Raw genomic sequence first — 54,407 nt, 5'->3', positions numbered from 1 at the left:
TCCGGGTTGGTGGTGTACAGGTACACCTTGCCCGCGCCGCCCGTGGCGAGCACCGTCTGGCTGGCCGTGATGGTGATCACTTCCTCGTTTGCATCGTCCAGCACGTACAGCCCGTAGCACTGGTTGCCCGGCAGGCCTAGCTTGGCGGAGGTGATCAGGTCGACTGCGAAATGCTGCTCCAGCAATGTGATGTTCGGGTGCTGGCGTACCTTCTCGATGAGGGTCGATACCACGGCATGCCCGGTGGCATCGGCTGCGTGGATGATGCGGCGGTGGCTATGTCCACCTTCCCGCGTGAGATGGAAGCCCAGTTCCGCCTGGGTATCGGGCGTGAAGGGCACGCCCAGTTCGATCAGCCACTCGATGGCCTCGCGTGCGTGCTCCACGATGTAGCGCGTGGCGGCTTCGTCGCACAGCCCGGCGCCGGCCGTCAATGTGTCGTCGATATGGTTGGCGTGGCTGTCGCTGGAATCGAGCACGGCGGCGATCCCGCCCTGAGCCCAGTCGCTAGCCCCTTCCGACAACGTACGCTTGCTGATGATGGCAACCTTGCGGGTCGCGGCGAGTTGCAGGGCAACGGTCAGTCCGGCCAGGCCGCTGCCGACGATGGCCACATCGAAATTCATCATGTCTGGATGGGCCGTGTGCGCAGGCCCGTATTAGGCGGGTTGATTCAGTCTCCAGGCCGCACTGTGGCTGGCCAGCGGGGTTCAGTGTAACTCAGGATGGGCCGGTTGCGCATCTGCGCGGTGTCTGCAGGCCGCACGTCCTCACGGATGAACCCCGATCATGTCCCGGCATGCGACGTAGAAGGGGGCGCCGGCTCAATCGCAGTTCTGCAGCTCGAAGATCGCAAAGCCAATGCGGTTGATTTCCGCCTCGACCGAGGGCGAGGCAAATCCCGCATGGCAGAAGCGGCACTCCTGGGCCTGCAGGGTATCGGCGGGGATGCCTTTCGCCCTGAGGTAGCGGTGTGCATGCGTGAGCACGGCATCCTTGTTCCTGTCCGGCTCCTGGTCGCGCACGACGATGTCGAAATGCATCATGCGTCCGTCGGGCCGCAGAACATGAGTGTCAAAGACGGCAATGTTCATCTGGCGTTTCCTCTACAGCAGACCGGTAGATGGTATGCGATGCGCGGCGGGCTTGCCTCGCGACGGCCGGGATGCCTGGTATGACTTTCCAGCGGGCGGGTTGGTCGGCCTCCGGTGTGGTGCCCACGAGAGCCGTGGCATTAAAGGGGTCGTGCGATTGGCAGCAGAGTGGCCTGCTACCGGTTAGCAAACAGGGGGCAACAAGCGGTTGCTAACAAACAGCGGTGACAAAACGGTGGTGACAAACAGCAGGCAACAAAAAATTGCTCATGTCAAGCCCTGGCCCGGAATTTCCAGGGTTTGAAATCATAAGCAGGGCAATAGGTTAGCTCTGTTTTGGGCCACTTGAAGTGACTGCTGCGTCGTGGGCTAGGTGCCACATAAGAGCGTCGGGAGAGAAAGCCGGATCGCACTTGGTCGTGCTGGATTGCCGGGAGGCGGCGGGCTTGTCGCACCATGATAGCCCAAGTGGCTTCGCAGCATCCAGAACGAAGAACGCGCAGCCGAAGGCTGCGCGTTCGATGAATGCCGTTGGATGGCACGCGACGCCATCAGGCCGGTTTCGTTGGCGCGCTCCGTATCGCCGAGCCCTTCCTGAATCCCCTGTCCCCCGCCATGAAGGCTTCCAGCATGTACGGAATCAGCGTCATGGCATCGACCACCTCGCCATACGCTTGAGCGTGCAGCGCGGCGTAGCAGTCGAGGTCGGCCTTGAGGCTGGCCGGGCACGAGAACGTGAGCTTCGTGCTCTCAGTCTTGGGAAGCGGCCCGAGCCGCAGCTTCTTGGTGGTGTTCATCGCATTGCTCCCCGGTTGAAGAACATTGGCTGGTACGGTCGCAGCACCAGATCGCGGTTGACGATGATCCGCACCGGCAGGCCCGGCCGCTCCGTCAAAGTCGGCTGGATGTTCATGTTGCGCCTGGTCATCTCCTGGCCCACCTGGTTGATGCTGTCTTGTGCGCTGTCGCGCCCAGCGATCACGATGCGGTTGCCGTTCTGCCGGTTCTCCGGCGCGGCCAGCTCGGCACCCACGCCCAGCAATGTGGTCAGCGCCGCACCGGCAAAGACGCGATCCCAGTGCCAATCGACACCATCCTCCAGGCCGGCATAGCCGGCCGGATCGGTGCCCGCGAGGTTGTCGAGCTTCAGCGAAGACGTGTCCGGCAGGATGATTCGGTTCCACACCACCTGCACGCGGCTTTGCCCGTAGCTCACCTGGCTGTTGTACTTGCCCAGGATGCGCGATCCCTGCGGGATCAGCAGGAACTTGCCCGTCGCCGTGTCGTAGACCGGCTCCGTCACCGTGGCGATCACGTCGCCCGGCAAATCAGACTTGATGCCCGTCACCAGCGCACCGGCGATCACCGTTCCCGCCATGACCTGATACGGCGAGGACGGCATTTGCAGACTGGTGGAATTACGGGTTTCCGTAGAGGCGCCTTTCAGGAAAGCCTCTTTCTGGTTTTGCCGGTTCTGCACGGCGGTTGGGTCGGCAGGCTGGGCCGCCGTCGAGGCCGGGCCAGCGGCCAGCGGGTCGAAGCCCGCCAAGGCCGATGCCGGGCCAGCTGCTTGCGCGGTCGCTGGCGCTGCGGTCTTGCCGGGAGTGCCTGAGCGGAAAAACACCGACGAGGCTGCGGCTGCTTCGGCCTCCTTGCGCCGCGCATCCTCCGGGTCATGACCCGGTGGCGCATAGGTCGGCGTCACCGGCTGCTGCGACTTCACGATGGCCGGGCCAAGGTCGCCGGGCAGCGGCGGCCCCAGCTCCGGCACCTTCGGCAGCTTGGAGTAGTCGGAGGGCAAGCCATCCAGCCCTTCAGACTTCGACACGCGATCGACGTTGTACAGCTCGGTCCGCTCGCCTGCGCCGCGCCGATGTGACTGCAATGACCAGATCGTGGCTCCCAGCACGGCGACCGACAGGCCGCCGGTGAGCATGGCCAAGGTGCGCCGGTTCAGGCGCGTTACCGGGCGCGGCTGGGCGCGCAGCGCCACCGCCTCGGGCGCGACCTTGCCCGCCTGCGCCGCAAGATCAGGGGAGTCGTCCTGGCTCATGGTCAGTTCCTCCGCGTTCCGTCCGTGCGCTCGATCCGAACCACATCGCCCTTGTCACCGCCCAGGCGCAACTCGGCCGCGCCGAACAGGCGATCCACGATGTAGTACGGCGAGCGGAAGCGGTAATTCACCAGTTGCCCATCGCCCTGCGCGCCGATGACGAACAGCGGCGGCAACTCGCCTTGCGCGATGCCAGCGGGGAACTGGATGTAGACCTTCTCGCCATCGTCGAAGGCGCGCAGCGGCTTCCACGGCGGGTTGCTGCCGCTGACCGCGTAGCGGAAACGGATCTTCTCCAGCGACAGGCCAGCATCGACCGGCGCGGCGGCGCTGGCCGCCTGCGCCTGGCGCTGCAAGGCCAGCATCTTGTCCTTGGGGTACTCCCAGGACACCGACGCCATCCACGTCTTCTCGGTCGAGGTCAGCTCCAGCAGGTACGTCCTGCGGCTGGTCGTGATGACCAGATTCGTCTTCAACCCCGAGCGGATCGGCTTGACCATCACGTTGACGCGCAACGCATCGCCGCTGCCGCTCGATGTATCCCCGACGATCCAGCGCACGGTATCGCCGGCGGCCACCGTCACCAGATCTTCACCGGGCTGGAGCGCGATCACCGTCACGCGGCCCACTGCCGCATAGACCTGGTACAGCGCCCCATCCGTGAAAGGCCACACCTGAATTGCGTTGACGTACCCCTCGCGCGTGGGTGCAATGCGCGCCTCGGCGTTGGCGCGGGACACGCGCACGGTTTCATCGGCGGGTTCTGGGGCGGGCTTGGTATCCGGCACAGGTTTCATTTGCGCCGGCATCGGCAGCACCTGTGGCACGGCCACCACCTCCACCGGCGCAGGCGGCTCCGGCAGCGGCTGGGCCTGCACCGGCTCATCGAGCGAAATGGACGGCGGCGGCTTGCCCTGCGTGGCGCAGCCCGCGAGGGCAAGCAACATGATCGGCAAGGCGGATTTACGGAAAAGATCATTCATGGTTTTGCTCCTTCGTTTCCTTCCAGTTCGCGGCTCCACGACAGCCCGTTGACGTAGATGCCCAAGGGGTTCTTGCGCACCCGCTGCTCGGTGCGCGGCGTCTGCTGCACGATGGAAACCACCGCGTTCCAGCGCTCGGTGCGATCCAGCGCACCGTTGACAAAGCGCGTCTCCGTCCAGCGCACGTTGAAAGACGTGTCGCTGGCGCGCGTCACGCTGCTGATCTGCACCGTCACCGACTCCTTGCCGATGCGCGTGAACGGATCGGCCACCCGCGCGTACTCGTTGAGCACGACCGCCCCCTTGTCGGTCGTGTAGTCGTAGGCATCCAGCCAGTTCTGCCGTACCACGATGGGATCGATGGACAGCGAGCGCACCAGGCCGATGAAGCGGCCCAGGTGGTAGGCAATCTGCGCATCGCTGGGCCGGTACGGCGTGGCGGCTTCGCCGACGGCACGCACCTGGCCCGCGTTGTCTACCTCGATGACGTAGGGCGTCACGATGGACTGCGCGGAACGCCAGACCAGGCCGCCGGCCATCAGCACGGCCAAGGTGAGGCAGCCAAAGGCCAAGAAGCGCCAATTCCTGGCCTGCACGCGGGCCGAGCCGATGCGCTCGTCCCAGACCTGAGCTGCGGATTGGTACGGAGTGGCAGGCTGCGGCGTGTCGGCGTAGCGCACCTGCGGTCGTTTGAATCGCATGGAAGTTCTCCTCATGAATCGGAATCACGCAGGCTTGGCCCCTGGCTGGAGCTGCCACCGTCGCCGCCGCGCAGCGTGTGGGCGGCGGTCGTAGCGGCATGGGTGAGCTGTTGCCTTCGATGCAGGCGCTTGGCCCAGGCGGGTTGTTCGGCAGACGGAGCCGATCCGGCAGCGTCAGGGCCGGCGGGTGCGGCGCCGGAGGCTGGCGCGTCATCGGGCCGAAAGGCCGCCGCCATGCGCTCCTTCATCGAGCGCGCCCCATCGGCCACCTTCCGCCCGGCCGCCTGCGCGCCAGTCTTGGCGACATTGCCCACGCCAGCAGCGGCACCCTTCAGGCCGCCACCGGCCGAAGCGGAGCCCGCCTGGTACGCCGACCTGGCGCTGCTGGCGGTCGATGCCATCGAGCGAGCGGCGGCGGGTGCCATGCGCGCCCCGGCCGCCACGGCACTTCCGACGCCCGTAGCCGCGGCACCGACCGCCACAGCGGTTCCGGCTGCGCCGATGGCGGCACCGGCCATCGCGCCCGCGCCGAGCTGCGGCCCGCCGGACACCAAGCCAGTTGCAATGCCCGGCCCGAAGATGCCCAGCGCCAGCAGGGACAGCGAAGCCAGCATGATGACCAGCGCCCGGTCGATCGAGGGCTCCGAGCCTGCCGGTATGTTGAACTCGGAGAACAGGCCCGAGCCAATGCCCACGATGACGGCCAGCACCAGCACCTTGATGCCCGACGACACCACGTTACCCAAGACCTTCTCGGCCAGGAACGCCGTCTTGTTCCAGAGAGCGAACGGCACCAGCACGAAGCCCGCCAGCGTGGTCAGCTTGAACTCGATCAGCGTGACGAAGAGCTGCACCGCCAACACGAAGAAGCTGACGATGATCACCAGCCACGCGAAGAACAGTACGACGATGGGCGCGAGGTGGATGAACACCTCGGGGAAGCCCGACAGCCCCTTGATCTGGTCGAGGATCGGCGCCGCTGCGTCGATACCGGCCTTGGCCAACCGTCCCGGCTGCAAGAAGTTGCCCATGCTCAGGCTGGAGCCGCTGGCCGTCAGGCCCAAGCCCGCGAAGGAGCGGAACACCACGCTGGCCAGCATGTTGAAGTTGCCGATGATGTAGGCGAAGGCACCGACGTACAGCACCTTGCGGATCAGCTTGGCGATCACGTCCTCGCCCTGGCCGGTGGCATGGCCCATCGCCCAGAACAACCCGGCGAGCGTCATGTCGATGACGATCAGCGTGGCCGTGAGAAACGCCACCTCGCCATGCAGCAGCCCAAATCCCGAGTCGATGTAGCGCGAGAACACATCGAGGAAATGGTCAATGATCGAAATGTCATTCATGGCAAGTCCTCCTGCCCAGGCGAGGCCGTTGCCACCGCATTGCGGTCCTCGGCGGGTTCATCGAAGCTGGGCGGAATCGGCGGCAGATCGGCCAGCGTCCGGTACTCATCCGGCCCGGCCAGGCCGGAGAGAAAGCGGCGCAAATCGGCCTGGGCCACCTGCGCGCAAGACGCGCCGTCGAGCTGGCCCGCCCGGCATTGCTCCTTGAGCAAGCGCAGCCGCGACGGATCTGCCGAGAGCGCATCGACCGAAGGCACCTCCTGCTGGCCGCAGCCGGCCAGCAGGAGCACAAAACCGCAGAGAGCAGGCGCGCGGGTCATGGCAGCACCCGTCAACGGCTGTAGAAATCGACGGACTGCGGCGTGTACGGCGTGCCTTCACCCAGGAAGCGCCGGTTCACCTCGCGGCCTCGCTCCACAGCGGCGGCCTGCCGCGCCAGTTCCAGCGAAGCGGCACGATCCTGGGTGATGCTCAGGCGCTGCGTCTGGATGGACTGCTTGGCCTGCAAGGCCAGAAGCTGGTTCATGGCCTGCATCGCCTGCAAAGCGCCCACGGCCGACTGGCTCTTGCCCACGAGGTCGGCCAGCACGCCTTCGTCGTCGCTCAGGTTCTGCGACGCCTGGGCCTGCATCTGCATGGTGGTCTGCAGGCCGCTGAGCGTGTTCTTCCAACGCTCCTGCGCGTCGCGGTACATCTGATTGCCGCTGACGGTGGCGGCGTACTGCTCCGGGTACAGGCGCTGGAACTCCCGATCCAGATTGGTCACGTCATAGGCCAGGCCCTTGGCCTGCGCGATCAGCCGCTGCGTGGTCGCCAGGTTGGCGCGCAACTGGCCCACTACGCTGGACGGCAGGCTGGCGAGGTTGCGCGCCTGGTTGATGAGCATCTGCGCTTCGTGCTGGAGCTGCTTGATCTGGTTGTTGATCTGCTCCAGCGTGCGGATCGCGGTCAGCGTGTTCTGCACGAGGTTCGTAGGGTCGATCACGACCCATTGCGCCTGCACGGCGGTAGCGGTGCAAAGCATGGCCGCGACGGCGGCGGCGAGAAGACGCTTCTTCATGATGGGTTCTCCTTGGGGTGGGTGGACGGGAACGAGGACAGCAGTTCGGCCGCCCAATGCAGGCCGCGGTGGCGCAGCCAGGCGGCTGCGAACGGGGTGGATGCAGATGTAGCGGCGAGCACCGCGTCGATGTCGCGCTGGTCTTGCGGCGTGGAAGCACCCGCGAAGGCCAAGGTCGCGGCGCCCAGGTCGAGGTCGAACAGGCGGTTGCCGAGACGGGATTGGTAGTAGTAGTCGCGCTTGGGCTGCGCGGTGGCGACGATTTCGATCTGGCGCGAGTTCAGCCCGAAGCCTTCGTAGATAGCCCTGATCTGCGGCTCGGTCGCCTGCGGGTTGGGCAGGAAGATGCGGCTGGCGCAGCTCTCGATGATGGCCGGCGCGATGCTCGAATCCTTGATGTCGGCGAGGCTCTGCGTGGCGAAGATGACGCTGACGTTCTTCTTGCGCAGCGTCTTGAGCCACTGGCGGATGCGGGCCGCGAACACCGGGTCATCGAGAAACAGCCACGCCTCATCGAGGATCAGCAGCGTGGGCGCACCGTCAAAGCGTTCATCGAACCGGGCAAAGAGGTAGTGCAGCACGGCCATGACGGCGGCCTTGCTGTGCATCAGCTCTTCCATCTCGAAGCACTGCACGGCGCCGGAACCCAGGCGATCCGAATCCGCATCCAGCAGCTTGCCGTGGGCGCCGCCGAGCACGTAGGGCGCGAGCGCCTGGCGCAGCGCGTTCGATTGCAGCAGCACCGACAGGCCGGTCATCGTGCGCTGCTCCAGCGGAGCACCGGCGAGGCTGCCGAGCGCCGACCAGATAGCCGCCTTCTCGTCGGGGCCGACCGCCACGCCTTCGTGCAGCAAGCGGCCTTCGATCCATTCGGCGGCCCACGTGCGGTAGCCCTCACGGTCGATGCGCGCGAGTGGCTGGAAGGCGATTTCGCCATCCGTGCTCAGGTCGTAGTGTTCGCCGCCCAGGCCGAGGATCGCGGCCCGCATGGAGCGGCCCATGTCGAAGGCGAAGATGCGTGAACCGCGATAGCGGCGGAACTGCATCGCCAGCGTGGCGAGCAAGACCGACTTGCCCATGCCAGTCGGCCCCGCGACCAGCGTGTGGCCCACGTCGCCGATGTGCGTCACCAGCCGGAACGGCGTCGCGCCATCGGTGCGTGTGACGATCAGCGGCGGGCCGTCGAGGTGGTCGTTCTTCTCCGGCCCAGCCCATACCGCCGACACCGGCATCATGTGCGCCAAGTTCAGCGTCGAGACGATGGGCTGGCGCACGTTGGCGTAGGCGTTGCCGGGGAGCGAGGACAGCCAGGCATCCACGGCATTGAGCGTTTCAGGGATGGTGACGAAGCCCCGACCCTGGATGACGCGCTCCACCATGCGCAGCTTCTCGTCTGCGACGGCAGCGTCCTCGTCCATGACGGTGACGGTCGCCGTCAGATAGCCGAAGGCGACTTGATCGCCGCCCAGCTCCTGCAAGGCAGCGTCGGCATCGGCGGCCTTGTTGCTGGCGTCGGTATCGACCAGCGGGCTTTCCTGCTGGAAGATCGTTTCGCGCAGCAGCGCGATGACGTTCTTGCGCTTGGCGAACCACTGGCGGCGCAGGCGTCCCAACTCCCGTTCCGCCTCGGCTTTGTCGAGGCACAGGAAGCGCGTGCTCCAGCGGTAGGCAAAGCCGAGGCGATTGAGGTCGTCCAGAATCCCCGGCCAGGTCGAGGTCGGGAAACCCCGCACCGACACCACGCGCAGGTGCTGGTCGCCCAGCATGGGCGCCAGGCCACCGACCAGCGGCGAGTCTGTCAGCAGCGCGTCGATGTGGAACGGCACTTCGGGCACGCCCACGCGATAGCGCCGCGTCGAGATGGTCGCGTGCAGGTAGGTCAGCGTCTGCGCGTCATCGAGCCAGTCAATTTCCGGCATCACGCCGTCGAGCAGGTCAAAGACGCGATCCGTCTCCGCGACGAAGGCTTGCAGCCGCTCGCGCCAGCCCACGCCATTCGTCGGCGTGTTCTCGTAGAGCATCTTGGCTGCACGGGCGCGGGATTCTTCCGGCGGCAGGTAAAGCAGCGTCAGGTGATAGCCGCTCTCGAAGTGATTGCCCGATTCCTCGAAGGCGGCCCGGCGTTCTTCCTCCACCACCCACGAAAGCGGCTCGGGAAACTCCGAGTGCGGATAATCGGCCGCAGGCCGGCGCTCGGCTTCGATGAATAGCGCCCAGCCCGATCCCATGCGGCGCAGCGCGTTGTTCAACCGCGCCGACGTGGCGATCAGCTCGCCTTGCGTCGCGCTGTCGAGGTCAGGCCCGCGAAACCGGGCCGTGCGCTGGAAACTGCCGTCCTTGTTCAAGACGACGCCCGGCGCGACCAGCCCGGCCCAGGGCAGCCAGTCGGCAAGCAAGGCCGGGCGCTGGCGGTATTCGGCGAGGTTCAGCATCGCGGCGTCCTCCCCTCACACGTCCAGCAGCGGGCGGTGCTTGATGTGCCGGGCGAAGACCTGCATGAACTGCGGATCGACGCGCGCACCCCACACCGCCAGCGAATGGCCGACGATCCAGAGCACCACGCCGGGAATCCACAGTTGCAGGCCCAGCCCGACGGCGGCGGCCAGCGTGCCGTTGGCGATCGCCACAGTGCGCGGCGCACCGCCCAGCAGAATCGGCTCGGTCAGCGAGCGATGCAGCGGCACCTCGAAGCCGTCCGCGAAGGTGTCCGGGGCACTCATACGACGGCCCCGCCGGAGAAGCTGAAGAACGACAGAAAGAAGCTCGACGCCGCGAAGGCGATGGACAGGCCGAAGACGATCTGGATCAGCTTGCGGAATCCGCCGGACGTGTCGCCGAACGCGAGCGCGAGGCCCGTGGCGATGATGATGATGACCGCGACGATGCGCGCCACCGGCCCCTGGATGGATTCGAGGATGGATTGCAGCGGGCCTTCCCACGGCATCGAGGAACCGGCGGCCTGCGCGGTTCCGGCCAGGAACAACAGCAGCGCGGCCAGCAGCAGCCCTTGCCCCGCAGGGCGGGCCAGGCAGCGCAGCCGCGCAAGACGCAAAGCCGGATTTGCAGAAAAACGGAAAGCAGGAATGGTCATCTGCGTCATGGCAGTTCTCCAAGTGAGTGAGGGGATGGGGAAGTCGCCGCAGCGGGGGCGGCATCGGGACGTGGCGGCAGCTCGGGAAACGGCGTTTCCAGCGCGTCCGCCAATTGGTAGCCCACGCCGTCGAAGCCGACGACGCGGGCGATGCTCTCGATGCGGCGCTTGCGCCCGCGCCCGGCGATGTGGATCACCACGTTGACCGCCTCTGCGATCAGCGCACGCGGCGGGTTCACCGCCACTTCGAGAATCAGTTGCTCCAGGCGCAGCAGCGCGCCCAATGCGGAGCCGGCATGGATCGTGGCGATGCCGCCCGGATGGCCCGTGCCCCACACCTTGATGAGATCCAGCGCCTCGGCGCCGCGCACCTCGCCGACGACGACGCGATCCGGCCGCAGACGCATGGACGAGCGCACCAGTTCGGTCATCGACACCACGCCTGCGCGGGTGCGCAGGGGAACGTGGTCGCGGGCCGCGCATTGCAGTTCCACCGTGTCTTCGAGCACCAGCACGCGGTCGCCGGTGGCGGCGATTTCGGCCAGCAACGCATTGGCAAGCGTGGTCTTGCCACTGCTGGTGGCGCCGGCGATCAAGACGTTCTGCCGCTCGCGGACGGCGCGAACGAGAAAGCCCGCCTGCGCGCTGGTCATCATCCCGTCGATGACGTACCGCTCCAGCGGAATCACGCCGATGGCGCGCTTGCGCAGCGCGAAGGCCGGTCCCGGCGCGGCCGGCGGCAAGATGCCCTCGAAGCGTTCGCCCGTTTCGGGCAACTCGGCGGACAGCAGCGGCTGGCCGCGATGGACTTCCGCGCCGACGTGGGCGGCGACAAGGCGGATGATTCGCTCGCCGTCCGCCTCGGGCAGTTCCACGCCCATCGGCGCGCGTCCACTGGAAAGCCGATCCACCCAAAGGGTGCGATCAGGATTCAGCATCACCTCCACCACGTCCGGGTCTTCGAGCGCGGCGGCGATCAGCGGCCCCATCGCCGTGCGCAGCATCTGGATGCGGCGGTCGAGCGACGTGGCACTCATGGACTGCGGAACGGCGCTCATGACACACGCTCCTGCGCTTGCGCGGCTGCCGCCGCGTCCTCCATCCGCATCGGGTCGGGATGCAGCTCCTCCACCACGTCGCGCACCAGGCTTCGCCCGCGCAGCAGGTGGCGACCCAACTGTTCAACGAACTGCTCGAAGCGCGCTTTGCCCTGTGCGCGAGCGGCCTCTTGGTGCGCTTCGGGGACTGGCGTGCTGACCGTGAGGTAGTAGCGAATGAACAGCGCCAGCGTCTCGATCTGGATGTTCTGGTCGCGCTCCATGCGCTCGGCCTGGCGCGAGAGGCGATCCAGCCGCTTGGCGATGGCTGCCTCGCGCTGGTCGGCGGCATCGGGCGACAGCCACGATGCAAGCGCCGCCGCGACGATGGATGACTTGGACACGCCTTTCTTGGCGGCCAGCTCATCGAGCCGCTTGGCGTGCTCCGGCTGGATGAACAGGTTGAGGCGGTAGTGGCTCATAGCTCGATTCCGTCGTTGGGGTCGAGGGAAGCCAGCCGGGCCGTGCGCTGCATGGCTGGATCAAGCTGGCGCGGGAGGGGAAGCGGCAAATCGTCGTCGTCATCGAGCAGCCCGAGGTCGGCCGCGGGCGCAGCCAATTCGGGGTCGTAGGCGACGGTTTCGGATAGCTCGGGCTGGCGGCGCGGGCCGCCGTCGTCGGCCGTACCCAAGTTCTCCAGGCCATCGGCGGATGCCGTGGCTGGTGCGGCAGGCACGGCAGGAATCGCCAGCCCGCTCCAGGCGTCGGCGCGTGCCGGCGGCGCGTCGGCATACTGCCCGTCCGCCAGCGTGGGCGGCGGCAGCACGCGGCGCTTGAAATTGGCGTCCGCGTAGTAGCGCAGCTTCTTGGCCTTGATCGGTGCCACGCTGGACACCATCACCACGGCCTCGTCGGGTGGAAGCTGCATGACTTCGCCCGGCGTCAGCAGCGGGCGCGCGGTTTCCTGGCGCGACACCATCAGGTGGCCCAGCCACGGTGCGAGCCGGTGGCCCGCGTAGTTGCGCTGGGCGCGCAGCTCGGTGGCCGTGCCCAGCGTCTCGGAGATCCGTTTGGCGGTGCGCTCGTCGTTCGTGGCGAACGTCACGCGCACATGGCAGTTGTCGAGGATGGAGTGGTTTTGCCCATACGCCTTGTCGATCTGGTTGAGCGACTGCGCGATGAGAAAGCTGCGGATGCCGTAGCCCGCCATGAAGGCCAGCGCCGTCTCGAAGAAGTCCAGGCGCCCCAGCGCCGGGAACTCGTCAAGCATCAACAGCAGCTTGTGGCGGCGCTCGATGCCATCGGAGCCGTCGAGCGATTCGGTGAGGCGCCGCCCGATCTGGTTGAGGATCAAGCGAATGAGCGGCTTCGTCCGCGAAATGTCCGAAGGCGGCACCACCAGATACAGCGACACCGGATGCTCGGCTGCGATCAGGTCGGCAATGCGCCAATCGCACCGCGACGTGACTTCGGCCACCGTGGGATCGCGGTACAGGCCCAGGAACGACATGGCCGTGGACAGCACGCCCGAGCGTTCGTTGTCCGACTTGTTGAGCACTTCGCGCGCCGCCGAAGCGACGACAGGATGCGGCCCATCGCCCAAGTGCGGCGTGGTCATCATCCGGTGCAGGGTCAGCTCGAACGGGCTGGCCGGGTCGGAGAGAAAGTTGGCGACGCCGCGCAGCGTCTTGTCCTCGCCCGCGTAGAGCACATGCAGGATGGCGCCGACCAACAGCGCATGACTGGTCTTCTCCCAATGATTGCGCTTCTCTAGCGCGCCTTCGGGATCGACCAGAATGTCCGCGATGTTCTGCACGTCGCGCACTTCATGCGCGCCGCGCCGTACCTCCAGCAGCGGGTTGTAGGCCGCCGACTTCGCATCGGTCGGGTTGAACAGCAGGCAGTGGCTGAATCGGCTGCGCCAGCCGGCGGTGATCTGCCAGTTCTCGCCCTTGATGTCGTGGATGACGGCCGAGGCCGGCCAAGACAGGAGCGTCGGCACCACCAGACCGACCCCCTTGCCCGAGCGCGTGGGCGCGAAGGTCAGGACGTGTTCCGGGCCTTCATGCCGCAGGTACTGGCGGTCGTGCTGGCCGAGGAACACGCCGGCCGGTTGCGTGAGGCCGGCCTTGCGAATGTCATCCGCGTTCGCCCAGCGGGCCGAACCATAGGTCGTGACCAGACGCGACTGGCGCGAGCGCCAGATCGACATGCCGATGGCCACCAGCACGGCCACCAGGCCGCTGCCGCCCGCGATGGCACCGCCGATGTCAAAGATGCGCGGAGCGTAGGCATCGAAGAAGAACCACCACTCGAACAGCCGCCACGGGTGGTAGATCGGCGTACCCAAGAAATCGAACCAGGGCGAGCCAAGGCGTAGCTGATAGCCCAGAGCGGCGGCTGTCCATTGCGTGGCGCTCCACACCCCAGCGATCACGATGCCGAACACCACGGCAATCTGACCGAACAGCACGTTCGTTCCCTGCATCATCCAGCCTCCGATCGCAGCACAGGCATGTGCCGCCCTCGTGAGGATCAGTGCCGCTGGGCGTGCCGGTCAAAGACCGTTATCGGCATGTTGATGCCGCAAAAAGCATGGTTTCCGGCAGGGAAGAACTGGGGCGAAAGACCGCCACAACGGGCGCGCTGCTGCGCAGCGCGCAAAAAGGCGCAGGCACGCGCAGGTGCGTTGCGGCAAACCGACCATCAGAACTTCGGCGGTTCCTTCGGCGGCGTATAAGGCACCTTGCCGTCACCCAGGAAACGCCGGTTCGTCGCTTCGGCCACTCGGTTGCACAGCACGTCGCCCATCGTCGGACGATCCGTCTTGCACTGCTGGCGCAGTTCTCGCAAACGCACGGGGTCAGCAGCCAGTTGCTCCACGCTGGGCACGGCGGCGGGCTTGGACGGCTCAGACTTGCCGCAGGCGACCAGCAGAACTGCTAGCGACGACATAGCGATGATCTTGGATAGGTTCATGGCTTGAATCCTCCGAAGTGAAACGGGGCCAATGGCTAAGCGTCTCCCGGTACCAGGGCTTCGACCCGCTCGATAAAGCGGGCTAGCGCCTGCGACGGCTCGGCGTCGCGGCGCAGCAGATAGGTGGTGAGCATGGGCGACTTTCCCGCGAGCGGTCGGCCCACCACGCCCGGCTCGTGGCTGGAAGCGATGTGCGCGGCGCCTGCGAGCCCCAGCGCCAAGCCGGCCGACACGAAAGTCATCATCACGTCGAACGTGGCGACGTACTGTTCGATCAAGGGCTCCCGGTCCTGCTTGCGCAGGATGCGGTCGATCTGCTTGGCATGGCCTTCGCAAACTGCCGGGTCGCCCAGCACCAGGGGATGTTGCAGCACTTCATCCAGCGGTACCCGCCTGTGGGCCAGTAGTTCATGGCGCGCGGGCATGGCGACCATCAGCTCATCCTCCCAGGCGGGTTCGATGATGATGCCGTCGCCCACCTCGTCGGCCATCGAGAAGCCCGCGTCGTATAGATCGTCACGCAGGCCGCTGAGCTGCTGGGCCAGCGGCACCTCGAACAGGCGGATCTCGATCTCCGGGTCTTCCTCGCGGCAGCGCGCCAGCAGTGCCGGCAGGCGCGAGGGGCTGATGCCGTCGGACAGCGCCACGCGCAACCGGCCGTGAAAGCCATTGGCCGCTGCCTTCACGCTCTCACGCGCTTGGTCCAGCGCCAACAGCACGCGAGGCGCGTTCTCCATCAGCAGCTTGCCCGCAAGCGTCAGGCGCGTGCTGCGGCTGGTACGCACGAACAGTTGTGCGCCCAATTCTTCTTCCAATTCCCTGATGGCGCGCGACAGTGGTGACTGTTCGATATGCAGCCGCTCCGCAGCGCGGGCGAAGTGCAGCTCCTCAGCAACGGCCAGAAAGTACCGAAGGTGACGGAATTCCATGAGTCGATGTCCCTGTAAAGCTTGAAGGAGTCTGTCGTGGTGCCGTAACGGCGTTCATCGCTGTTCCTTTCAAGCGGTTACGCCCTCATGTGCGGGCTCTGCCGTGACATCCTCTTCTTGCTCGTCCGGGCGATGGGCCAGCCGATACAGAATCGGTAGCACCAGCAGCGTCAGCACGGTGGAAGACAAGATGCCTCCGATCACTACGGTAGCCAGGGGGCGTTGCACTTCCGCGCCTGTTCCCGTGGCAATCGCCATCGGGATGAAACCCAGCGACGCCACTAGGGCTGTCATCAGCACCGGCCGCAAGCGTGTCAGCGCGCCCTCGCGGATGGCTTCATCCAGCGGTGTTCCGTCCTCGCGCAACCCGCGGATGTAGGAAATCATCACTAGGCCATTGAGCACGGCCACACCTGACAGCGCGATGAAGCCCACGGCAGCGGAAATCGACAGAGGAATGTCGCGCAGCCACAGCGCCAAGATGCCGCCGGTCAGCGCGAACGGAATGCCAGTAAAGACCAGCAAGCCGTCCTTGACATTGCCGAACATGGCGAACAACAGCAGGAACACCAGCAGCAGCGACACCGGCACGACGATCTGCAAACGCTGCGTGGCTGATTGCAGATTCTCGAAAGTACCGCCCCAACTCGTCCAGTAGCCCGTGGGAATCTTGACCTGTGCCAGCGCCGCCTCGGCGTCGGCCACGAATGAGCCCACGTCACGGCCGCGCACGTTGGCGCTCACCACGATGCGGCGCTTGCCGTTTTCGCGGCTGACCTGGTTGGGGCCGGGTGCCAGCTCGAAGCTCGCCACCTCGGCCAATTGGATGAAGTTCGTCCGTCCTTCGGCACTGCCGGTCCCACCCGTTCCGCGCGGCAGCGGAATCGGCAGGCGCTTCATGCTTTCCAGGTCGTTGCGCAACGATTCCGGCAGGCGAACCAGGATGTCGAAACGGCGGTCGCCTTCAAACAAGGTGCCGGCCTCGCGCCCGCCGATGGCCGTGGCCACCACGTCCTGGATGTCGGCTACGTTCAGCCCGTAGCGTGCGGCTTTCTGGCGGTCGATGTTCACGGTCAGCATCGGCAAGCCGGTGGTCTGCTCCACCTTGACCTCGGACGCGCCAGGAATCTTCTGCAACATGGATGAGACTTCCTCACCCGTCTTGTTCAAGACATCCATGTCGTCGCCAAAAATCTTCACTGCCACATCACTGCGCACTCCCGAGATGAGTTCGTTGAAGCGCAACTGGATCGGCTGCGAGAACTCATAGTTGTTCCCCGGCACCTTGCCCACGGTCTCCTGAATGGCCGCCAGCAATTCGTCGCGTGACTTGCGCGGCTCGGGCCACTCGGACAGGGGCTTGAGCATGATGTAGCCGTCGGAAATGTTCGGCGGCATCGGGTCGGAGGCGATTTCCGCCGTGCCAGTGCGCGCAAAAACGCGGTCGATCTCAGGGAATTTGGCCTTCAGCGTCGCTTCCAGTTGCTGCTGCATCGCCACCGATTGCGTCAGGCTGGTACCCGGAATGCGCAGGGCCTGGATGGCGAAGTCGCCCTCGTTCAGGCTGGGCACGAACTCGCTGCCCATGCGGGTGGCAATCAGGCCGCACAGCACAATCGCCACGGCGGCTGCCGCCAACACCACGGCCTTGGCCGCCATCACGCGATCCAGCAACGGGCCGTACCAGCGCTTGGCTTGCACCACCAAGAAGTTTTCCGTCTCGCTGACCCGATGGCCGATGAACAGGGCGACCGCCGCCGGAATGAAAGTCACCGACAGGATCATGGCCCCCACCAGCGCGGCCACCACGGTGAACGCCATCGGGTGGAACATCTTCCCTTCCACACCCGTCAGGGCAAAGATGGGCAGGTACACCACCATGATGATGAGCTGCCCGAACAGCAGCGCGCGGCGCGATTCCTTGGATGCCAGGAACACCTCGTGAAAGCGTTCCGCCCGCGTCAAGGGCCTGCCAAAGTGCGCCTGCGCATGGGCCAGACGGCGCACGCAGTTCTCGACGATCACCACCGCCCCGTCGATGATGATGCCGAAATCCAGCGCCCCCAGGCTCATCAGGTTGGCGCTCACCTTGTAATGCACCATGCCCGTGAAGGTGAACAGCATCGACAAGGGAATCACCGTCGCCGTGATGATGGCCGCACGGATGTTGCCCAGGAACAGAAACAGGATGACGATCACCAGGATCGCGCCTTCCAGCAGGTTCTTCTTCACCGTGGCGATGGCCTTGTCCACCAGCACGGTGCGGTCGTAGACCGTCACCGCGTGCACGCCCTCGGGCAGGCTGCGGTTGATCTCCACCATTTTCTTGTCCACGGCCTGCGACACCGTGCGACTGTTCTGGCCGATGAGCATGAAGACCGTGCCCAGCACCACTTCACGGCCGTTGTCCGTGGCGGCACCGGTGCGCAGTTCGCGCCCCATCCCAACGTCCGCCACGTCGCGCACGCGGATGGGCACCCCGCCCGCGCTGCTGAGGATGACGTTGCCGATGTCCTCCAGCGTCTTGACCTGCCCAGGCGCCCGGATCAGATACTGCTCGCCGCGCTTTTCGATGTAGCCCGCGCCCACGTTGCCGTTGTTGCGGTCCAGCGCCGTCACGATGTCTTGCAGGGTGACGCCCAACGAAGCCAGACGCGCGGGGATAGGCGCGATCTGGTATTCCTTGGCATAGCCGCCGATCGAGTTGATTTCCGTCACGCCGGGCACGTTGCGCAACTGCGGCTTGATGATCCAGTCCTGGATCTCGCGCAGGTCGGTGGCCGTGTAGGGTGTGCCGTTGGGCTTCTTCGCACCGTCCTTGGCCTCGACCGTCCACAGGTAAATTTCGCCCAGGCCGGTGGAAATCGGCCCCAGTGCAGGCGTGATGCCGGCGGGCAGTTTGTCGCGTGCCTCCTGGATGCGCTCATTGACCAACTGGCGCGCGAAGTAGATGTCGGTGCCGTCCTTGAAGATCACCGTCACTTGCGACAGACCATAGCGCGACAGGGAGCGGGTCTGCTCCAGGTTGGGCAGGCCCGCCATCACCGTTTCAATCGGGTACGTCACCCGTTGCTCGACCTCCAGCGGCGAATAGCCCGGCGCCTGCGTATTGATCTGCACCTGGACGTTGGTGATGTCCGGAACGGCGTCGATGGGCAGCTTCTGATAGCTGAATACGCCAATGGCGGCCATGCCGATGGCGGCCAGCAGCACCAGCCATCGGTGCTCGATGGCCGCGCGAATAAGTTTTTCAAACATGGACGTGGCTCCGGCATCAATGGGTGTGTTCGGCAGAGGCTTTGCCGAGTTCGGACTTCACGACGAAACTGCCTGCCGCCGCATACGCTGCCCCGGCTTGGAGCCCTTGCAGCACCTCGACGCGCTTGCCGTCGCTGCGGCCCAACTGCACGGGCTGGGCCACGAAGCCGTCATTCACCTTGACGAAGACGACGGGCTTGTCGCCCACGCTCTGTATCGCATCGCTGGCCACAGTGACGGGCACGTTGGCCTCGGATGCGGTCACTTCCACATTGACGAACAGGCCGGGACGCCACGCGCCCTGCGGATTGGCCAAGACCACGCGGGCCTTGGCCGTGCGGGTCTGCTCGCCGATCAACGCGCCCACGAAAGTGATGGTGCCTTGCGCGCTGGCATCGAAGGCCGTGGCCTTGATGTTGACTTTTTCGCCCACTCGGACGAGCGGCAAATCCTTGGCAGGCACGTTGATTTCCGCCCAGACCTGGCCCAGGTCAGACACAGTGAACACGGCAGCGTCTTCCTTGACGGCTTCGCCCTGGCTGAGGTGCTTTTCAATCACCACGCCATCGAAGGGTGCGCGCAACTCCAGGCGGTTCAGCCCGCCCGAAGACCCTGGGGCCAGGCCCACGGCAGACAGCTTCTGCTGCGCGTTGGCCACGGCGACCTGCGCCTCGTTCAATGCCTGCCCGGCTTGCAGGTAATCCTGCTCGGCGGAAATCTTCTGTTCCCACAGCCGCTTCTCGCGCTCGAAGGTGGTCTTGGCCAAAGCCAGCCGCTTTTGCGCCGTCTGCAATTCGCTGCGCTGCTCGGAGGCGGTCGGGCTGGTTATGACCGCCAGCACCTGTCCCTTCTTGACCGTTTGTCCCAAGCTGGCCTGCACGCTCTCGACCACGCCCGCCATGCGCGGGACGACATGCGAGGTGCGGTCTTCGTTCAGGCGGATCTCGCCCGGCAATTGCAGGGCAGACTTGATGCTTGCAGCCCCTGCGGTGTCGATGCCGATGGATGCCGCCTTGATTTGCGCATCGCTGAGTTCGACTTTCCCCTCTTCCTGGCTGAAGCTGAACCTGAAAGGCGCATTGGCCGTTTGTGCCACGATGTTGATCTCGAACGCATGGGGCTCCGGCACGGTCTCGCGACTCAGCAGACTGTCTTTGTCGGGCGCGAAATTGAGCGCCTGCTTCTCGCCGGTCAAACGCGAAACGGTGGCGCTGACCTTGGCGGCGCTGGCGGCCAGCGCCTTGCCCTTGTCGTACAGCCAGATGCGTAGGCGCGGCTCGCCGCCGTCTTCGGCGAGCAATGCCTCCAATCCGAAATCCCCTTCATTGAACAGCTTGCCGCCATGCGGCCCCTTGCCCGGCCCTTCATGGTGCTCGCCATCCGCATGGCCCTTGTCGTCCTCGTGCTGCGCATCGCTTGTCTTGCCATGATGCTCACCATCGCTGTGGGCCTTGGCTTCAACGTGGCTGCTGTGGCCCTCGCCTTCGGCGCTCTTGCCCGTCTTGCCGCCGAGGATGGCGCCGCCCAGTCCAACGCCCACAACGGCGATCACGGCGATGGCAATCCATTGCTTCTTGCCGACGTTCAGTTTGTTCGTGTCGAATTTCATGTTCATTCCTTGTTCGCGGGCGGGGTGGTCGTGGGTTCGGATGCGCCGATCACGCGATCCATGTCCGCCGCCGCGCGATGCGCTTCGGCCAGTGCCTTGAGGTATTGGGATTGGGCGGCGAAGTAGGTGCGCTGTGCGTCCAGCACTTCCAGGAAATTGAACTTTCCGTAGCCAAAACCCACGGTGGCCGCGTCATAGGCGCTCTTGGCCCCAGGCAGTACCTCGCGCTGCAACACGTCGATCTCGCCGCGAACCAACGTCAGCCGTTCGCGGGCTTGCAGCACTTCCGTGCTCAGGCGCAGGTTCAACGCCTGGAGTTCGTCCCGCGCCTTGTCTTCACGCTTCAACGCTTCCAGCAAGTTGCCCTGATTGCGGTCAAACAAAGGCAGCGGCACGGAAACGCCGAGCATCAACTGATTGCGCGCAAGCTCGTTCGGGCGCTTCACGCCCAGGCTGACCGTGACATCTGGCGTTTGCTTGCTCCGCTCCACGTCAGCCAATGACCTGCGGCGTTCAACTTCCAACTGCGCCCGGCGCAATGCCGACGAGGCCGACAGGCGCTGCTGGATGTCATCCAGCGAAGGGACGACCGGGAGATCATCCACACTGCCCGACACCTGGGTGAACTGTGGCGGGCTGGCCCCCAGCAAGCTGGCCAGCCGTGCGCGGGCGCTGCGCTGTTCGCTTTGGGCCTGCGCCAGTTCAACCCGCACGCCGGCCTCGGCCACCCGGGCCTTGGTTTCCTCGACCGGAGAGACCTTGCCCGCCATCACGCGCTTGGCAACGGCGTCCGTCGCTTTCCTGGCCAAGTCAACGCTGTCCTGGGCCAAGGCCGTGCGATCCTGGGCTGCCAGCGCATCGAAGAAGGCGGCGACCACGGCGGCGCGAATTTCGACGCGACGCGCGTTCAACTCCTCGACCGCAACGTCACGCCCACGCTCTGCCGCCGTGATGCGGGCAGCGCGCTTGCCGCCCAATTCGATGGGCAGGTTGATCTGAGCGCTTTGGGTGCGGGTTTGCGTGCGCTGGTCTTCAAGCGCATACGCCAGTTCGGGGTTGCGGCGCGCTTGCGCCTGAAGCACCTGGCCTTGCACGGCCTCGACTTCCCGCTGAGCGACGGTCAGGTCAAGATTGGCTTCCAAAGCCAGCGCGATGGCTTTTTGCAGGCTCAGTGGAGCCGTTGCTTCAGTCTGCGCCCCGCTTTGGGCATTGCCCGGCAGCGCTGGCAGCGGCTGGGCGAAAGCCAGCCCTGCCGTGAACGCAAGGAGCAAGCCTGCCGCCGTTGCCCTTGCGTTGTGATTGTGAATACCCTTCAACATCCGATTCTCCAGTGACTTGAAATACACGAGGGAATCGGCGGGGGGCGATCCAGATGATCGCCAGCAACGTCGTCACATCAGCCGCACGAAGCCGGCTGGATACCGTAGCGCGCCATGCGCGACGGCAGGGGTGAGGACGAAGAGAAAGGAACGCGCTCCCCGCCGATCAGGCGAGGGCACGCCACCGAGGGCGCTCTAAACGTTCGGGTGGAGGCGCGGCAAGGCTCTCCGGGTGGTACGCCGTATCCAGGGACGGGCTGATCGACGACGCCAGCTTGACATCCCCTGACAAGACCGAGAAGCACCCGGCATGACAGGACGGGCAATCAGGATCGCCGCCCAGGGTCTTGGCCGGATCAGGGCTGGCGTCCTTGCCGTCGGCCGCCTTGTGCTGGTGCGCATGGTGGCCGAAGTGCTTGGCCGCAGCCCCGGTTTCATGCTGGCAATAACTGGCCACAGCCGCCCAACTGAATTGGAGCGGCAAGAACACCAGCAAGACGATAGCCAGCCATTTGCGCATAGGGGTAACAGTGTAGCAGCTACAGGCTTCAATCCGCCATTCCTCGCTGCTTGGGTTTGTTTCAGAGTCCTCTGCGCGTAGCGTGCCTCCTCGCGGGTTCATCCAGAATGAAATAAGGACCGCTTCTATATTCGAATAGCTGTGGTCGCTTGACGCAACGAAGCGACACGAGGGGCACGGCAGCGCAGGGTATTGGCAGCAGTGTCAACCGCCGGAATACATTTCGAGCCGCGCACGCCGCGCTTCTGGTGATTCGCTGCGCATCTCATCGACAACCTGTTGGCGCGTCTTCGGTGCTGCGGAACTCTTGATGGGCACCGGCAGTCCACGTTGCATCAGCGTGAGCGTACCGTCCTTGCGGGCTGCCTCGACCTCGGCCAGCACCTGGGCACGGGTCTTGGTACTCTTGAAATGATCGGGGTGATACGTGAAGCCCTGCTCATTGGACGCGGGGTGCCAGAGCGAATCGGCCTGGGCCGCCATGGGCAGTGCCGTGGCCAGGATAATGGCTTTCATGGCGACAAGATGGGTCAGTTTCATTGCATGGTCCTTTCCAGTGTGATTTGCAGAAAATCGATATGCCCGAAGGCATGAGCACAATGTAAGAACCGGCACCGAACGGGAGTAAAACGTGCAGATGACAATTTGGACAGGTTGCGAGAGACCGCAGCAGGAACGCTGCGCATGAAGCTGCTGATCGTGGAAGACGAAGCCAAGCTCGCGGACTATCTTCGCAAGGGACTCTCTGAAGAAGGCTATGTGATCGATGTGGCTGCCAACGGCATCGATGGCCTCCACATGGCCTCTGACGGCCACTACGACCTGATCGTTCTCGACACCATGCTGCCGGGCATCGATGGCTTCGGCTTGCTGGCTGCACTGCGGCAGAGCAAGCAGACGCCGGTGATCATGTTGACGGCCCGCCATCGCATCGAGGATCGCGTACGCGGGCTGAAGGCAGGAGCGGACGACTACCTCGTTAAGCCGTTCGCCTTTTCCGAACTGGTGGCACGCATCGAGGTGCTGCTGCGCCGCACCGCCGGTACTGCGCCCGCGCCTGATGCGCTGGTGCTGTGCCTGGGGGACTTGCATATGGACCTGGCGAGGCGGCGCGCTACTCGGGCCGGCCAGCGCATCGATCTGTCCGCAAAGGAATTCCAACTGCTGACGCTGCTCTTGCGCCGCAAGGGCGAGGTTCTGTCACGTACCGAAATCGCGGAGCAAGTATGGGACGTGAACTTCGATCACGGTACCAACGTGATCGACGTCGCTGTGCGTCGCCTTCGGAGCAAGCTCGACCTGCCCTTCGAGCGCCCACTGCTGCACACCGTCCGTGGCATGGGCTACGTACTCGAAGATCGGCAGTCGTGAGACCCAGGCGTGCCGGATCGCTGGGACGGCGGCTTGCCCGTTGGCTCGCACTTCTCACCCTGGTCGGGCTGGCCTTAACCTGCCTGGGCATTTACACCGTCACCGCGCTGAGCTTCAAGGAGCGGCAGATGGACACGCTGCGGCAACAGCAGACCCAGGTGAACCATCTTATTGCCGAGGCAGCAGAGTTAGACAGCGGCACGCTCGCACACAAGCTCGACGATGGCATGGTCGGCCGACAGGACATGAAATTGATCCTGACCCGTGCCGACGGCAGCGTCATCTATGCCAGCGCCGGCATTCCAGTGCATCACCGCGTGATCGACATGCGATTCGAGGCTACGACCGGCATCCCCCCCATCCAGGCGGTGCTGAGTCTTGATGTCAGCGAGGACGATCGTGTGCTAGAACGCCTAGCCCGCACGCTCGTCGCCGCCGCACTCGCTGGCGCAGTGGTGATTGCTGCTGGCGGATTTACGCTGGTGCAAATCGGGCTGCGTCCCGTGCGCGACCTCTCGGCTCAGATCCAGGCACTGGAGGCCGATACTCTGCACCGGCTTCTGGATGGCTCCGCTCAACCCGACGAACTGGCTCCGCTGGTGGCCCACGTCAACGAATTGCTGAAGCGTCTGCACAAAGCCTACGAACAACTGGAAGCCTTCAATGCTGACGTTGCGCATGAACTGTTCACGCCGTTGGCGACGTTGATGGGGGGCACCGAAGTCGCTTTGCGCAAAGCACGCGATGCCGACACGCTGCGGGATGTGTTGGGCTCGCACCTCGAAGATATCCAGCGCATGTCGATGATCGTGCAGGACATGCTCTTCTTGTCGCAAGCCGACCGAGGAGCTGAAGCCCGCCGCGAGCATGTCGCCAGTCTGGCCGGCGTTGCGCGCGCGGTGGTGGAATTGCACGAGGCGGCCATTGAGGAAGCCGGGCTGAAAGTTCGTATCAATGGTGATGCCACTGGCTTGGCCGACGTGCGCCTATTGCAGCGCGCATTGTCCAACCTGATCGGCAACGCAACCCGGCACGCGCATCCGCACAGCACCGTTGTCGTGCAAATCGACCGACTGGATGGTGAGATCGCCCTGCGGGTGATGAACGAAGGGCCGACGATCTCAGCCGAGCATTTGCCCAATCTGTTCAACCGCTTCTACCGGGCAGATGCAGCGCGGTCGGATGCCGCCCGCAATCATGGACTGGGCTTGGCCATCGTGGCCGCCATCGCCCGCATGCACGGAGGGCGGACTATGGTCGATTCGAGCAACGGCGTCACATCTATCGGGCTCGCGGTGCCTACCCCGAACACGCAATAGTTCAACGGGTCGCGCCCTACCAACAGGCTGGCCTACTAGCCAATTACTTCTTCTAGCAGGAGAAGCGCCAGAAAGCCGACAAAGAACATCGCCGTCACCCAGGGACGATCTGGCGTTTCGTGCGCTTCGACCAACAGTTCTTCGGTCACGAGGTAGAGCAACGCAATCAGACCAAACGCGAAGAAGCCAGTCAGAAGAGGGTTGGGCAACAGCGCCACCGGCGCTCCAAGCAAGGCCCCGATCGGCAGCAAGAGCACGAGCGCGGACGTAATCCAAATGACCTTGGCACGAGAACGAACGCTCTCGCCGAGTTCCGTCGCCACCGTCAATCCCAGGAACAGAACCTCAATGGTCAGGGCGATGGTCAGAAGCAAGCCGACCTTTGGGCCAGCCGCAAACCCGATACCAAGCACCAAGCCATCAATCAGGATGTCGATGCCGATCACGGTCAGGAGACCGGCTGGCCCCTTCGCCAATGCTTCCAGATGCTTCACCAGCAGCATGGTGGCGACGCCGATTCCGCCGCCGATCATCGTCGCCAAAGGTGAGGCGCGGTGCATGATGTCGGGCAAAATTTCGCCGGCCGCCGCCGCGAACACGACGCCAGCGGCAAAGTGCTGAATCGCACTGACCAGTGTTGGCCCCGGCCGCACGTTCACCGCGACCGTAGCTCCGATGATGGCGGCCGCTGCCGGAATCAAGGTGTAGATCCAGGCCGAGATCACCATGATTCAAGTTACTGCGTTGCCGCACTGAGCGCAGAATTTCGCGCCGATGGGAATGACGCTACTGCACTTCTTACACGATGCTGGCACCAGCGATGTCCCGCACTGGCCGCAAAAGCGGGAGCCTTGCGGATTGATCGTTTTGCATTGCGGGCATGGGATGCCACTGGCCGAAGGCGTTGGATTGCGCCCCCAATCATGACCGCTGGAGCTGCCGCGGCCGTGGCTATTGCCATGCCCGTGGGAACTGCCATGCCCTCCGCTGTCTCCGCCAAAAATTCGACCTAAGATTCCCATTTTCAAACTCCGTATTCCGTTTTATCGACCCGCCCGCTGTCTGAGCAGCCTCAGTCCGTTGAAGACCACCAGCAAGCTCGCCCCCATGTCGGCGAACACGGCCATCCACATGGAGGCATCGTCGAAGACGGCCAGCAACAGGAAAACCGCCTTGATGCCCAGCGCGAGCACGATGTTCTGCCACAGCACGGCGTGGGTGCGCTTGGACAGTCGGATCGTTTCGGGTAGTCGGCGCAGGTCGTCATTCATGACCACCACATCGGCAGCCTCCATCGCGGTGTGGGTGCCAGCGCCGCCCATAGCGAAGCCGATGTCAGCCTTCGCCAGCGCGGGGGCGTCGTTGATGCCGTCGCCGGTCATCGCCGTGACGCCCAAGCGCTGCTGAAGCTCTCCGATGGCCTGCAACTTGTCCTCGGGCAGCAGGTTGCCACGCACCTCGGCGATGCCCGCCTGGGTGCCGACGGTTTGCGCCGTCGCCAGGTTATCGCCCGTCAACATCACCGGCGTCACGCCCAATGCCTTCAGGTCGGCCACGGCCTGCGCGGATGAGGATTTGATGGTGTCGGCTACTGCACAGATGGCCATGACCCGTTCGCTGCTGGCCAACAACGTGACGGTGCGGCCAGCTTGCTCATGCACTGCAAGGCGGGCTTCGAGGTCAGCCGAACACTGCCCGCGCTCTTCAATCCAGCGGTGGTTAGCCAGCACATAGGTATGGCCGTCGATCACCCCCTGCACGCCGCGCCCGGCAACAGCCTGAAACTCATCCACTTCTTGCGTGGCGGACGACACGCCGTCCGCAATGGCCTTGGACACTGGATGATCCGACCGCGCTGCGAGGCTCTTGGCCAACCCCTCCAGGGCTTGCTGGCCGAGTCCTGTGTCCACGGGCTCGAAAGCCACCAGCTTGGGCTTGCCTTCGGTGATGGTGCCGGTCTTGTCCAGCGCCACGGCCTTGATCTTGCGCGCCTCTTCCAGGTACACACCACCTTTGATCAGGATGCCTCGCCGCGCCCCAGCGGCCAAACCGCTGACGACGGTGACGGGCGTGGAAATCACCAAGGCGCAAGGGCAGGCGATGACCAGCAGCACCAGGGCCTTGTAGGCGGCCTGCGTCCAGGTCAGCCCCATGAGCCAGGGCGCCAACAACGCAACGGCAACGGCCAGGACGAACACCGCAGGCGTGTAGACGGCGGCGAAGCGATCCACGAAACGCTGCGTGGGCGCACGGGAAGACTGGGCCTGCTCAACGGCGTGGATGATCCGCGCCAGCGTGCTGTCGGACGCGGGGGCCGTGACACGGATTTCCAACGCCGCAGCCTGATTGATGGTGCCGGCGAAGACTTCATCGCCGGGGCTCTTGTCCACCGGCAAGCTTTCGCCGGTCACGGGGGACTGGTCAATAGCGCTCTGACCTAGGCTCACGATGCCATCCAGCGGAACGCGCTCGCCGGGGCGAATACGCACGGTCGTGCCCACGGTGACTTCCTTGACTCCCATGCGCACCCAATTGCCATCGTCTTGACGCACTTCAGCTTGCTCCGGCGCGAGCGCCAGCAGGCTCTTGATGGCGCCGCGCGCCCGATCCACGGCGCGGGCCTCAATGGCTTCCGCAATCGCATACAGGGCCATCACCATCGCCGCTTCGGGCCACTGGCCGATCAGGAAAGCGCCGGTCACGGCCACGGTCATCAGGGCATTGATGTTCAAGCGGCCCTGCCGCAGTGCAGCCAGCCCTTTGCCGTAAACCGAGAAACCCGACAGCGCGATGGCCGCCGCGGCCAGCGCCATTCCCAGCGCCTTGACAGGTACGCTGTCTGGAAAGGCGAATGCCAAGCCCTCGGCCGCCACAGCCAACCCAAGGGCGCCCAGCGATTTGCCCCATCTCGTCCAGAAGCCCGTTGGCGAGGCAACCGCAGCAGCCGACGAGCCTGTGTCGCCAAGAGGTTCCGGCTTGAAGCCTGCCTTGCGGATTGCGTCCAGCGCCTGCTGCAAGACAGGATCATCGGCGGCAATGGCCAACTCGCGTTCGCCCAGATTGAATTGCAGGCTACGAATTCCCGCCATGCCGTCCAACGCCCGGCGGATTTCCGACTCCTCCGAGGCACAGTCCATATTCGCAATGCGGAAGCGCTGGACATTCTTCGCGCCGAGGGGTTCTGGCTTGAAACCCGCTTTGCGGATCGCTTCCAGGGCCTGGGGCAGCGCGTGGTCATCGGCGGCAATGGCAAGCTCTCGATCCCCCAGGTTGAATCGCAGGCTGCGAATCCCCGCCATGCCTTCCAGCGCCCGGCGGATTTCCGACTCCTCCGAGGCACAGTCCATGTTCGCTATGCGAAAGCGTTGCGGCTCGATAGTCGTTCCATCAGACGCTGTTGGCTCGGGCACCGCAGGCACTGTTGCACAGCCACTCCCGCAGCAGGCAGGGTCAGCGTGTTGGCGTTGGCGGGAAGAGTTCATGAAATTCTCCTTTTCAGGCAAATTGGAAACCCTGTACCCACTACAGAGTCAAGTGCCTACAATGAGCCTTGGAGAAAAACCCGCGACCGCTCAAGATGAAGCTATGAAAATCGGCGAACTGGCTAAGGCCGCACATACCCAGGTAGAGACGATCCGGTACTACGAGCGTGAAGGCTTGCTACCAGAAACGGCCCGTACAGATGGCAACTACCGCATGTACGCAGAAGAACACGTTGACCGACTGTCCTTCATCCGGCACTGCCGGGGTTTGGACATGACACTGGATGAAATCCGGGTTCTATTGCGCTTCAAGGATGCTCCGCACGAGAACTGCGCCCAGGTGAATGACCTGCTCGACGAGCACATAGACCATGTGGCTACTCGCATCAAGGAATTGAAAGCGCTGGAACGACAACTCAAGACCTTGCGGGAAAGCTGCCGGGAATCCCAGCAGGCCAGTCAGTGCGGCATCTTGACCGAACTGTCCTCAGCATCGCGCCAGGTGCACGAGCCAGCAACGCGCAGGGGTCATGTTCATGGGGCGCATAGCCTCAAGTGACTAGCTCAAAGAAACTCCAAGCCGACGCCCGATTTCCCATGAGGCCGCTCCGCCACGCACCGTCGCCGCAAGCTGCTGCCCCAGTCGCTGCTCGATCACTGGCTTCCACGGCACCAAGCTGAACCCCATGCCGTCGTCCAGCATCGCGTACCGTCCGCTGGCGAGCATCACGCTCCGGCGGTAGATGCCAGCCACGCGCTGCCCGTCCGCCGTCGGGCGGTGTTCCAAGCCAGTTTCCGCAGCGATGTCCTTGGCGACCTGCGCCAGTTCTCGATTGCGCAGCGTGCCCAGCAGGTTGCGCGCCAGGATCACGCGCTGCCCGCGCCGCTCGGCCAGTCCCTGTTCGGCCAGGAAGTCGGCGCGCTGCTGCATCGCCTGTTTGGTCTCGCTGCCAAAACCCAGGTCACCCAGCCCCGAGCCGCCGCCGATCAACTGCTGGTCGAGCCAGGTGGCCCCGATCACGCGCGCCTGCCGCTCGATGGGCAGGTGCGATTTCAGCTCTACAGCCACGCCGCCCAGGCGCTGCGCGTCGTACTGGCGACCGCGCTCGGCCAGGTCGCCCGGCACCTTCCATAGCCCCTCGGCCACGCGCTCCACGATGCCGCCGCGGCGCAAGGCTTCGAGCCGGCGGACATGGGCGGCGACGACTTCCTGCGGATCACGGCCCGGCATGGCCTGACCCTGTGCGATGGCGAGGTGGTGGTCGGTGCGGTACAGGCCATCGCTCGCCAGAGCGGCGATGTTCCTGTCGGCCGCGCGCACGTCGGCCGATCCCTTCACCTCCACCACGGCGCCGGTGGGATAGTTCGCCAGCTCGTCGCGGGCGTTGAGCGCGACGTAGTGGGCCTTGCCGTCCACCCCGTCGATGACCAGATAGCCCCGGTCGCGCAGCTCGTCGGCCAGCCCCTTCGCAGCCACGCGGCCGAGGATGGTTCGGCCATCGTCGCCCGGCTCGAACACCGCCAGCTCGCGCGGTTCGCCGCGCATGGCTCGCTGCATGGTGCGGATGATGTCGCCGCGCTCGCCCAGGGTGCGCAGCGTCTTTTCGGCATCCGCATGGACGGCCCAGGTGCCCGGCTGCGTCTCGTCGGCGAGGCCCATGCGCTGCAAGCGTGGCAGGCGGCCGATCAGCAGCAGGCGCTGGCGTTGCAGCCGCGGTTCGTTGAACCGTTCGACATGCACCAGGCCATCGTCGCCCAGTTCGCGTTTGAGCGTGCGATCCAGGCTCGTCCATCGCTCCTGATCCACTTCACGCTGCAAGGTCTGCTGGATCTCCAGCTCGGTGCGTGGCCCCAGCCATTCGGTCGCCAGCTCGGACGCGCGATGCCGGAAGCCATCGGCGATGTAGTCGCCCGCGATGATGAGGTCTTTGCCCGTGTCGTCCCGTCCGCGCACGATCAAGTGGGTGTGCGGGTTGTCGGTGTTCCAGTGATCGACCGCCACCCATTCCAGCCGTGTGCCCAGGTCGGCTTCCATGCGGCCCATGAGATGCCGCGTGTAGGTGCGCAGGTCGTCCAGTTCCGCGCCATCCTCCGGCGAGAGGATGAAGCGGAAATGGTGCCGGTCGTCGGCGCAGCGTTCCTTGAAGGCGTCGAGGTCGGCAGCATCGGTCTGCGGCCCATAGGCTTGGCCTGGCTCGCCATCGCGGCCGGCGCCGTCGCGCTCGATGTAGCGCAGGTGCTTGGCGAGCGACTGCGGACTGGCCCGCTGCTGATTGACCAGCAGCGTCTTGATGGTCACGCGCCGCGACATGGGCGTGAGCTTCGCCCCCGCGAAGCGCGCCGCCGTGTGGCCGCGCCCCAGGCGCGAGCCGGGCCGCTGGCCGGCGTGCTGCCCGTTGCCGCTGGCGCCAGGACGGCGCACCGCCGACTTGCCGCTGCTGGCCTTGCCTGCCTGCTTGAGCACCTTGGAGACGAAGCCCTGGCCCCGGTTCTTCGGGGCACTGGGGCGGATGCGGAAATCATCGTCGCGGCGGTCGGTCATGGCTGCGCTCCCTGCAAGCTCTAGCGTGTCCGGTCGTGCGAAGCACGCGGACATGCCTGCATTGGCGCGGGCTTCGCGCCCCAAGCGGCACGGCGGCGAAGCCGCGCCGTGCCGCGCCACCCCCACGTGCAGACTGGCTTTGCGGGCCGACAGGTGCCGCACCCTTTTGTCTTGCCTTCCGCATTTGCCTCCTCTGGTCCCCCCGGTTCTCGCTCCCGGCAACTGCGGCCCGGTAGCGCCGCTGCGCGGGCAGCCAGCGCCCCGGCGAACGCGGCGGTGGCCGCAGGCCAGCCGTGTTCGAGGCAAGACGCCTGCACATGGGACGGCTGCGCCGGAGGCAGCGCGAAGTGCGGTGCGAATGCACTGGCACTGCACGCGCGGCAACATGACGCTGACACGCCCGATAGCACGAGGCCGTGCACGCTCGCGTGCAGCGAATCGGCGGCCATCATGGGCGTTTCTCCAGCCAGAGCGGATGCGCCACGCCGATCACAGCGGCTGCGCGGACCGGCCCGAAGTAGCGGCTGTCGAACGACACCGGATTGGTGCTGCTCAGCAGGAACAGCTCGCCAGCTTCGAGGCGGCGGCAATGCGGCCAGGATGGCAGCGGCCGGCCCAGCCGATCGGCAGCCAGCACGGCGGCCACCGGCACGCCGTCGATCCACACCAGCGCATCGAACACGCATACATGCTGCGGCGCCACGGCGCCCACGCGCTTGAGCAGCGGCACGCGCGCCGTGAGGTAGCGGCGCTGCGCGGCCAGCGCTGCAACGTCAGGCGGCAGCGTGGTGAGGACGATGGCGCCGACGTGCAGCGCATCGGACGACCCGATGCGATACCAGCCGATCGGAACACTGTCGGACGGGTTGTAGACCAGGCGCGGCAGCGGCTGTACGAAAGCCGCCCAGGCCAGCGCAGCGAGGCCGCAGGCGGACAGGCTCGCCAGAACGATGCGAGCGCGCAGGCGTAAACGAGGATGTGGCGGGATTTCAGTTGCATCGGCAACGATAGATGGGAGTGTCATGGCAACACCCTCCCAGCCAGCCATGCAGCGTGCCGCTCGGCGCTGTATTCGGGCAGCGGCAGACGGGCCGCGAGCCGGTTGGCGAGCGTGCGCCAGTACGCGGGCGAAGCGCCGGCAGGCGCGATGCCCAGTGCCTCGATGGCGTCGATGCGCTCCAGTACGGCACGCACATTCTTGTCGCCCTCTGCGTGCAGCAGCAGGCGCGCGCCGGGCTGCACGCCGGGGATGCGCTGCGCGCCATCCAATGGCGTGCAAGCCTGCATCACCATGAGCTGCCAGCGAATCGTGCCGAAGTCGTTGGACTGCCAGCGGATGCGGCAGAACACGGCGCCCGGCAGGAACACGGCAACGCGCCGCCAGCGGTCGTGCCGAATGGTGCGCGCCGGCTCACCGAAGCGCAGGTAAATGTCGATGCGCTGGTCCACGTAGGCCAGCGCCACGCGCGTCAGCGGTATGGTGTCTGCTCGGCCGACGAGCGCAGTGAGTGCGGGTAAAGGGGCAGCTGTAGCCGCGCCAGCGGCAGGCGAAGCGGATGCGGTCATGGGGTGTTCTCCCAGCGGTGTTCTGGAAACTCCTGCTCCAGCAGGCCGCGCAGCAGGTCGGCCACGGTCACGCCCTGCGTGAAGGCTGACACCTTGATGCGCGAGCGCATGGCGGGCGTGATGTCGAGGGTCAGGCGAGCCGTGTAGAGGTCGCCCTTGCCAAGTGCATCGGCATCGCCCTGGCGAATCCACGCCTCGGCGTGCGGATTCATGGGCGGACGCGCGCCGATGCCGACGCGCTTTGCCGCGCGCTTGCTGTTCGGTGGCGGCTTCGCTGTCATGTCGGCCACCGCAGCAGTTCATCGACCAGCGCGGCAATTTCGCGCGCGGCGGCGCTGTCCGGCGCTGTCTCGCGTGCAAGCCGGCCAGCGGCCACGCTGTCGGCGAACACGATGCGTTGATGCACTTCCGCGCGCAGCGCAGGCAGCGGCTGGTCGGCGAGCGCCTGGCGCGCTTCACGCCCGATCACGGTGGTGCTGACGCGCCGGTTGATGACGAAGGCCGCGCGCAGCGCAGGCCGGAACACCTGCGCCTCGCGGATCAGCGCGACCATCTCGGCGCTGGCCCACAGGTCATACGGGCTGGGCTGCACCGGAATCAGCACGCGCTCTGCCGCCAGCAGCGCGGAGCGCGCCAGCGCCGCGATGCGCGGCGGGCCGTCGATGACGACGTGATCGGCCTGCCTGGCAAGTTCTGGCGCCTCTTGATGCAACGTTTCGCGTGCGAGGCCCACGGCGCTAAACAGCCGTGGCAAGCCTTGCTGGCTTCTGCGCTGCGTCCAGTCCAGCGATGAGCCCTGCGGGTCAGCGTCCAGCAGTACGACGTGCTGGCCGCGCATCGCCAGCTCGCCGGCGATGTGCGTGGCGAGCGTGGTCTTGCCCACGCCGCCTTTCTGGTTGAGCAGCGCGACGATCATGGCCTGGCCCTCCGTGTTGGAGAGCCTAGCTGCTGCTGCGCCTGGTGCCGCTGGCCGGTTATACACCGGGGCGCGGCGCTCTTACCAGTTATTGGTATTAAGTTATTAAAGTTATAGGCAGCCGAAACCCGCACCAGCATTGGCCTGGCGGCCGATTTTGTTGCTTGATAGCACGAGGGGCTGTTGCCCGATAGCACGAGACTTCTGTTGCCTGATAGCACGAGCCCGTCCACAGGCCATCCCGCGGTTATCCCCGTGCCGCGGACGGCACGGGCCGAAACAGCAGCAAAGGCGCAGCCATGGCGGAGCGGTACTCGATGTCCAGCCGATAGCCCGGTAAGGCTTGGCGCGCCACCAGCGCCCGCAGGTCGGCGGCGAAATCGTAGTAGCGGGCCGCGCTGCCGGATTTGCGGTACAGCGACTCGAAATCGAACCACCAGCCCTCCGGCTGCCGCCCCCCGTGCTTGCGCACCAGCCGGTACAGCCAGCGCTCGATGCCCCCCGTGAGCCGGAAATACGCCGGGTCGATGCTCAGCACCAGGGCAGCATCCATCACGCCCGCATAAAACCAGTCCGGCAGGATCAATTCCAGCCCCAAGGGCGTGCCCTTGGCGTCGGCCAGCTCCTTCCACTCGTTGATCCACGAAAACCGATGCAGCCGGCGCCCGGTCGTCTCCCGGATCGACGTGGCCACGGTGGTTGATTGCAGGCGATCCAAGGCCGCCTTGAGGCGCTGGTAGTCGCGCAGCGACGTACCGCGCCCGATGAAACGCAGGATCTCGTAGGGCCGCACCTGCATCAGCCGCGACGGCCGCAAGCCCGCGTCGCGCGCCGCCACGATCTGCGAGGCGGCCCAGATCAGCACGTCGGCATCCCAGATCGTGGCAATGCCGTGCTCGGCTGTCCCCTCCACCCGGATCGTCACGCCGCTGGCCTGGAAGTCGATGGGCGCCGTGCGCCGCGACTTCGCCAGCGAGAAAAACGGAAAGGCCATCAGGTCCTGGCTGTCGCGCGGCGCCATGTCGCCCGGCAAGGCGCGGAACAGGTCGAGCTGTTCGCGCTCCTGTGAGGGCCTGGACATGGCGAAGGCCACCCGCGTACCGCCGATCAGCGCGCACGGCTGTCCGCCGCATGGTGCTCGGCGTACTCGGGATCGGACGTGCTCTCGAAGCTGCGCTCGGCAGCCCAGGCATCCAGGTCGGCCACGGCGTACATGACGCGGCGGCCGAACTTGCGGAACTTGGGGCCGCCACCCAGCACGCGCTGTTTCTCCAGCGTGCGCGGTGACAGGCGCAGATAGTCGGCGGCCTCGTCGTTGGTGAGATAGCGCTGCGGCTGCGCAGCGGATGTGACGTTGGATGCGGGAGCGGCGGCAGGCCGCAAGGGAGCTGGACGCATGACAGAAACCTCCATGGCTTTCAAAGCTCCGGCCACACCACGCAGCCGGATGGAGGCAGTCTCAGAAATCGCAACCGTCTTGCTCAGGGTCGTTTTGCGTCCCCTTCAAAACGACCCTTCTCAAGCGGCGGCAGTTATGCTAGGCGGCGATAGCCTCCGCGCATCAACGCATCGCCGCGCCGCACCAGGCGGCGCACCTTGGAGCGCAGGCCGCCATCGCTGTACCAACCGGCCGCGGCATCCACGCCGAACAAACCTTCGGCGATCTGGTGCAAGGACGCGCCCGCCAGGGTGGCGTCGAGCGCCTGCAGGGTGTGCAACTCCAGCAGCGCCGCAGGCGATGGCCGAGGCCGAGCTGCCACCTGCCCGCCAGACGGCGTCGCGGTCTTGCCGCCGCCACTTCCTCGATGGGCATGGACGACCGCCATACCGTGCTCCAGGCCGGGTGCCAGCGCAAAGCGCTGGCAATGCCCAGGACTGCGCGCGATGAGCGCCAGGCCCTTGCCGTCGTGCTGCAGATGCTTGTGGCCGGGGATGCGCCAGAGGTCGAACGGCGCAGCGTCGGCTGGCGGGTCGGCATCGGGGTAGAGCTGCACCACGGCCGCATGGCCCGGCAACCAAGCCGGATGCGCGTCCCGCGCATCGAGATCTGGGTCTTCCAGCAAGCGCAGCCCCCAACGGTGCGCGGCGGGCTCTGCTGCTGGATGTGAAGCGCGGCGGCGATGACGGCGCAGCCAGTCGAGCCGGTAGTCGGGGTGCCTGCGCAGGTACTCCCAGGCCAGAGCCAGCGCATCCAGCCACAGGATGTAGAGGTAGGCGGCGGTGGGATACCAGTGCGCGTGGTGGTGCGCGTAAAGCTGGGGATCGACCATGGCGAAGGCTCCCGTTCAACAGCAGGAACGCCGCCATGGCGAAACATGCGGAGCTATCGCATCGGGTTCATTTCATCCTCGAAATCGCAGTAGGATGTAAGCATTGGTAATCAGAGGCCCGTCAAGACCGATTGGCTCCGGTGTATTGCGCAATTCGTCCGAATGCGGCGGCCGCGCAGTCCCAAATCGCCACACGGCAGATACCACCGTGCCGCAATCCGCCTGAAGTATCGTGACTGTTTGAGTCACGGAAATATGGGTTGGACGCAAGAATGCCGATTCAGACCGATCCAGTCTGAAGCCAGACGCAAATAGTCTCAATACACCCGGCCTGGCCGTGGCGCGAACCGCTCAATCGACGATGGAGCCGTTCTCCTGGGCCAGCCGCAGATATTCGGACAAGGGCCGCACTGCCTTGAAATACTGATCCCGCATCACAGGCCGCTTGTTCGGCCCAACTATGGAAGCCAGATCACTCAGCTTGATCTCTCCCAGCTCGGGCATGCCGATGCCCACGTCCATCACGCCCCAGGCGGTATCGCCATCGGCGGGATCGAGCGATGCCAGCAGCCAGGTGGCATGCGCGTCCGGCGTGAACAGGCGCACCACGGGCAGCGGGTCGATGGCTAGGCCCGCCGCACGGCTTTGGTCATGGGCCAGCAACTCGGCGCGTTCCTGGTCGGTGGTCAATGGTTCGGTCATGGTTCAATCCCCCGAAACGGCAATGATGCGCCCGCATGTCTCGATCCCCACGGGGCGAACGCAAACCATCGTCAAGCGTGCGGTAAAAGCACGGATGCGCTTTGCATCGAATCCGCCAAAGCGTGAAAGCGCAAAGCCGCTTCTACGGATTTGAAGAAAGCCACGGATGCGGTTCCGTGCCTCTGTGGGAATCCGCAGATACGGATTTCCGTAAAAACTCAAATGCACGAAAAAGTACGTTTGAACGTCTTGAGTTAAAGATAACGTGGTTTTAATTGTGCTGCGAATCGACGCTTCTGTCCATGCAGAAGCGAGTCATCCAGCCTGGCCGGCCAGCCGGCGCCACCACCTTCGATGCCGAACTGGCTCTTGCCTTCGGTGCAACCGTGCGCGGGCTGCGCGTGGAGCGCGGCATTGCGCAGGAATCACTGGCCCATCGTGCCGGCATTGAGCGCTCACACATGGGGAAAATCGAACGCGGCACGCACATGCCCACGCTGGCGATCATCTTCAAGATCGCCGGCGCGCTCGAATGCAGCGTGGCCGAATTGATGGCCAGCATGGAAGCGCTGCTTGCAGCGGGGACATCCCCTGCCTGATGCACCTTCCCGTCCGATCCGGCGCATGCCGGTTCGGGGGCTGCAGGGGCGCCAAGCTCGCGCGGCGGGGATAGCCTGAAGGGCTTTCCCCTGGAGGTAAGCGAAGCGCGCAGCGCCGCAGGCGCGAAGGATTGAACCGCATGGCCGTAACTCGGTATGAGGCCGGGGCGGAGCCCGCAAAGCCTGACGACGCCTCGCGTCGGCACGCCCTGGCTTGAAACTAGACGACAGAAAGTGAAGAGGATGGTTGCTGGATTCGCCGTACTTTTGCAATGTATCAGCAGAGCTTTGCTGGCCTTCCTGGTGGTGTTCATTGCCACGGCCGTGCTAGGACACCGCGTAGGAACAGTGTCCATCGGCATCGCATTGGCGCTTTCCGCCCTCGCTGCTTTCCATACGGTCAGAACCAAACTGCCCGTCTACCGCAACCTGGATTCCCGCCAGTCCAAGCGTTTATTGGCGATCAGCATCGTCAGCGCCACTGGCTGGACCGTGCTGCTTCTGGCCGCGCTCAGGGCATGACCGTCATTGGCATGGGCCTCCCAGCTTGTGCCTCTGGCCGTGCTGCGATTAGCGGCACCGAACCCCGCCACGTGGGCGGGGTGCTTGGCGGCCGTCAGGCTGCCTGGGGCTTGCTGCGCGACCAGATCAGGTCGTGCGTGCCGTCCTCGCCTTCGATCAGGCGGGCGTAGACCGTGGCCGCGAACGAAGGATCGTCAAAGGTCACGGAGATGTACTCCCGCCCGGCCTCGCTGGTCTTCTTCCACGCCGCGCCGATATCGTGACTGGCGGCCTGCAGGCGGAAATCCGGGGCCTTCTCGTTGTCGCCCTTGTCGTTGGGCACCAACTTGACCTTGACGTTGAGCGTCAGGGTGCGAAGCGTGCCGGTGAAGCCGTCTTTGTCTGCGGTGAAGGTGCCGATGTTGGCCATGATGTTTTCTCCTTTCGGTTGAACAAGGTTCGCGCCCATCGCGTCCTTGTTGTGATCCGGCCGGCAGGGGACGGGCTGGCCGCACCGCTTGCGGTCGAAACGCAGTGGAGAGCCGGGAGGCGAAAAGAATTTGCTGCGCGAGGAAGCCGTGCAGCGGCGGGGAAATTGTTTTCGCCGGACGGTTGCAGCCATGAAGCCCGAGGCGCAGCCGCGCCACCGCCAGGATTCACAACGAGACAAGGACGCCTTGGGTCGAACCGCTCCGAAAGGAGATAGGGCCTGCTCGGCATCCCCGCTCGAAGGCTTCTCCGGCTCGCCCGCTGACGCGGGCGAGGTCAACCCCGCAACGACAGGCGAGAACGCCTCCACCACACCTTGCGGCGCCGGTCTTGAGGCGTGGCGTGGAAGCTCCATAGCGATGCCGGGCGGGTTGTCCGTGAACCGTCCTTCGTGACGTGATGGGCAGGAACCGCCAGCGTTGAGGACGGCACGCACCTGCACAACCTGCCGCAGCAAGCGCCAGCGTGTTCGCCAGCGCCCCGTTCATCGCGGCGGGGCGCTGGACGGGCCGATCCGGCGCAGCCGGTTCGGCCACATCGAGGGGCGCCAAGCTGCGCGCGGCGGGGATAGCCCGCAGGGCTTTCCCCTGGAGGCAAGCGAAGCGCGCAGCGCCGCAGGCGCGAAGGCGTGAGCAACTGTCTTGAAAGTCAAGCCTCGCAAGCGCGCAGGCTCCATTCAATTGAAGCGTTTTGCCAATGATTCAATAAATGTTGTATTATCGAATAATGAACGAGACCCAAGCCATTTCCGCCCTCGGCGCCCTGGCCCATACCCAGCGGCTGCGCGTGTTCCGCGCCCTGGTGGTCGCCGGCCCCGAAGGGCTGACACCCAGCGTCCTCGCCGACCAGCTCGACGTGGCCCGCAACTCCCTGTCCTTCCACCTGAAAGAACTGGCCCATGCCGGCCTGGTCACCATCGAGCAGCAGGGCCGCAACCTGATCTACCGCGCCGACTTCACCCAGATGAATGGGCTGCTCGGCTACCTGACCGAGCACTGCTGCCAGGGCGGCGCGTGCGAGGTCACCGAATCCTCCTCTGCCTGTACTTCCTGCTGAAAGGATCACCCCCATGAAGCGCTTTCACGTCCACCTGCACGTCGATGACCTGAACCGCAGCATCGGCTTCTATTCCCAACTGTTCGCCGCGCAGCCCGCGCGCGTCGAAGGCGACTACGCCAAATGGATGCTCGAAGACCCGCCGGTCAACTTCGCCATCTCCACACGTGGCAACAAGCCGGGCATCGACCACCTGGGTATCCAGACCGACGATGCCGAGGAATTGGCGGTGCTGAAGGCCCGCGCCGAGGCGGCCGACATGACGCTGCTGGACGAGGGCACCACGACCTGCTGCTACGCGCGCAGCGAGAAGCACTGGATCACCGATCCGCAGGGCGTGGCCTGGGAGCACTTCCACACGCTGGGCAACATTCCGGTCTTTAACGAAGCGGCGCCTGCAGCGACTTCCGCCGCAGCGTGCTGTACCCCGGTGCGCGGCAAGCCGGTGGGCGTTGCGGTGAAGCCGGCTTCCTCCTGCTGCTGATGTGAGATACCCATGACCACCGACAAGACCTACAACGCCCTGTTCATCTGCACGGGTAACTCGGCCCGCTCCATCCTGGCCGAAGGCATCCTCAATGAATTGGGCCAGGGGCGCTTTCGCGCCTACTCGGCGGGCAGCCACCCCAAGGGCGAAGTCCACCCACTGGCGCTCGCCACGCTGGAGCGGCTGCACATGCCGACCGCCGGCTACCGCAGCAAGAACTGGGACGAGTTCGCGGCGCCCGGTGCGCCGGAGCTGGATTTCATCTTCACGGTCTGCGACAACGCCGCCGGCGAAGTCTGCCCCGTGTGGCCGGGACGCCCGATGTCGGCGCATTGGGGTGTGCCCGATCCCGCAGCCGTCGAGGGCACCGACGAACAGAAGCGCAAGGCGTTCACGGATGCGGCGCTGACCTTGCGCCGGCGCATCGAGCTATTCCTGTCGCTGCCGATGCAGCGCTTGGATGCCATGTCGTTGCAGCACGAGCTGCGCAGCATCGGTACGAAGTGAGGTTGGCGCGATGAGTGTTGGAACCCAAACGGCCGGCCGTGCGCCGGCCACCTCCACCATGAGCGTCTTCGAGCGCTACCTGAGCGTGTGGGTGCTGCTGTGCATCGTCGCCGGTATCGCGCTCGGCCAGTTCGCGCCGGGCGTGTTCCAGGCCATCGGCCGCATGGAAGTGGCTCAGGTCAACCTGCCCGTGGGCCTGCTGATCTGGGTGATGATCATTCCCATGCTGCTCAAGGTGGACTTCGGCGCTCTCGGCCAAGTCAAGCAGCACTGGCGCGGCATCGGCGTGACGCTGTTCATCAACTGGGCCGTCAAGCCCTTCTCGATGGCGCTGCTGGCCTGGATCTTTATCCGCCAGGTCTTCGCGCAGTGGCTGCCCGCCGACCAGCTCGACAGCTATGTCGCGGGCCTGATCCTGCTGGCCGCCGCACCTTGCACAGCCATGGTGTTCGTCTGGAGTCGGCTGACCGGGGGCGATCCGGTGTTCACGCTGTCGCAGGTCGCGCTGAACGACACCATCATGGTGTTCGCCTTCGCGCCCATCGTCGGCCTGCTGCTGGGCCTGTCGTCCATCACGGTGCCGTGGGCCACGCTGCTGGTATCGGTCGGCCTGTACATCGTGATTCCAGTCATCCTGGCCCAGCTCTGGCGCCGCGCGCTGCTGAGCAAGGGCCAAGCCGCCTTCGACCGGGCGCTGGAGCGCATCGGCCCGCTGTCGATCGCGGCGCTGCTGCTCACGCTGGTGCTGCTGTTCGCCTTCCAAGGCGAGGCCATCATCCGCCAGCCGCTGGTGATCGCCATGCTGGCCGTGCCGATCTTGATCCAGGTGTTCTTCAACTCCGGCCTGGCCTATTGGCTCAACCGCAAGGCGGGCGAGCAGCACAGCATCGCTTGTCCTTCGGCGCTGATCGGCGCCAGCAACTTCTTCGAGCTGGCCGTAGCCGCCGCCATCAGCCTGTTCGGCTTCCAGTCCGGCGCCGCGCTGGCCACCGTGGTCGGTGTGCTGATCGAGGTGCCAGTCATGCTGCTGGTCGTTCGGATCGTCAACCAAAGCAAGGGCTGGTAGCCGCGCCAGGTGCTGGGCTTGTTGCGTTTCTTGGAGTAGTCCTCCATGAACTTCTTGCACAGCTCGGCCATCGTGGGTGCCTTGCGCGCCTCGGCCTTGGCGCCGCCGGGATCGCCACCCCGGCGAACCTCGGCCAGCCAGTCCTGCGCCATGACGCGGGCCTGCTCGACGGTCAATTCCCCATACAGTCCCAGCGAGGGCTTGCGGGACTGCCCGGCGTTCGTGCGGTACTGAAGCATGAACACCCGGCGGCCCGCTGGGGTGATCTTGCACAGGAAGCAAGGCACCACGGTATCCCGCAGTTCGACGTCCTTGGCCTGAGGTTGCGCCGTTTCTACGGCGGTTTTGGTGAGCTTGATCTTTGCCACGATGACTCCTCGGAACGACCCGGTTCCAGGAGCCACATAGGAGTGGCGGGAGGGAATGCCGGATCAGGTTTCAGAAAGCACCGGCATATGATGGACGCGCGTAAGTTATTGATAAACCTGCTGTATCGGGCTACAGCGCAGTCCAGCGGAATGTCGGGCTGGAGTCATCGTGAAACAAAAAACCCCGCCGTGGCGAGGTTCTTGTGTTGCAACCCGGAAGATCGACCGGGTGCCGGCGCAGCGAAACCCAAGATTACTTGATCTTGGTTTCCTTGTACTCCACATGCTTACGAACGACGGGATCGAACTTCTTGATCGCCATCTTTTCCGGCATGGTGCGCTTGTTCTTGTCGGTGGTGTAGAAATGACCCGTGCCTGCGGTCGATTCCAGCTTGATTTTGTCGCGTCCGCCTTTGGCCATGGGGAACTCCTAGAATGTGTTGAACCGGATCAGGCCGAGGCGATGCCGTAGCCTTGCTTTTCGAGCGTGCGCAGGCCGGCGGCCGTGATGCGCATCGACACGAAGCAGCCGCGCTCTTCGTTCCACACCTTCTTGTTCTGCAGGTTCGGCAGGAAGCGGCGCTTGGTCTTGTTGTTGGCGTGGGAAACGTTGTTGCCCACCATCGGGCCTTTGCCCGTCACTTTGCAGCGTCGTGCCATTTGAGCACTCCTAAACTCTTGAATTCGTTGACAACGGTAGCGGCAGCCTGGAGTGGAGCACGGGGTTTCCGGCGTCGACACGAGAAAGCTGCGGCGGTTGGACTGCGGTAAAGCGAGGATTATAAACCAGAAATTGTTCCGCTATCAACGGACAAGGGACTTTTTTTGAGGTTCCGGGTGTCCGGCCCGGGGCGTGGGGCCCGTATCCGGCAGGCAACCGTGCTCGGCAAAGGAGTATATCGCATGGGCGCTGATGATGAGGTGATCGAGCACGCGGCTATCGATGAGCGCGAGGCCCCGGGCCAATGTGGCGGTCAGCGCGTCATCCGCGGCGCTCGGTCGCGGATCGCCTCCTGGATGGTTGTGGGCCAGGATCACGCCGGCGGCGTTGTGCGAAAGTGCTGTACGAATAACTTCTCGCGGGTAGACGGCAGCCTGGTCGATTGTGCCCTGGAACAGTTCGACATCGGCGATCAGGCGGTTCTGGGTATCCAGGAACAGGCAGCGGAATACTTCGCGTGTCTGCGCGCCGAGTGTCAGCCGCAGGTAGTCCCCGACCGCGGTCGGGGAGGTCATGACCGGCGTGGCGGTCAGTTCCTCCGCGAGCGCGCGCCGGGCCATTTCCATGACGGCCTGCAACTGTGTGTATTTGGCCACGCCAATGCCGGGCACGGCAGACAGCTCTTCCAGCGTGGCGCGGCACAGGCGGGTCAGCGAGCCAAAATGGACGAGCAGGTGGCGCCCGAGCTCGACGGCATTCATGCCGGTTGTTCCCACGCGCAGGAACAGGGCCAGCAGTTCCGCATCGCCGAGAACGGCGGCGCCGTGCTTGAGCAGGCGTTCACGGGGCCGAAGGTTCTCCGGCCATTCACGAATCGGCATGGGCAGGGACATAGCAGAGGCAAGTGGGTTGGGATGGCCCGAGCGTACGGGTGGAATGGCGGATTGTGATGCGGCACGCAACGCCTATCAGGCGGCATGTCCGGTATCACCCTGGTGCCGGCGGTGACGGGCGGGGCGCTGTCAGGACTGCGCCAGTGGCTTACAATACAAGGCTTGATCCGATTGGTGCAGCATGACTTCGCAAACTTCTGTTTCTCCGGCAGGTGGCGCGCCCACCGTCCAGCCCGATTCCTTCCTGACCCTGCACTACCGCATCGCGCTGGAGGATGGCACGACCGTCGTCAGCACGTTCGAAGACAAGCCCGCCACGCTGCTGCTCGGCCAGGGGCAGCTCGCGCCAACATTGGAGCAGGCCCTGCTCGGCATGTCGGCCGGCCAGCGCATGACTTACCGCCTCAGTCCGGAACATGCTTTCGGGCCGCGTAATCCGGACCTGCTGCAACAGGTGTCGCTCAACCTCCTGCGGGAAAACAGTTCGTTCGAGGAATCGTACGAGCCCGGCGACCTGGTGGAGTTCAATGCGCCCGGCGGCGGCAAGTATGCCGGCGTACTGAAGGAATTAGGTGCCACCTCGGCGCTGTTCGACTTCAACCATCCGCTCGCTGGCCAGACCATCCTGTTCGACGTGCAACTGATTGGCGTAATGTAAGGCTTTGCGATGACCACTTCCGGATCGACCACTCTCCAGACCTCGGCCAACACGGTGACGGCTCCCGATGCCGAAGTCGTGCTGGCCCAGCCGCGCGGCTTCTGCGCCGGCGTTGACCGTGCCATCGAGATCGTCGAGCAGGCGCTGAAACGTTTTGGTGCGCCGATCTACGTGCGCCACGAAATCGTGCATAACGCCTATGTCGTGAACGATCTGCGTCAGAAAGGTGCAGTGTTCGTCCAGGAACTGGACGAAGTGCCGACCGGCGGCACCGTCATCTTCAGTGCCCACGGCGTGTCGCGCGCCGTGCGCGAGGCAGCCGAGGCGCGCGGATTGCGTGTATTCGATGCGACGTGCCCGCTGGTGACCAAGGTGCACGTCGAAGTCTCGAAGATGCGCGCACAGGATTGCGAGATCGTCATGATCGGCCACAAAGGCCACCCCGAAGTCGAGGGCACCATGGGCCAGGCCGACGGCGGGATGCTGCTGGTGGAGTCGGTCGCCGACGTGGCCAGGCTCCAGGTGGCCAATCCCGAGCGCCTTGCCTATGTCACGCAAACGACCCTGTCGGTGGACGAGACGCGCGAGATCGTGGCGGCCCTCAAGGCACGCTTTCCGGCGATCAGCGAGCCGAAAAAGCAGGACATCTGCTACGCCACGCAAAACCGACAGGATGCCGTCAAGTTCATGGCCCCGCAGGTCGATGCGGTCATCGTGGTCGGCAGCCCGAATAGCTCGAATTCCAATCGCCTGCGTGAAGTGGCCGAGCGCCTTGGCGTGCCCGCCTATCTGGCCGACGCGCCGGAACAGATCCGCGATGAATGGATCGCTGGCAAGCGGCGTATCGGCGTGACCGCCGGCGCGTCCGCGCCGGAAGTGCTGGCCCAGTCCATCGTGACCGAGCTGCAGCGGCGTGGCGTGCAACGCGTGCGCGCCCTCGACGGCATCGAAGAAAACATGTCCTTTCCCCTGCCGAAAGGACTGACGGCCAGCAACTGACCGTTTTTCCGCTACGCCCACCCGTGCCCGAGCGGTGGGCAGGCGTGCGGATTATCCGAAGTTTCCCTCTAGATTTCCGACGCTCCGCATGGCGGGGTGCATGGCTTCGCGTTAAGCCTCCGTTCACCGCTCGCATGGCGGCGGGCGGGCCCTGCCATTGCGCCCGAGAGTCAGCTGGCATGAATGTTGAATGCGCCTTGCGGCGCCATGGTGCCTTGCAGGAAATCCCCGTGGAAGGGCATCGGGAGAATCCCTGACAGCCCCGTCGCTGCGTGGATTGAAGTTGTTGCGACGCATATTGCATCTGCAAAAAAAAGGGAATAGATTTTGCGCGTTTCCATTTGAAACAATGTTGGTGTGGGAAGAGGATTTAGAAGTACGTTGGTTTCGTCCAGTGAGTTCTAGGAGATCACTCATGCACATCCCGTTTTCCAAGCTGTTGCCGTTGGCTGCCGCCATGACGCTCGTCGCGGCCTGCGGCAAGAAAGAAGAAGCCCCTGCTGCACCGGCAGCTTCCGAGCCTGCGGCCGCTGCCCCTGCTGCCTCCGGTGGCGAAGTGGTGGTCAAGATCGGCCACGCCGCGCCGCTGACGGGCGGTATCGCCCACCTCGGCAAGGACAATGAGAACGGCGCGCGCCTCGCTGTCGAAGAACTCAACAAGTCGGGTCTCGAGATCGGTGGCAAGAAGGTCAAGCTGGAACTCGTGGGCGAGGATGATGCGGGTGATCCGAAAACGGGTACCGCCGTGGCCCAGAAGCTTGTCGACGCCAAGGTCGTTGCCGTGGTGGGCCACCTGAATTCCGGTGTCTCGATTCCCGCCTCGAAGATCTACAGCGATGCCGGCATTGCCCAGGTATCGCCGTCGTCCACCAATCCTGACTACACCAAACAAGGCTTCAAGACCACCTTCCGCGTCGTGGCGACCGATGCCCAGCAAGGTCCGGCGCTGGCCAACTACGCCAGCAAGAGCCTGCATGCCAAGAACGTGGCGATCGTCGACGATGCCACCGCCTACGGCAAGGGTCTCGCGGACGAATTCGAGAAGACCATCAAGACTTCCGGTGCAAACGTGGTGGCCCGTGAGGCCACCAACGACAAGGCTACGGATTTCAAGGCCATTCTGACCAAGATCAAGGGCAAGAAGCCTGACGTCATCATGTACGGCGGCATGGACGCCACCGGCGGCCCGTTCGCCAAGCAGGCGAAGGAACTGGGCATTACCGCCAAGATCGTCAGCGGTGACGGCATGTGTACCGACAAGGTGGCCGAGCTGGCGGGCGATGCCGTCTCCAACATCGTCTGCTCGGAAGCCGGGCTGGCGCTGTCGAAGATGGAGAACGGCGCGGACTTCCAGAAACGCTATCAGGACCGTTTCAATGCCCCGGTCCAGATCTACGCCCCGTTCACTTACGACGCCGTGATGGTCATCGCCGACGCCATGAAGCGGGCCGGTTCCACCGAGCCGGCCAAAATCCTCGCCGAACTGCCCAAGACCAACTACAAGGGCGTGATCGGCAATATCGCTTTCGACGAGAAGGGCGACATGAAGGAGGGCGTGATTACCCTCTACGACTACAAGGACAAGAAAAAGTCCGTGCTTGACGTCGTCAAGATGTAAACCCGGCCATCAGCCACTGAAAACGGCACCGTCACCCATCGCGGTGCCGTTTTTTCAACCTCGCCAAGCCATGCATTTCCTCATCCCGGAATCGCAGACACCGGCTGGCAGGCCATTATCCGTTCTCCGCTCTTACCCAACCGCATTCAGTTCCAGCCGGTCGGGGCGATACCGCGCCCGCGCCATGGCTTGAACGGCAGGAAGGAGGTCTCATGGATATCTTTATCCAGCAGGTCGTCAATGGCCTGGTGCTCGGCAGCATCTATGCGCTGATCGCCCTTGGCTACACCATGGTCTACGGCATTCTGGGCATCATCAATTTTGCCCATGGCGATATCCTCATGGTCGGGGCAATGACCGCGTTGTCGTCGATCGGCCTGATCCAGGGCATCGCACCCGGATTGCCCAACTGGCTGACGCTCGTGCTCGCCACCTGTATCGCCATGCCGGTCTGCGCGATCGTCAGCTTCACCATCGAAAAGGTCGCCTACCGCCCACTGCGCAATGCGCCACGGCTGGCGCCGCTGATCACAGCGATTGGCGTCTCCATCGTCCTGCAGACCATCGGCATGATGATCTGGTCGCGCAACCCGCTCACCTTCCCGCAACTGCTGCCCACAACCCCCGTGGAGATCGGTTCCACCGGCGCTACCATCACCGGCAAGGAAATGGTGATCCTCGGTATGGCGGTGATCGTCATGAGCGGGCTGACCCTGCTGGTCAACAAGACACGTCTTGGCCGCGCGATGCGGGCCACGGCGGAGAACCAGCGTGTGGCCGGGCTGATGGGCGTGAATCCCAATTTCGTCATCTCCGCCACCTTCATGATCGGCGCCGCGCTGGCCGCCGTGGCCGGCGTGATGATGGCCACCAACTACGGCAACGCGCACTTCTACATGGGCTTTATCCCGGGTCTCAAGGCCTTCACGGCCGCGGTGCTCGGCGGCATCGGCAACCTCGCGGGCGCCATGCTGGGCGGCATGCTGCTGGGCCTCATCGAGGCGCTCGGCGCGGGCTATGTGGGGGACCTGACCGGCGGCGTGTTCGGTTCAAACTACCAGGACGTGTTCGCGTTCATCGTGCTGATCGGCGTGCTGCTGTTCCGTCCCTCCGGCATCATGGGCGAACGCGTGTCCGACCGGGCCTGACAGGAGACCATCATGACCGAATTCTTCTCCAAGAAAACACCGGCGCGGTCGATCGCGGGCCTGATCGTGTTTGCTGCCATCGGCCTCGTGGCCCCGTTCCTCGTCAATGCGCTTGGTGGCAACTACTGGGTACGCGTGCTCGATTTCGCGCTGCTCTACATCATGCTGGCGCTGGGCCTTAACATCGTGGTCGGCTTTGCTGGCCTGCTCGACCTGGGCTATATCGCCTTCTACGGCGTGGGCGCCTACATGATGGCACTACTCGGATCGCCGCACCTCGGCAACCAGTTCGAATGGATCGGGCACCTGTTCCCGTCGGGGCTGCACTTGCCGGTCTGGATCATCATTCCGCTCGGGGCGTTGCTGGCCGGCATATTCGGCATCCTGCTCGGTGCGCCGACGCTCAAGCTGCGCGGTGACTACCTCGCCATCGTCACGCTCGGCTTCGGTGAAATCATCCGCATCTTCCTCAACAATCTCGACCGTCCACTCAACCTGACCAACGGCCCGAAGGGCATCACGGGTGTCGATCCGGTGACCATCTTCGGTTTCAACTTTGCCAAGACACACGAGTTTTTCGGCCTAAAGTTCACGCCGGTCTTCATGTACTACTACCTGTTCATTGCGCTGGTGGTCGTGATCGTCGTCATCACGCTGCGCCTGCAGCATTCGCGTATCGGCCGCGCCTGGGTGGCGATCCGCGAAGACGAGATCGCCGCCAAGGCCATGGGCATCAACACGCGCAACATCAAGCTGCTGGCCTTCGCACTTGGCGCGTCGTTCGGTGGCGTCTCCGGCGCGATGTTCGGTGCATTCCAGGGCTTTGTCTCGCCGGAGTCGTTCGTGCTGTGGGAGTCGATCTACATCCTCGCGATCGTCGTGCTTGGCGGCATGGGGCACGTGCCTGGCGTGATCCTCGGCGGTATCCTGCTGATCGGGTTTCAGGAGTTGCTGCGTGCGTCGGCCGAGCCAGTGCAGCGCATGCTCTTCGACCATGTGATCATCGAGGCCGAGGTTCTGCGCCAGCTGCTGTTCGGCCTGGCGCTCGTGCTGGTCATGCTTTACCGGCCGTCCGGCATCTGGCCGTCGCCGCGCAAGGAAGACCGGCCGGTACAACGACGCGCCGCCCCGGTGCGGACCGTCTGAGGAGACCGGCATGAGTAAACCGATTCTGTTATCTGTCAAAGGGGTCAACAAGCGCTTCGGCGGCCTGCAGGCCTTGTCGGAGGTGGGCATCGAGATCGAGCAAGGCGAGATCTACGGGCTCATCGGGCCGAACGGCGCCGGCAAGACGACCTTCTTCAATGTGCTCACCGGCCTGTACACGCCGGATAGTGGCGAGTTCATGCTGGGTGGCGCGCCCTACAAGCCAACGGCAGTGCATGAAGTGGCGAAGGCCGGCATCGCGCGCACCTTCCAGAACATTCGGCTGTTCGGCGACATGACCGCACACGAGAATGTCATGGTCGGCCGGCATGTACGCACCAAGGCGGGCGTGCTCGGCGCGGTCTTCCGCACCAGGGCGACGCTGCGCGAGGAAGAGGCGATCGAGGACATGGCGCACGACCTGCTCGAGTACGTCGGCATTGGCCAGTACGCCAATTTCACCGCGCGCAATCTCTCGTACGGGCATCAGCGCCGCCTCGAGATCGCCCGCGCCCTCGCCACGGAGCCGAAGCTACTCGCGCTCGACGAGCCGGCCGCCGGCATGAACGCGACCGAAAAAGTCGAACTGCGCGCGCTGCTCGACAAGATACGCAACGACGGCCGTACCATCCTGCTGATCGAGCATGACGTGAAACTGGTGATGGGGCTGTGCAACCGCCTGACGGTGCTCGACTACGGCAAGGTGATCGCCACTGGCTCGCCGCATGACGTCCAGCACAACCCGGCAGTGATCGAGGCCTACCTGGGCACGTCGGCGCATTGATCGGCATGCCTGATCTGTGCGCATCGAATTGCGGGCGCGACCCGGCAAAGGACATGCAATGAGTCAAACCATACTGAAGATCTCGGGCCTGAAGGTCGCGTATGGCGGCATCCAGGCCGTCAAGGGCGTCGACCTCGAGATTCGCGAAGGGGAGCTGGTCACGCTGATCGGCGCCAACGGCGCAGGCAAGACCACCACCATGAAGGCCATCACGGGGCTGCAAGGCTGGGCAGCGGGCGAGGTAGAGTACCTCGGCAAGTCCATCAAGGGCATGCCGAGCTATGAACTCCTCAAGCGCGGGCTGGTGATGGTGCCGGAAGGCCGCGGCGTGTTCGCGCGCATGACCATCACCGAAAATCTCAAGATGGGTGCCTATGTGCGCAACGACGAGGCGGGCATCCAGCGCGACATCGACCGCATGTTCACGATCTTTCCGCGTCTCAAGGAGCGCGCCAACCAGCTGGCCGGCACCATGTCCGGCGGCGAGCAGCAAATGCTGGCGATGGGGCGCGCGTTGATGAGTCAACCCAAACTGTTGCTGCTCGACGAGCCGTCGATGGGGCTGTCGCCAATCATGGTCGACAAGATCTTCGAGGTCGTGCGCGACATTTCCGCGCAGGGCGTGACGGTACTGCTGGTCGAGCAGAACGCGCGGCTCGCGCTGCATGCCGCTGATCGCGGCTATGTCATGGATTCCGGGCTCATCACCATGTCGGGCAATGCCAAGGACATGCTGAACGATCCGAAGGTGCGGGCGGCGTACCTGGGCGAGTGAGGCGTCGCGCGCGGCGCAGCCGGGCAGGATCCATGTTTGCTGGCGCCGGGTTGCAATGCCGCCGATCCGCCGCAAGCACGGCAAGCCCTGCTGTGCGGATTGCCCCACTTGGTTCGGGACGACGCCACCTCAAAGAAAAAGCCACGCTCATTCTGGCGTGGCTTTTTACGAGGCTTCGCAGGCCGGCGTGGCGGGATCATGCCGGCCTATGCTCAGGCATGCTTTTTCAGCAGGCCGCGCAGCATCTCGGTCATCTCGTCGATTTCCTCGAAGCTGATGTTGAGTGCCGGCATGAAACGGAGCAGGGCGGGGCGGGGCGAGTTGAGCAGCAGGCCCTGCGGGTTTAGTTCGCGCGCAGCCTCGACCAGTTGCGGGCCGATGTCGCGGCCGAGCTGCAGGGCGCGCAGCAGGCCCTCACCGCGCTCGCCCTCCAGGCCGAACTCGCTGCACAGCGCCAGCATACGTGTGCGCAGATGTTCGCCGCGCGCCAGCACGCCCGGCAGGAATTCCGGTTCGAGCAGCGTGCTCATCACGGCATGACCGACGGCCGTCATCAGCGGATTGCCGTTGTAGGTGCCGCCCTGGTCGCCCGGCTCGAAGCAGGCCACGGCTTCCGTGCTGAGCAGCGCGGCGAGCGGCACGCCGCCACCAATGCCCTTGCCGAGCGTCATGATGTCCGGCTGGATGCCCGAGAGCTGGTAGGCGAATAGCGAGCCGCAACGGCCACAGCCGGTCTGCACTTCATCGACGATCAGCAGGATGTTCTTTGCCTTGGTCAGCGCGCGCAACTGCTGCATGAACTCGCGCGTGGCGGGAATGACGCCGCCTTCGCCCTGCACCGGCTCCAGCATCACGGCCACGGTTTCGTCCGTGATCAGCGCCTCGACCGACGCAATGTCGTTCAGGATGGCTTTCGGAAAGCCCGGTACCTGCGGGGCGAAGATCGTGTCCCAGCCAGCCTTGCCCGATGCGCTCATGGTCGCCAGCGTGCGGCCGTGGAAGCTGTGGTCGAAGGTGATGATCTGGTAGGCGCCGCTCTTGTTCTTGCGGCCCCACTTGCGTGCCAGCTTGATTGCGCCTTCGTTGGCCTCCGCGCCGCTGTTGGCGAAGAAGACCTTGTCGAAGCAGCTGTTCTGCGTCAGCAGTTCGGCCAGCTTGACCATCGGCTCGTTATAGAACGCCGGGCTCGGGTTGATGATCTTGCGGGCCTGGGCGTTGAGCGCGTCAATCATCACCGGAGCTGAATGGCCGAGGCAGTTCACCGCCCAGCCCTGCAGAAAATCCAGATAGCGCTTGCCGTTCTGGTCCGTCATCCAGGAGCCTTGACCCTCCACAAAGACGAGGTCCGGCCGCGTGGTGATGGTCATCAATGTATGAACGGGGTAGTCGGCAAATGCCATGGTGCACTCCAGTCAGGTTCGGGTTACGGCAGAAGCGGGATGAGCGGACTCAGCAAATTGATCGGCGAACCGATCCGGCAAATAAAAAAGCCACGGAGCTTGCCCCGTGGCTCATCGACCTGCTTGATCTACAACACGCAAGAAACGGTCAGCCGCGCGGCGCCCGGAAGGGCAACGTGGAGCGGCGGCGTCGGATCGTCAGCGTATTCATGGGGGCAAGAATATAGTCGTTTTCCCCAAGTGTCAAAAGTTTTGCGGCGGCCCTGTCAGGCGGGTTGCGTAGAGGCGACATGGAGGTCCGCTTCGGAGGTGAACGCGTCCGCATGGAAGGCGGTCTCGGGCAAGCCGCACTGGGCGTGGAAGTCGCGTCGCGCCGAGTCAACCATGACCGGCGCGCCGCAGGCGTACACCTCGTGGCCCGAGAGGTCGGGGTGATCTGCCATCACGGCCAGGTGGACGAAGCCGGTCCGGCCCGTCCAGGCGTCTTCCGGCAGTGCATCCGAGATGACCGGCACGAACTTGAAGTTCGGCAGCGTGGCCGCCCACTGTTCGCACAGCTCGCGCATATACAGGTCGGCCGGACGGCGGCCGCCCCAGTACAGCGTCATCGGCCGTTCGATCTTCTGGTAGGCGGCATGCTCGACAATTGCCTTGATGGGCGCAAAGCCGGTGCCCGAAGCAAGGAGGATGATCGGCTTGTCGCTGTCCTCGCGCAGGAAGAAGCTACCGAGTGGGCCTTCGAAACGGAGGATATCGCGCTCCTTCATGGCCGGCTGGCCTTCACGCGCGCCGAATACGAAATCGGTAAACGTGCCGCCGGGCATATGGCGGATGTGCAGTTCGATCGGGCCTTCTTCATGCGGTGCCGAGGCGATCGAGTAACTGCGCCGCTTGCCGTCGCGCAGCAGGAATTCCACATACTGCCCGGCGAGGAACTGCATGCGTTCCGTGGCAGGCAACTGCAGGCGGATCACCATCACGTCGGAAGTCAGCTGGGTCAGCGATGCGACACGCACCGGCATCTTGCGTACTGGAATATCGCCCGCACCCTGGACCTCGCGGCATTCGATGATCATGTCGCTGCGCGCGGTGGCGCAGCAGAACAGCGCCTTGCCCTCTGCAGCTTCCTGACGGGACAGCGCGCGCTCGGCATGTTCGCCCTGCACGAAATCACCTTCTGCCACCGCACCCTTGCATGAGCCACAAGCGCCGTTCTTGCAGCCATAGGGCATGCCAATGCCCTGGCGCAGCGCTGCCGCGAGGATCGACTCGTCTGCGTCGACCTGAAATGTATGGCCGCTCGGGCGCACAGTCACTTGAAAAGACATACTACAATCCATCTATGAAAAAACTAACGGTTGCCCGTCTCCGCACGCGCCGTCTTGGCCTGCCTCGCGTGTTGATCGTCGGTTGCGGAGATGTCGGGATGCGCGCCGTGCCGTTACTGCAGGGACGTTACCGTATCTTCGCCGTGACCTCTGATCCGCAGCGCGTGGCGTCATTGCGTGAAGCCGGGGTGGTGCCGCTGGTGGCGAATCTCGATCAGCCCGCGTCATTGCGCCGGCTGGCATCGCTGGCGCCGCGCGTGCTGCATCTGGCGCCCCCGCAGAACACCGGCTCGCGCGATAGGCGCACCCGTGGGTTGCTCCATGTATTGAGCCGGGCGACGCCCGCGCGCCATGCGCATGCTGCAGGGCTAGGCCACCCGCGCCAAGCATACATCGACTCCATTTTACCCGACCGCGATGTCCGTGCCAGGCGCGTACTGATCTATGCAAGCACGTCCGGTGTCTATGGCGACCAGCGTGGCGCACTGGTATACGAGCACACGATGCCGCGACCCACGACGGACCGAGCAGTGCGACGGGTGGATGCCGAAACCGCGATCCGCCGGTTTGGGAACTGCATGCGCTGGCGGACCACCATCCTGCGGATCCCTGGCATCTACGCGGACAACCGCCTGCCGCTGGAGAGATTGGCGCGGGGGACGCCTGCGTTGCAGCCCGCCGACGATGTCTATACCAACCATATCCATGCCGATGACCTTGCCCGTATCGTCGTGACCGCAATGACGCGCGGACGTCCGCAGCGCATCGTACATGCCAGCGACGACTCTCGTCTGCTGATGGGTGACTATCTCGATCTGGTAGCCGAGCGCACCGGATTGCCAAAGCCGCCACGGCTGAGCCGTGACGCTGTGCGCAGTGGTGTGTCGCCGGTGCAGTTCAGTTTCATGAGCGAGTCACGGCAACTCGACAATAGCCGGCTCCGGAACGAACTGCGTATTCGCCTGCGGTATCCAAGCGTCGAGCGTTACTTCGACAGCCGGCCACACCTTCGCGCGCACGCATTGATGACCGATAGCCGGTAAGCGTCCTGACGCCGCAGCGGCGGGTCGGGCACAAGAACACTGGAGACACCTCAAGCATGAAAGGTCCGACAGAGATCAACCTCCACCGGTTCGATATCAACCTGCTCGTGGTGTTTCTCGAGCTATGGGAGCTCAAGAGCGTCACCCTGGCGAGCGAGAAGATGGCGCTTACGCAGTCGGCCGTCAGCCATGCGCTCAAGCGCCTGCGCGTAGCACTGGATGACGAGTTGTTCGTGAGCACGCGCGCGGGCCTGCAGCCGACCCCGCTGGCCAACGAGCTGGCCGGCCCGATCCGCAAGGCGCTCGACGATATTCGTGCGGCACTGAGCCTTGGCGCGCATTTCGATCCGGGTACGGCGCGCCTCAACTTCAAGATCGCCATGAGCGAGATCATCGAGCTGGCCGTGGCGCCAGCCCTGGTCGCCAGGATTGCCCAGGAGGCGCCAGGCATCGTGCTCGAACTCGATAGCATCGCCAGCAACCGTACCGCGCACGCATTGCTCGAGAGCGGTGCGCTGCAACTGGTGATCAGCACGCGCGACATTCCTGGTGCGGGGATCGAGCATGAGATGCTGGCCGACATGCCGGTGGTCGTCATGGCGCCGGGCCACGTGCCTGTCGAGGGATCTGTGATCCCGATGGAGACCTATCTCGCCATTCCCCATGTGGTGTTCCGCCCGCCGGACAATCGCGGCTGGATGGTCGACCAGACGCTGACGAGCATGGGGTTGAGC

General features: G+C 64.7%; 58 protein-coding genes and 1 pseudogene (2 of these 59 only partly in view). 18 read left to right on the top strand and 41 right to left on the bottom strand.

Features of this window, described 5'->3' with window-relative positions; all coding sequences use genetic code 11:
* The 22 genes from nadB to ACQ3C8_RS11100 form a co-directional block, all read right to left on the bottom strand.
* Positions 1–626, bottom strand: the start of a protein-coding gene (gene nadB / locus ACQ3C8_RS11205) for an L-aspartate oxidase (RefSeq protein WP_428853068.1). 985 nt of this gene lie to the left of the window's left edge; 626 of the gene's 1,611 nt are visible here — the first part of the coding sequence; its start codon is at positions 624–626; its stop codon lies beyond the left edge, outside the window.
* Positions 627–824: 198 nt separating this feature from the next.
* A complete protein-coding gene (locus ACQ3C8_RS11200) occupies positions 825–1,094 on the bottom strand; it encodes a DUF2024 family protein (RefSeq protein WP_009523301.1) in 270 nt (89 codons plus the stop codon).
* Positions 1,095–1,645: 551 nt separating this feature from the next.
* Positions 1,646–1,891 (bottom strand): DUF2274 domain-containing protein, encoded by a 246-nt coding sequence (locus tag ACQ3C8_RS11195; protein ID WP_038212423.1) that lies wholly within the window; start codon positions 1,889–1,891, stop codon positions 1,646–1,648.
* The gene (locus tag ACQ3C8_RS11190) at positions 1,888–3,147 is read right to left on the bottom strand and encodes a TrbI/VirB10 family protein (protein ID WP_038212420.1); all 1,260 of its coding nucleotides are present in this window, start codon (positions 3,145–3,147) and stop codon (positions 1,888–1,890) included. Before ACQ3C8_RS11190 ends, ACQ3C8_RS11195 begins: the two co-directional genes overlap by 4 nt.
* A gap of 2 nt (positions 3,148–3,149) precedes the next feature.
* Positions 3,150–4,130 carry a P-type conjugative transfer protein TrbG gene (gene trbG / locus ACQ3C8_RS11185; RefSeq protein ID WP_038212419.1) on the bottom strand — a complete coding sequence of 327 codons (981 nt, stop codon included), beginning with the start codon at positions 4,128–4,130 and terminating at the stop codon, positions 3,150–3,152.
* Entirely contained in the window at positions 4,127–4,831 is a 705-nt protein-coding gene (gene trbF, locus ACQ3C8_RS11180; RefSeq protein WP_038212410.1) for a conjugal transfer protein TrbF, read from the bottom strand. The genes trbG and trbF overlap by 4 nt, the downstream gene beginning before the upstream one ends.
* Positions 4,832–4,842: 11 nt before the next feature.
* Entirely contained in the window at positions 4,843–6,177 is a 1,335-nt protein-coding gene (gene trbL / locus ACQ3C8_RS11175; RefSeq protein WP_038212405.1) for a P-type conjugative transfer protein TrbL, read from the bottom strand.
* A complete protein-coding gene (locus tag ACQ3C8_RS11170; protein WP_038212403.1) occupies positions 6,174–6,497 on the bottom strand; it encodes an EexN family lipoprotein in 324 nt (107 codons plus the stop codon). The genes trbL and ACQ3C8_RS11170 overlap by 4 nt, the downstream gene beginning before the upstream one ends.
* Before the next feature lie 11 nt (positions 6,498–6,508).
* Positions 6,509–7,237, bottom strand: a complete 729-nt coding sequence (trbJ, locus tag ACQ3C8_RS11165; RefSeq protein ID WP_038212401.1) for a P-type conjugative transfer protein TrbJ — start codon at positions 7,235–7,237, stop codon at positions 6,509–6,511.
* The gene (trbE, locus tag ACQ3C8_RS11160) at positions 7,234–9,669 is read right to left on the bottom strand and encodes a conjugal transfer protein TrbE (protein WP_428851611.1); all 2,436 of its coding nucleotides are present in this window, start codon (positions 9,667–9,669) and stop codon (positions 7,234–7,236) included. Before trbE ends, trbJ begins: the two co-directional genes overlap by 4 nt.
* 15 nt (positions 9,670–9,684) lie before the next feature.
* Positions 9,685–9,957 (bottom strand): VirB3 family type IV secretion system protein, encoded by a 273-nt coding sequence (locus tag ACQ3C8_RS11155; RefSeq protein WP_003103993.1) that lies wholly within the window; start codon positions 9,955–9,957, stop codon positions 9,685–9,687.
* Entirely contained in the window at positions 9,954–10,337 is a 384-nt protein-coding gene (locus tag ACQ3C8_RS11150) for a TrbC/VirB2 family protein (protein ID WP_003103996.1), read from the bottom strand. Before ACQ3C8_RS11150 ends, ACQ3C8_RS11155 begins: the two co-directional genes overlap by 4 nt.
* Positions 10,334–11,386: a P-type conjugative transfer ATPase TrbB gene (trbB, locus tag ACQ3C8_RS11145; RefSeq protein WP_260731236.1), complete on the bottom strand. Its 1,053-nt coding sequence runs from the start codon at positions 11,384–11,386 to the stop codon at positions 10,334–10,336. The genes ACQ3C8_RS11150 and trbB overlap by 4 nt, the downstream gene beginning before the upstream one ends.
* Positions 11,383–11,847 (bottom strand): CopG family transcriptional regulator, encoded by a 465-nt coding sequence (locus ACQ3C8_RS11140; RefSeq protein ID WP_260731235.1) that lies wholly within the window; start codon positions 11,845–11,847, stop codon positions 11,383–11,385. Before ACQ3C8_RS11140 ends, trbB begins: the two co-directional genes overlap by 4 nt.
* Positions 11,844–13,853 (bottom strand): conjugal transfer protein TraG, encoded by a 2,010-nt coding sequence (locus tag ACQ3C8_RS11135; protein ID WP_428853067.1) that lies wholly within the window; start codon positions 13,851–13,853, stop codon positions 11,844–11,846. Before ACQ3C8_RS11135 ends, ACQ3C8_RS11140 begins: the two co-directional genes overlap by 4 nt.
* A 218-nt stretch (positions 13,854–14,071) precedes the next feature.
* The gene (locus ACQ3C8_RS11130; RefSeq protein ID WP_038212385.1) at positions 14,072–14,344 is read right to left on the bottom strand and encodes an EexN family lipoprotein; all 273 of its coding nucleotides are present in this window, start codon (positions 14,342–14,344) and stop codon (positions 14,072–14,074) included.
* Between the two features lie 35 nt (positions 14,345–14,379).
* On the bottom strand, positions 14,380–15,273 hold the full coding sequence (locus tag ACQ3C8_RS11125) for a LysR substrate-binding domain-containing protein (protein WP_038212384.1): 894 nt from the start codon (positions 15,271–15,273) through the stop codon (positions 14,380–14,382).
* Between the two features lie 69 nt (positions 15,274–15,342).
* A complete protein-coding gene (locus ACQ3C8_RS11120) occupies positions 15,343–18,531 on the bottom strand; it encodes a CusA/CzcA family heavy metal efflux RND transporter (protein WP_428851610.1) in 3,189 nt (1,062 codons plus the stop codon).
* A 16-nt stretch (positions 18,532–18,547) separates the two neighbouring features.
* Complete coding sequence (locus tag ACQ3C8_RS11115; protein WP_304511170.1) at positions 18,548–20,140, bottom strand: efflux RND transporter periplasmic adaptor subunit; 1,593 nt, start codon at positions 20,138–20,140, stop codon at positions 18,548–18,550.
* Between the two features lie 2 nt (positions 20,141–20,142).
* A complete protein-coding gene (locus ACQ3C8_RS11110) occupies positions 20,143–21,459 on the bottom strand; it encodes a TolC family protein (RefSeq protein WP_196995286.1) in 1,317 nt (438 codons plus the stop codon).
* Between the two features lie 166 nt (positions 21,460–21,625).
* Positions 21,626–21,979, bottom strand: a complete 354-nt coding sequence (locus tag ACQ3C8_RS11105; protein WP_059401156.1) for a hypothetical protein — start codon at positions 21,977–21,979, stop codon at positions 21,626–21,628.
* 204 nt (positions 21,980–22,183) lie between these two features.
* A complete protein-coding gene (locus tag ACQ3C8_RS11100) occupies positions 22,184–22,519 on the bottom strand; it encodes a DUF4148 domain-containing protein (RefSeq protein ID WP_059401157.1) in 336 nt (111 codons plus the stop codon).
* A gap of 144 nt (positions 22,520–22,663) precedes the next feature.
* Between ACQ3C8_RS11100 and ACQ3C8_RS11095 the strand changes: the two genes are divergently transcribed.
* Both ACQ3C8_RS11095 and ACQ3C8_RS11090 read left to right on the top strand, forming a co-directional pair.
* On the top strand, positions 22,664–23,350 hold the full coding sequence (locus tag ACQ3C8_RS11095) for a heavy metal response regulator transcription factor (RefSeq protein ID WP_196995285.1): 687 nt from the start codon (positions 22,664–22,666) through the stop codon (positions 23,348–23,350).
* 128 nt (positions 23,351–23,478) lie between these two features.
* The gene (locus ACQ3C8_RS11090) at positions 23,479–24,669 is read left to right on the top strand and encodes a heavy metal sensor histidine kinase (RefSeq protein ID WP_428851609.1); all 1,191 of its coding nucleotides are present in this window, start codon (positions 23,479–23,481) and stop codon (positions 24,667–24,669) included.
* 35 nt (positions 24,670–24,704) lie between these two features.
* Here ACQ3C8_RS11090 and ACQ3C8_RS11085 read toward each other — a convergent pair whose 3' ends face one another.
* From ACQ3C8_RS11085 to ACQ3C8_RS11075, 3 genes are read right to left on the bottom strand one after another with little or no spacing between them, the layout of a single operon-like run.
* Complete coding sequence (locus ACQ3C8_RS11085) at positions 24,705–25,397, bottom strand: ZIP family metal transporter (RefSeq protein ID WP_220638739.1); 693 nt, start codon at positions 25,395–25,397, stop codon at positions 24,705–24,707.
* 3 nt (positions 25,398–25,400) lie between these two features.
* Complete coding sequence (locus tag ACQ3C8_RS11080; RefSeq protein WP_220638740.1) at positions 25,401–25,691, bottom strand: double zinc ribbon domain-containing protein; 291 nt, start codon at positions 25,689–25,691, stop codon at positions 25,401–25,403.
* A gap of 21 nt (positions 25,692–25,712) precedes the next feature.
* Positions 25,713–28,151 carry a heavy metal translocating P-type ATPase gene (locus ACQ3C8_RS11075; protein ID WP_428851608.1) on the bottom strand — a complete coding sequence of 813 codons (2,439 nt, stop codon included), beginning with the start codon at positions 28,149–28,151 and terminating at the stop codon, positions 25,713–25,715.
* Between the two features lie 103 nt (positions 28,152–28,254).
* Between ACQ3C8_RS11075 and cadR the strand changes: the two genes are divergently transcribed.
* Positions 28,255–28,710, top strand: a complete 456-nt coding sequence (gene cadR, locus ACQ3C8_RS11070) for a Cd(II)/Pb(II)-responsive transcriptional regulator (RefSeq protein ID WP_013517151.1) — start codon at positions 28,255–28,257, stop codon at positions 28,708–28,710.
* On the opposite strand, the gene ACQ3C8_RS11065 is transcribed toward cadR, so the two are convergent.
* The 9 genes from ACQ3C8_RS11065 to ACQ3C8_RS11025 all read right to left on the bottom strand — a co-directional run bounded on the left by ACQ3C8_RS11065 (position 28,711) and on the right by ACQ3C8_RS11025 (position 36,147).
* A complete protein-coding gene (locus ACQ3C8_RS11065; RefSeq protein WP_428851607.1) occupies positions 28,711–30,693 on the bottom strand; it encodes a relaxase/mobilization nuclease domain-containing protein in 1,983 nt (660 codons plus the stop codon). It lies immediately after the preceding gene.
* A gap of 448 nt (positions 30,694–31,141) precedes the next feature.
* On the bottom strand, positions 31,142–31,717 hold the full coding sequence (locus tag ACQ3C8_RS11060; RefSeq protein ID WP_428851606.1) for a S26 family signal peptidase: 576 nt from the start codon (positions 31,715–31,717) through the stop codon (positions 31,142–31,144).
* A complete protein-coding gene (locus ACQ3C8_RS11055; RefSeq protein ID WP_428851605.1) occupies positions 31,714–32,259 on the bottom strand; it encodes a DUF2840 domain-containing protein in 546 nt (181 codons plus the stop codon). Before ACQ3C8_RS11055 ends, ACQ3C8_RS11060 begins: the two co-directional genes overlap by 4 nt.
* The gene (locus ACQ3C8_RS11050) at positions 32,256–32,540 is read right to left on the bottom strand and encodes a chromosome partitioning protein ParB (RefSeq protein WP_428851604.1); all 285 of its coding nucleotides are present in this window, start codon (positions 32,538–32,540) and stop codon (positions 32,256–32,258) included. The genes ACQ3C8_RS11055 and ACQ3C8_RS11050 overlap by 4 nt, the downstream gene beginning before the upstream one ends.
* Positions 32,537–33,175: a ParA family partition ATPase gene (gene parA / locus ACQ3C8_RS11045; protein WP_428851603.1), complete on the bottom strand. Its 639-nt coding sequence runs from the start codon at positions 33,173–33,175 to the stop codon at positions 32,537–32,539. The genes ACQ3C8_RS11050 and parA overlap by 4 nt, the downstream gene beginning before the upstream one ends.
* A gap of 247 nt (positions 33,176–33,422) precedes the next feature.
* Positions 33,423–34,256 (bottom strand): replication initiator protein A, encoded by an 834-nt coding sequence (locus ACQ3C8_RS11040; RefSeq protein ID WP_428851602.1) that lies wholly within the window; start codon positions 34,254–34,256, stop codon positions 33,423–33,425.
* A 26-nt stretch (positions 34,257–34,282) separates the two neighbouring features.
* Positions 34,283–34,573: a helix-turn-helix transcriptional regulator gene (locus ACQ3C8_RS11035; RefSeq protein ID WP_428851601.1), complete on the bottom strand. Its 291-nt coding sequence runs from the start codon at positions 34,571–34,573 to the stop codon at positions 34,283–34,285.
* 134 nt (positions 34,574–34,707) lie between these two features.
* Positions 34,708–35,445 carry a DUF2285 domain-containing protein gene (locus ACQ3C8_RS11030; RefSeq protein WP_428851600.1) on the bottom strand — a complete coding sequence of 246 codons (738 nt, stop codon included), beginning with the start codon at positions 35,443–35,445 and terminating at the stop codon, positions 34,708–34,710.
* Between the two features lie 351 nt (positions 35,446–35,796).
* Positions 35,797–36,147, bottom strand: a complete 351-nt coding sequence (locus ACQ3C8_RS11025; RefSeq protein ID WP_428851599.1) for a DUF2958 domain-containing protein — start codon at positions 36,145–36,147, stop codon at positions 35,797–35,799.
* Positions 36,148–36,449: 302 nt separating this feature from the next.
* Here ACQ3C8_RS11025 and ACQ3C8_RS11020 point away from each other — a divergent pair, with 302 nt between their 5' ends.
* Both ACQ3C8_RS11020 and ACQ3C8_RS11015 read left to right on the top strand, forming a co-directional pair.
* Positions 36,450–36,746, top strand: a complete 297-nt coding sequence (locus tag ACQ3C8_RS11020; RefSeq protein WP_428851598.1) for a helix-turn-helix domain-containing protein — start codon at positions 36,450–36,452, stop codon at positions 36,744–36,746.
* Between the two features lie 288 nt (positions 36,747–37,034).
* Positions 37,035–37,268: a hypothetical protein gene (locus ACQ3C8_RS11015; RefSeq protein WP_428851597.1), complete on the top strand. Its 234-nt coding sequence runs from the start codon at positions 37,035–37,037 to the stop codon at positions 37,266–37,268.
* A gap of 94 nt (positions 37,269–37,362) precedes the next feature.
* On the opposite strand, the gene ACQ3C8_RS11010 is transcribed toward ACQ3C8_RS11015, so the two are convergent.
* Positions 37,363–37,677, bottom strand: coding sequence for a DUF736 domain-containing protein (locus ACQ3C8_RS11010; protein ID WP_428853066.1), 315 nt, complete (start codon positions 37,675–37,677; stop codon positions 37,363–37,365).
* A 767-nt stretch (positions 37,678–38,444) separates the two neighbouring features.
* On the opposite strand from ACQ3C8_RS11010, the gene ACQ3C8_RS11005 reads away from it, so the two are divergent.
* The 4 genes from ACQ3C8_RS11005 to arsB are packed head-to-tail and all read left to right on the top strand — an operon-like array spanning position 38,445 to position 40,852.
* Positions 38,445–38,792 carry an ArsR/SmtB family transcription factor gene (locus ACQ3C8_RS11005; protein WP_003107245.1) on the top strand — a complete coding sequence of 116 codons (348 nt, stop codon included), beginning with the start codon at positions 38,445–38,447 and terminating at the stop codon, positions 38,790–38,792.
* Between the two features lie 13 nt (positions 38,793–38,805).
* Positions 38,806–39,276: an ArsI/CadI family heavy metal resistance metalloenzyme gene (locus ACQ3C8_RS11000; RefSeq protein ID WP_003107243.1), complete on the top strand. Its 471-nt coding sequence runs from the start codon at positions 38,806–38,808 to the stop codon at positions 39,274–39,276.
* A 12-nt stretch (positions 39,277–39,288) separates the two neighbouring features.
* A complete protein-coding gene (locus ACQ3C8_RS10995) occupies positions 39,289–39,786 on the top strand; it encodes an arsenate reductase ArsC (RefSeq protein ID WP_013721777.1) in 498 nt (165 codons plus the stop codon).
* A gap of 10 nt (positions 39,787–39,796) precedes the next feature.
* The gene (gene arsB / locus ACQ3C8_RS10990; RefSeq protein WP_428851596.1) at positions 39,797–40,852 is read left to right on the top strand and encodes an ACR3 family arsenite efflux transporter; all 1,056 of its coding nucleotides are present in this window, start codon (positions 39,797–39,799) and stop codon (positions 40,850–40,852) included.
* Here arsB and ACQ3C8_RS10985 read toward each other — a convergent pair.
* From ACQ3C8_RS10985 to radC, 4 genes and pseudogenes are all read right to left on the bottom strand, one after another.
* Positions 40,837–41,220: pseudogene (locus ACQ3C8_RS10985) on the bottom strand (Arm DNA-binding domain-containing protein); the annotation flags it as partial. The gene arsB and the pseudogene ACQ3C8_RS10985 overlap by 16 nt on opposite strands.
* A 253-nt stretch (positions 41,221–41,473) precedes the next feature.
* A complete protein-coding gene (rpmG, locus tag ACQ3C8_RS10980) occupies positions 41,474–41,641 on the bottom strand; it encodes a 50S ribosomal protein L33 (protein ID WP_428851595.1) in 168 nt (55 codons plus the stop codon).
* Between the two features lie 29 nt (positions 41,642–41,670).
* A complete protein-coding gene (gene rpmB, locus ACQ3C8_RS10975) occupies positions 41,671–41,880 on the bottom strand; it encodes a 50S ribosomal protein L28 (protein ID WP_009523250.1) in 210 nt (69 codons plus the stop codon).
* Between the two features lie 144 nt (positions 41,881–42,024).
* Positions 42,025–42,762 carry a RadC family protein gene (gene radC / locus ACQ3C8_RS10970; protein ID WP_428851594.1) on the bottom strand — a complete coding sequence of 246 codons (738 nt, stop codon included), beginning with the start codon at positions 42,760–42,762 and terminating at the stop codon, positions 42,025–42,027.
* A gap of 193 nt (positions 42,763–42,955) precedes the next feature.
* Here radC and ACQ3C8_RS10965 point away from each other — a divergent pair, with 193 nt between their 5' ends.
* From ACQ3C8_RS10965 to ACQ3C8_RS10935, 7 genes are all read left to right on the top strand, one after another.
* On the top strand, positions 42,956–43,432 hold the full coding sequence (locus ACQ3C8_RS10965; RefSeq protein ID WP_009523248.1) for an FKBP-type peptidyl-prolyl cis-trans isomerase: 477 nt from the start codon (positions 42,956–42,958) through the stop codon (positions 43,430–43,432).
* 9 nt (positions 43,433–43,441) lie between these two features.
* A complete protein-coding gene (gene ispH, locus ACQ3C8_RS10960) occupies positions 43,442–44,431 on the top strand; it encodes a 4-hydroxy-3-methylbut-2-enyl diphosphate reductase (protein WP_428851593.1) in 990 nt (329 codons plus the stop codon).
* Between the two features lie 415 nt (positions 44,432–44,846).
* A complete protein-coding gene (locus ACQ3C8_RS10955) occupies positions 44,847–46,049 on the top strand; it encodes a branched-chain amino acid ABC transporter substrate-binding protein (protein ID WP_009523246.1) in 1,203 nt (400 codons plus the stop codon).
* A gap of 212 nt (positions 46,050–46,261) precedes the next feature.
* Positions 46,262–47,197 (top strand): branched-chain amino acid ABC transporter permease, encoded by a 936-nt coding sequence (locus ACQ3C8_RS10950; RefSeq protein WP_009523245.1) that lies wholly within the window; start codon positions 46,262–46,264, stop codon positions 47,195–47,197.
* Between the two features lie 12 nt (positions 47,198–47,209).
* Positions 47,210–48,343, top strand: coding sequence for an ABC transporter permease subunit (locus ACQ3C8_RS10945; RefSeq protein ID WP_428851592.1), 1,134 nt, complete (start codon positions 47,210–47,212; stop codon positions 48,341–48,343).
* Positions 48,344–48,353: 10 nt separating this feature from the next.
* Complete coding sequence (locus ACQ3C8_RS10940; protein WP_009523243.1) at positions 48,354–49,127, top strand: ABC transporter ATP-binding protein; 774 nt, start codon at positions 48,354–48,356, stop codon at positions 49,125–49,127.
* 58 nt (positions 49,128–49,185) lie between these two features.
* Positions 49,186–49,902: an ABC transporter ATP-binding protein gene (locus tag ACQ3C8_RS10935; protein WP_009523242.1), complete on the top strand. Its 717-nt coding sequence runs from the start codon at positions 49,186–49,188 to the stop codon at positions 49,900–49,902.
* A 212-nt stretch (positions 49,903–50,114) separates the two neighbouring features.
* Here ACQ3C8_RS10935 and ACQ3C8_RS10930 read toward each other — a convergent pair whose 3' ends face one another.
* Both ACQ3C8_RS10930 and ACQ3C8_RS10925 read right to left on the bottom strand, forming a co-directional pair.
* A complete protein-coding gene (locus ACQ3C8_RS10930) occupies positions 50,115–51,302 on the bottom strand; it encodes an acetylornithine transaminase (protein WP_009523241.1) in 1,188 nt (395 codons plus the stop codon).
* Positions 51,303–51,568: 266 nt separating this feature from the next.
* Complete coding sequence (locus ACQ3C8_RS10925) at positions 51,569–52,630, bottom strand: CDP-6-deoxy-delta-3,4-glucoseen reductase (protein WP_428851591.1); 1,062 nt, start codon at positions 52,628–52,630, stop codon at positions 51,569–51,571.
* 98 nt (positions 52,631–52,728) lie between these two features.
* Here ACQ3C8_RS10925 and ACQ3C8_RS10920 point away from each other — a divergent pair, with 98 nt between their 5' ends.
* Positions 52,729–53,673, top strand: coding sequence for an SDR family NAD(P)-dependent oxidoreductase (locus tag ACQ3C8_RS10920; protein ID WP_428851590.1), 945 nt, complete (start codon positions 52,729–52,731; stop codon positions 53,671–53,673).
* Positions 53,674–53,729: 56 nt separating this feature from the next.
* Positions 53,730–54,407: the 5' portion of a LysR substrate-binding domain-containing protein gene (locus tag ACQ3C8_RS10915; protein WP_428851589.1), read on the top strand. It continues 267 nt past the right edge of the window; 678 of the gene's 945 nt are visible here — the first part of the coding sequence; the start codon lies at positions 53,730–53,732; the stop codon falls past the right edge of the window.

The organism is Imbroritus primus (assembly GCF_964332355.1).
Classification (GTDB): domain Bacteria; phylum Pseudomonadota; class Gammaproteobacteria; order Burkholderiales; family Burkholderiaceae; genus Imbroritus; species Imbroritus primus.
The sequence above is the reverse complement of the archived record's forward strand: the minus strand, read 5'-3'. Positions and strand labels throughout refer to the sequence as shown.

Bases quoted from the DNA above. Each gene is read 5' to 3' on its own strand.
- ACQ3C8_RS10950 (WP_009523245.1), top strand. From the start codon at position 46,262: ATGGATATCTTTATCCAGCAGGTCGTCAATGGCCTGGTGCTCGGCAGC.
- ACQ3C8_RS11055 (WP_428851605.1), bottom strand. From the start codon at position 32,259: ATGACCGCATCCGCTTCGCCTGCCGCTGGCGCGGCTACAGCTGCCCCT.
- ispH (WP_428851593.1), top strand. From the start codon at position 43,442: ATGACCACTTCCGGATCGACCACTCTCCAGACCTCGGCCAACACGGTG.
- ACQ3C8_RS11130 (WP_038212385.1), bottom strand. From the start codon at position 14,344: ATGAACCTATCCAAGATCATCGCTATGTCGTCGCTAGCAGTTCTGCTG.
- ACQ3C8_RS11080 (WP_220638740.1), bottom strand. From the start codon at position 25,691: ATGGGAATCTTAGGTCGAATTTTTGGCGGAGACAGCGGAGGGCATGGC.
- ACQ3C8_RS11060 (WP_428851606.1), bottom strand. From the start codon at position 31,717: ATGACACTCCCATCTATCGTTGCCGATGCAACTGAAATCCCGCCACAT.
- ACQ3C8_RS11000 (WP_003107243.1), top strand. From the start codon at position 38,806: ATGAAGCGCTTTCACGTCCACCTGCACGTCGATGACCTGAACCGCAGC.
- trbJ (WP_038212401.1), bottom strand. From the start codon at position 7,237: ATGAAGAAGCGTCTTCTCGCCGCCGCCGTCGCGGCCATGCTTTGCACC.
- ACQ3C8_RS11110 (WP_196995286.1), bottom strand. From the start codon at position 21,459: ATGTTGAAGGGTATTCACAATCACAACGCAAGGGCAACGGCGGCAGGC.
- ACQ3C8_RS11140 (WP_260731235.1), bottom strand. From the start codon at position 11,847: ATGAGCCACTACCGCCTCAACCTGTTCATCCAGCCGGAGCACGCCAAG.
- ACQ3C8_RS11190 (WP_038212420.1), bottom strand. From the start codon at position 3,147: ATGAGCCAGGACGACTCCCCTGATCTTGCGGCGCAGGCGGGCAAGGTC.
- ACQ3C8_RS10925 (WP_428851591.1), bottom strand. From the start codon at position 52,630: ATGTCTTTTCAAGTGACTGTGCGCCCGAGCGGCCATACATTTCAGGTC.
- ACQ3C8_RS11010 (WP_428853066.1), bottom strand. From the start codon at position 37,677: ATGGCCAACATCGGCACCTTCACCGCAGACAAAGACGGCTTCACCGGC.
- ACQ3C8_RS11085 (WP_220638739.1), bottom strand. From the start codon at position 25,397: ATGGTGATCTCGGCCTGGATCTACACCTTGATTCCGGCAGCGGCCGCC.
- ACQ3C8_RS11005 (WP_003107245.1), top strand. From the start codon at position 38,445: ATGTTGTATTATCGAATAATGAACGAGACCCAAGCCATTTCCGCCCTC.
- ACQ3C8_RS11105 (WP_059401156.1), bottom strand. From the start codon at position 21,979: ATGCGCAAATGGCTGGCTATCGTCTTGCTGGTGTTCTTGCCGCTCCAA.
- parA (WP_428851603.1), bottom strand. From the start codon at position 33,175: ATGATCGTCGCGCTGCTCAACCAGAAAGGCGGCGTGGGCAAGACCACG.
- trbL (WP_038212405.1), bottom strand. From the start codon at position 6,177: ATGAATGACATTTCGATCATTGACCATTTCCTCGATGTGTTCTCGCGC.
- ACQ3C8_RS10930 (WP_009523241.1), bottom strand. From the start codon at position 51,302: ATGGCATTTGCCGACTACCCCGTTCATACATTGATGACCATCACCACG.
- trbG (WP_038212419.1), bottom strand. From the start codon at position 4,130: ATGAATGATCTTTTCCGTAAATCCGCCTTGCCGATCATGTTGCTTGCC.
- ACQ3C8_RS11155 (WP_003103993.1), bottom strand. From the start codon at position 9,957: ATGAGTGCCCCGGACACCTTCGCGGACGGCTTCGAGGTGCCGCTGCAT.
- arsB (WP_428851596.1), top strand. From the start codon at position 39,797: ATGAGTGTTGGAACCCAAACGGCCGGCCGTGCGCCGGCCACCTCCACC.
- ACQ3C8_RS10940 (WP_009523243.1), top strand. From the start codon at position 48,354: ATGAGTAAACCGATTCTGTTATCTGTCAAAGGGGTCAACAAGCGCTTC.
- ACQ3C8_RS11125 (WP_038212384.1), bottom strand. From the start codon at position 15,273: ATGGAATTCCGTCACCTTCGGTACTTTCTGGCCGTTGCTGAGGAGCTG.
- ACQ3C8_RS11150 (WP_003103996.1), bottom strand. From the start codon at position 10,337: ATGACGCAGATGACCATTCCTGCTTTCCGTTTTTCTGCAAATCCGGCT.
- ACQ3C8_RS11030 (WP_428851600.1), bottom strand. From the start codon at position 35,445: ATGGTCGATCCCCAGCTTTACGCGCACCACCACGCGCACTGGTATCCC.
- ACQ3C8_RS11115 (WP_304511170.1), bottom strand. From the start codon at position 20,140: ATGAAATTCGACACGAACAAACTGAACGTCGGCAAGAAGCAATGGATT.
- ACQ3C8_RS10995 (WP_013721777.1), top strand. From the start codon at position 39,289: ATGACCACCGACAAGACCTACAACGCCCTGTTCATCTGCACGGGTAAC.
- rpmG (WP_428851595.1), bottom strand. From the start codon at position 41,641: ATGGCCAAAGGCGGACGCGACAAAATCAAGCTGGAATCGACCGCAGGC.
- ACQ3C8_RS11020 (WP_428851598.1), top strand. From the start codon at position 36,450: ATGCAGAAGCGAGTCATCCAGCCTGGCCGGCCAGCCGGCGCCACCACC.
- ACQ3C8_RS11135 (WP_428853067.1), bottom strand. From the start codon at position 13,853: ATGCAGGGAACGAACGTGCTGTTCGGTCAGATTGCCGTGGTGTTCGGC.
- ACQ3C8_RS11090 (WP_428851609.1), top strand. From the start codon at position 23,479: ATGGACACGCTGCGGCAACAGCAGACCCAGGTGAACCATCTTATTGCC.
- trbB (WP_260731236.1), bottom strand. From the start codon at position 11,386: ATGAGCGCCGTTCCGCAGTCCATGAGTGCCACGTCGCTCGACCGCCGC.
- ACQ3C8_RS10955 (WP_009523246.1), top strand. From the start codon at position 44,847: ATGCACATCCCGTTTTCCAAGCTGTTGCCGTTGGCTGCCGCCATGACG.
- ACQ3C8_RS10965 (WP_009523248.1), top strand. From the start codon at position 42,956: ATGACTTCGCAAACTTCTGTTTCTCCGGCAGGTGGCGCGCCCACCGTC.
- radC (WP_428851594.1), bottom strand. From the start codon at position 42,762: ATGCCGATTCGTGAATGGCCGGAGAACCTTCGGCCCCGTGAACGCCTG.
- rpmB (WP_009523250.1), bottom strand. From the start codon at position 41,880: ATGGCACGACGCTGCAAAGTGACGGGCAAAGGCCCGATGGTGGGCAAC.
- ACQ3C8_RS10945 (WP_428851592.1), top strand. From the start codon at position 47,210: ATGACCGAATTCTTCTCCAAGAAAACACCGGCGCGGTCGATCGCGGGC.
- ACQ3C8_RS10935 (WP_009523242.1), top strand. From the start codon at position 49,186: ATGAGTCAAACCATACTGAAGATCTCGGGCCTGAAGGTCGCGTATGGC.
- ACQ3C8_RS11035 (WP_428851601.1), bottom strand. From the start codon at position 34,573: ATGCGTCCAGCTCCCTTGCGGCCTGCCGCCGCTCCCGCATCCAACGTC.
- ACQ3C8_RS11050 (WP_428851604.1), bottom strand. From the start codon at position 32,540: ATGACAGCGAAGCCGCCACCGAACAGCAAGCGCGCGGCAAAGCGCGTC.
- ACQ3C8_RS10920 (WP_428851590.1), top strand. From the start codon at position 52,729: ATGCGCGCCGTGCCGTTACTGCAGGGACGTTACCGTATCTTCGCCGTG.
- cadR (WP_013517151.1), top strand. From the start codon at position 28,255: ATGAAAATCGGCGAACTGGCTAAGGCCGCACATACCCAGGTAGAGACG.
- ACQ3C8_RS11195 (WP_038212423.1), bottom strand. From the start codon at position 1,891: ATGAACACCACCAAGAAGCTGCGGCTCGGGCCGCTTCCCAAGACTGAG.
- ACQ3C8_RS11120 (WP_428851610.1), bottom strand. From the start codon at position 18,531: ATGTTTGAAAAACTTATTCGCGCGGCCATCGAGCACCGATGGCTGGTG.
- trbF (WP_038212410.1), bottom strand. From the start codon at position 4,831: ATGCGATTCAAACGACCGCAGGTGCGCTACGCCGACACGCCGCAGCCT.
- ACQ3C8_RS11200 (WP_009523301.1), bottom strand. From the start codon at position 1,094: ATGAACATTGCCGTCTTTGACACTCATGTTCTGCGGCCCGACGGACGC.
- ACQ3C8_RS11100 (WP_059401157.1), bottom strand. From the start codon at position 22,519: ATGAAACTGACCCATCTTGTCGCCATGAAAGCCATTATCCTGGCCACG.
- ACQ3C8_RS11095 (WP_196995285.1), top strand. From the start codon at position 22,664: ATGAAGCTGCTGATCGTGGAAGACGAAGCCAAGCTCGCGGACTATCTT.
- ACQ3C8_RS11040 (WP_428851602.1), bottom strand. From the start codon at position 34,256: ATGTCCAGGCCCTCACAGGAGCGCGAACAGCTCGACCTGTTCCGCGCC.
- ACQ3C8_RS11075 (WP_428851608.1), bottom strand. From the start codon at position 28,151: ATGAACTCTTCCCGCCAACGCCAACACGCTGACCCTGCCTGCTGCGGG.
- trbE (WP_428851611.1), bottom strand. From the start codon at position 9,669: ATGCTGAACCTCGCCGAATACCGCCAGCGCCCGGCCTTGCTTGCCGAC.
- ACQ3C8_RS11065 (WP_428851607.1), bottom strand. From the start codon at position 30,693: ATGACCGACCGCCGCGACGATGATTTCCGCATCCGCCCCAGTGCCCCG.
- ACQ3C8_RS11025 (WP_428851599.1), bottom strand. From the start codon at position 36,147: ATGACCGAACCATTGACCACCGACCAGGAACGCGCCGAGTTGCTGGCC.
- ACQ3C8_RS11170 (WP_038212403.1), bottom strand. From the start codon at position 6,497: ATGACCCGCGCGCCTGCTCTCTGCGGTTTTGTGCTCCTGCTGGCCGGC.